A 57,671-nucleotide genomic window follows, 5' to 3' on the forward strand; every position below is an offset into this window, starting at 1 on the left:
TTCACCTAAATCTAAGTTAACAATAAACTTTGAACCTGTGAACATATTATTAGAATCGAATGTTCTTGATATGGGGCCATCCAGAAGAATAAATGCTAAACTTGACAAACCTCCGATAGGTACTAGGTTAAGAAATGTTTTCCCCAGTGCTACCCATAATGAAAGTAACAGATTCACATATGAGTTGATAAAATCTCCTAAACAAAAAAGTTTAGTCAATGATGTTAAAAAATATTTAGAATCATTGCCCGAGAAAAACAACCTTAATTTATATTCAAAACAAGAGCAATTGGCCTATTGGCTTAATCTTTATAACATTACTTTAATTAACGAAATTGTTAAGCGGTATCCAATAGTTAGTTTAGAAAAAATATTAACTGGTCCTGACTCACTATTGGATAAAAAGCTAGTGAATATTGGGAGTCTTCAGTTGAGTCTCAGTGACATACAGTATGGGATTTTAGATAAAAACTATAGTAAAGAACCTTTAATTATTTATGGATTATATCAAGGGTATATCGGCAGCCCAAATATCAATAAAAAAGCCTTTTCAGGTAAAAATGTATATAAGCTATTAAAAAATAATGCAACAGATTTTGTCAATTCGAATAGAGGTACAAAAATTGATTCTCTAAATAGTTTAGAGGTCTCAAGTTATTATGCGAGAAATGCTGATTATTTTCCTAATTTTAGCAATGACCTCAAACTTCATCTGTTGCAATTTGCTGATAAAACAACCCAAGAAATAATAAATAAGTCGGATAAAATTGAACCCATTATAAATAATTGGGCAATTGCTGATCTATTTGGAAGTAAAAGAGTCTTTGGTGGGGGCATGTCTACTAACTCAGCAGCATCAATAGGAATGTCAAGAAATTATGCGTTGACCGATAAAGTCACTAAAGACGCGAACACAGGTGGAAAGTTCAGACTTTCAGCTAGAGAAATAACCAGGTTAAAGGAGTTAATGAGAGTAAGAGCTAAGAATTACGGTGAGACATCCGTAACGATAACAGACCTAGAATTACAAGATGAAAACTAAAATTTACAATATATGAACAGTAGCTCAGTATGGTGAGAAAAAAAACAAATAAAAAACGAGTTAATCTATAGGCTTGTTAGGTATACAAGGAAGTATTGAGTCTGGTGTTGATCCTTAAAGAAAAATTCAAAACTATTTTTGAGTCTACTTTCTTAATCGTTGTATTCTTACTTTGTGGGTTGGCAATTAGTGATATCCTAATTCAGCCGTTTGCAAAACTCGTATTCATATCTATATTCTTTTTAGCATGGTTTATATTGCTAATTTATGGCTTAATTTACAAAGAGTCTTATATGTTTAAGTGTTCTGTAAAAAGTAGATTATTGATATACTTAGCTGAGCAGTTTATATATTGTTCTTTGATCATAATTACAGGTATTGTTCTCTTTCGAGCAGTGTATACCTAACAACACCTCTGAGGTGGACAGCAAGCTCTAAAGCTCACTTCCCACCGCAAGCTTTAACAGTGGTGTTCTCTTACTTTTCAATGCCGTTAGGTAAGTTGATCCATCTTAGGGCGTATGTAGATTTAAACCCTATTTTACTTATTTAGTTCTTTTCTTATAATTTCAGCCCCAGCGCTCAAGGCATTTAGTTTACCTCTGGCTATATAGTGAGGTAGTGGAGCCATGCCGCAGTTTGTACACGGGTAGAGTTTGTCGGCATCTACAAATTGCAGTGCTTTACGTAGCGTATTAGCTACTTCTTCTGGCGTTTCGATAGTATGATTTGCTACATCAATTGCGCCTACCATTACTTTTTTACCGCGAATGAGTTCTAGTAAATCCATTGGTACATGCGAGTTATGGCACTCTAGTGAGATAATATCGATATTAGAGTGCTGAAGCTTAGGGAATGCTTCTTCGTACTGTCGCCATTCATTGCCGAGTGTTTTTTTCCAATCTGTATTGGCTTTAATGCCGTAGCCATAGCAAATATGCACGGCTGTTTCGCATTTGAGCCCTTCAATTGCGCGCTCTAAACAGGCGATTCCCCAGTCGTTCACTTCATCAAAAAATACGTTAAACGCGGGCTCATCAAATTGAATAATATTAACGCCTGCGGCTTCTAACTCTTTTGCTTCTTGATTAAGAATTATGGCAAATTCCCACGCTAGTTTTTCGCGGCTTTTATAATGATCGTCGTAAAGCGTGTCAATCATTGTCATTGGGCCTGGCAATGCCCATTTAATAGGTTGTTTGGTTTGCTTGCGTAAAAATTTAACGTCTTCAACAAACACAGACTTTTGACGGCTAACAGGGCCCACAACGGTGGGTACACTTGCGTCGTATCGGTCACGAATTTTTACTGTTTTACGTTTTTCAAAGTCAACGCCATTTAGGTGCTCTATAAATGTAGTTACAAAATGCTGCCTTGTTTGCTCACCATCGCTAACAATATCAATACCTGCTTGTTGTTGGTCGAATAATGACAAGCGTAGGGCGTCGTGTTTGCCTTGAGTTAATTCATCACCTTGTAATTTCCAAGGTGACCAAAGTGTTTCTGGCTCTGCAAGCCATAAAGGCTTAGGTAAACTGCCAGCGGTAGATGTAGGTAGTAATTTTTTCATAATAAATAATGCCGTATATTTTAGTTAATTATTAAATGTAGCGTTAAGCGCGTTATTACTGGTTATTACTGGTTGTTACTATTAGTTGTTATGACAGATAGCTAGTAGAGAATTGCTCAAGAACCGTTTGGTACGGCTTGATAAAATGCTCTTGTGCAAACTTGCCTTGCTCGTTTGCTAACTTGCCGCGCTCTTCTCGGTCATACACAATTTGCGTTAGTGAGTGGTCCAAGTTTTTTAAGTTTGGTTTATATGATTTACCCGCTGTTGCGTTGGCATTATAAATCTCTGGTCTGTAGATTTTTTGAAACGTTTCCATCGTACTAATGGTGCTTATAAGCTCAAGATTGCTGTAATCATTAAGTAAATCACCAAAGGAAAACAATGCTAAAGGCGCGGCACTATTTGGTGGCATAAAATAACGTACCTGTAAGCCCATTTTTTTGAAGTATTGCTCAGTTAAAGACGATTCATTTGGTTCGTATTCAACGCCAAGTACGGGGTGTTGGTTTTCAGTGCGGTTGTAGGTTTTGTTATCTGACACACTTAGGCATATAACCGGTGGTTTTTTAAAGTTTTGTTTATATGTATCCGAATTTACAAATGACTGAAATAGCTTGCCATGTAAAACCCCAAAGTCATCAGGAATACTAAATTGAGGCTTGCCTTTATTGTGCTCTTGTAGAAGTACGCTAAAATCGTAGTCGCGCACATACGATGAAAAGTTGTTTCCTACAATGCCTTCAATGCGCTTATTAGTTTTATGATCAACAATATTTGTTTTTAATATTTCGATTGATGGGAAGCTTTCGCCGCCGTCTTCAATACCTATCTCAACAGAGACAATTTCAAGCTCAACAGCATAACGCTCACCTTTGGTGTTATCCCAATGGGCTAGGGCATTAAAACGGTTGTTAATCATGTTTAAGGCGTTACGCAAGTTTGCTTTGCGGTATTCACCTCTGGCTAAATTAGCAAAGTTGGTTGTGATACGCGTATTAGTTGATGGATGATAATTTTCGTCGAGTGAAACGCTCTTTATATTAAATGTAAAATCTTTTTTCATCGTGTTTATATCCAATTTTATAATTTAAACCTGATTGATGCTTTGCGCTTTATTAACCTTGCAACTTACTTAGCTGGCTTAGCTGGTTTAGGTATTCAGCAGCTTTAAGTTGTTAGCAATAGTGTTTAGCGCTAAGGGATGAGTAATTTATACGTTGATTGGTATATGAAGAAAAACGGTTTAATTTCACATAAAACATGAGTCATATTCATTAATCATTATTGTTAAATTCGATTACGTAGTAATTGACGAAAAAAAGGCATAAATCGATAAAAAGTAAGGATGGGTGTTTAGCCGTTTAGACTTCCTTTTTGTTAGTATGCACTTTATTCATGTTAAACATGAGGAATATTCAAAGATTTTTTTGTAGCTATATCAGTGTATTATTTGGTTTTTAGCATATTGCGTCGCTGTTTATAATAAATATCGTCACGGGTAAGTTCCAGCTAGCTATATAAGTAGATACCTTAGCTAATCTAATCTCAAAAGATAAACCGACTTTTCTGAGTACGTATATAAATGCCTGTAAATTAATAAAAGGCTATAAATCATATTAATAGCCATGGCAGTACGTTAAGTAAGTTATACTCGTTTTTCATCACCTCACCTATTGAGTATTCGTGGATATCAAAGGCACTTGTATTGCATCAACTATTGATGAGCATGGCCCTGTTTATGTATATCAAACAAAAAAGAGTCTTATTCTCAGCTTTGACGGAAAAATTTATCAAAGCTGTATTAAATTAAATAATATTAATGGGTTAAGCTTAGCTTATACGCAAGCTATGATGGCTGCGCTTTTTTTTATTCCGCACTTAAAAACCGCGATGATAATGGGACTTGGGGCGGGCTCTATCGCAAAAAGTCTTTATCATGCGTTTCCTGCACTAACTATACATACCGTTGAATACCGTAAAGCCGTTGCTGAAATGGCTATAAAATATTTTGAACTGCCTGTGTCAGAACGTTTGTTTATTCACATTGATGATGCGGCAAACTACATGAAAAAAACGCAGATAAAAACGGACGTTATTTTTTCTGATTTATATAGCTCAGATGGGATGGAGTCAGATCAGGTGCAATCATCCTACTTACGTGATTGTAAAAACGCGCTCACTTTTGATGGTGTTTTAGTACTTAATATTTGCCATACCAAAGTTGGGCAAAGAGAAGCGTTTGATCAACTACTTGAGAAAGAATTTGCAGGACAGATTTTTAGTTTTATTATTGAAGGCGGGAATAAAATTGTTTTTGCTTTTAACAATAAAATGCCTGTACTTAGTGAGGATGAATTACTTGCTAAGGCTTACGCGTTACAAAAATTAATAAACATACCAATGACGCGCTATGCCGAGCTTTTATTTAATTAAAAATGGTTAGTTTGATGTACTGTTAAATGGCGCGTTTAAATCCATCCATCTATCTGTTGTTCATTTAAACTTGGTTAAACTAATCATTCTCTGAATAAAAATAATAAAGTACGTACCCGTACGGAAACACTCATACATGGATTACTGTAAAAATATAATCGCTAAATTTATAAGCGCGATGCAAAAGCGGCCTGGATTATTGGCTGTATTGGCGTTTTTGTCGGGCGTTGCCAGCTTTGCACTTGTAGATAGAAAAGAGTCTTTTTCGCAAGTTATTGCGATATTTTTACTTATTAGTTGGTTGTGGCTAATTATTGATAATTGGCTACGAGACAAAGTAGAAGAAAAATTTGGTGTGGCTGTATCTCCTAATGTAATGCGTTTTGCTCTACAAATGGTGCAACAAGAAAGTCTATTTTTTGCTTTGCCGTTTTTTTTAGCGGTTACGCAGTGGGACCATCCTCAAGCGTTTTTTACCTCCCTCATTGTGTTATGTGCGGTTATATCGGTAATCGACCCCTTTTATTATAAGAAGCTTGCTAAAAACCGTACGTTATTTAGTGTGTTTCATAACTTTGCTTTATTCGTTGTTTTACTTGTTACCTTACCTATTTTGTTAAACCTTACAACGAGCCAAAGTTTAGCTGCAGCCCTTGTAACGGCTGTAGTGGTTACTCTTCCGAGTTTAAACAATTTAATGCCTAATGCTCGCTGGTGGCGTTTTCCTATTCTTGTATTGATTTTATGTGCTTTAAGCACAGCAGTGTGGCAATTAAGAAGCTATGTACCTCCTGCAGCACTGCGCTTAACCGATATTACGTTAGCTCATGAAGTTGATTTACAACATAAAAAGCCAGTAGGGAGTATTAAACAGTTAGACTCTTATACACTGCATCATCAAGGTTTATATAGTTGGACTGCTGTTAAAGCACCAAGAGGCTTAAATGAAAAAATATTTCACGTGTGGCTTCATAATAAAAAGGAAGTTGATCGGATCACGTTAAATATAAACGGTGGGAGAGAACTAGGTTATAGAGCGTGGACACACAAAGTAAACTTCCCTAAAGACTCTGTTGGTAAGTGGCAAGTAAAAGTAGTCACCGAATCAGGTCAGTTAATAGGTTTAACGAAATTTACTGTTACACCTTAATGATAGTAATAAGTTTGTAATCGAATAAATATTTGATAGGCTATTTTTACAGTGTTTATTGGATGAACGTTATGAGTTTTGGATTTGATCTGTTTATTTGGTTAATGGTAGAGACTATTTTAGGTTTTTTAATTTACTCAACAGGTTGTACTATTTTAAAAATAGTTACCTTTGGTAAGTTTAAAAGCGATATTACCGATTACGTATCGTTTAAGGCGAATAAAGCTAAAAATGTTTATTTAATTTGTGTGCTCGGGTTTAGCTTTTACGTGCTATTAATTGGCTTTGTTGCCTACATGAGTCATTAAATTATAATTACATGAATAACAATACGTTATTTACAGCAGGCATTTTAAGCTTTATAGCATCACTTTTACATGTAGCCTGTGTTTTTGGAGGGCCTGATTGGTATCGCCTTTTGGGTGCTGGTGAGCAAATGGCTCAAATGGCAGAGCAGGGCAGTATGTATCCTACTTATGTAACTTTAGCTATTTCAGTTATTATTGCTATTTGGGGCTTTTATGCGCTCTCTGGTGCAGGCGCCATTTTAAAACTGCCATTTTTAAAAACTGCACTCGTATTAATAACCGCAGTGTATTTAATACGAGGTATTGCGGGTTTAATCATTCCTTTTTTAACTTCAAGCCAAATCGTTCATCAGAATTCTATTCAATTTTGGATTATAAGCTCGATAATCTGCTGCATTTATGGGTCATTTTACTTATTTGGTACCCTTAAATGGTGGCGAATAAAAAATGTATGAATGCTAGATTTCCTGATCTTTTAAATTCAAATTATTAAATACTGATAGCTTATTTTTATATTGCGAAATACTATGTGCGACTATTTTTTACGCGCATATATTTTGGCTTTAGGTATCTATAAATGAATAAAACGTTATTGAGTACTTTGCTTGCAGCTCTTATTTGTGCATCTCTTTTAGCTAAAGTGCAGGCCCAAGACGTTCATGCACTTGAGCCTGAATTAGGTGTTGGCGGAAATATTAAGCTAGATGAGGCAAGTACGGCTTATGTTGATGACGGTTTTGATTTTCATGTGCATCCACTTTGGGAAGGCCGATATGTAAGTGAGGGCCGTGACAATTTAGCGGGTAAAGGTATTGCCTCAATCGCAACTGAATTCAATTATAATGAAATAGCTATTATTCCGTGGGTTGCAACGGGTGTTGATAGCGATTATACCGAGTTTAACTTAAATGCTATTTACGCAACTCAGTTATTTAATACCGTTGATATGTTTATTGGTTACAACCATTTAAGATCGCGTGAAAATACCTCTAATGCTCTCGACAATGAGGTTAGCTTAGATTTTTCGTATTTTTACGATAATAAATTTCAGCTCACTAGCAGCGCATATTATTCGTTTGATTCTCAAGGCACATTTATAGAGCTTACGATAAATAAAGGCTACGAGATAAATGAAGCTGTTAATATCGATTTTCAAACGGGGCTAGGGTTTAATGCAGGTTATGTAAGTGATGGCCATAATGGTATTAACAACCTTAAGCTTACAGCTAACGTGTCGTATCAAGTTATTAAGCAGCTTGAAGTATACGCATATACTAGCTACACCATGGCAATTAATAAAAATGCTGAGCGCTTTGTGGGTGATCAAACCTTAAAAAACGTGTTTTGGAGTGGTATTGGTCTGAGCTATCTATATCGTTAAAAGTTAGCAGCACAATAAAATGGTTGTGCTGCTTATTAAGAGTTTATCAATAAAAATTAGCCCTAAATTTACATAGCTTTATTAACGTTGGTTTTTAAATCACTCTTTTCTTTTTCGTGAGTGTGGCTTTTTATAGGGGCGGAAATTCCATTATCAATTTTTTGAATCGGCTGGCTTCGTACACACATTAAATCATCAGCCATATACTGGCAGCTGCCAATATATAAATCGTTATGGCCGCCTTCGTATTTACATGATTGAGATTTTACTTTATCTGCGCAAGCTTTAACTGCAACACCATTTAACGGCCCTGCATGAGCATTTAAAAATGTGGGTGCTGCAAGTAAAGCCATACCAAACACGCTTAAACAACTACTTTTTATAAACATAACAACTCCTTTTTAATGCTTTTCAGGATCATTTCCTGGCGGTGGACCGTTGTGATCACCTGGTGGCCCACCTGCAGGCCTAACTGATTCTCCATGTAGGCACCCTATAAACATATTTTCACTAGGACTGGCTGCGTGGTAGTGATAACCCCTTACTTCATCTGTATTACCTCGGCATTCATCAAGTGACTCTTCTTTACCGCTTGTATCACGCATTGCATAAATCCCATAACCGTCTATTGCATAACCTATAAGAGGTGCATGTCCATCTTCTGTAGCAGCTGAGTCAGTACAACCAGTGGTAGAGTGATAGTGATAACCTTGGTGTAAATTTATATGGCCACCACAATCATCAAATGCCGCAATGGTATAGCTCTCTAAAATTGCATTAATTGGAGCAGGCCCTGATAGCTCAGTACCGTCTAGTGCTATACCTACTGTTCTTAATCGGCCAGTATTAGATGCTGGAATAGGTGTAACAGGAATTAAATACGTTAATGAAAAATTATCTTCTAAATACGAAAGTTCACACTCAATACAATTTTGTTTATAATGCTCTTCAACATCAGGGCGAGCTGCACCAGCGCAAGACTCTTTTGTAGCTGTATATCTAATTTTATTTGTTTTAGTGTCGTAAAGTACCCACTTTTCATCGCCGTAGTATTCATCAAGCTTGAGAATAAATTGGCCTGTTAAATCAACTAAATCACCAGTACCTTCTTTACTAAACCAACTGCCAGTTACATCAGCGCCATCGGTCGATGTGCGCGGGCAAAATGGACCGGGCTCTCTACCTGCAGGTGCGCCTGATGTAATTAACTCATAACACTTAGTTTTAGTTCCTTGCGCCGTTTCGCAATCAACAATGTTAGGCTCAGATAAAAAGGCCCCTTTTTTAAACATAGATAAATTTATTGTTTGATTCGTTTTTTGTACTTCACTAAGAGAGCTACTGACTTGCTTAGTATTTTTATTAGTTGGTGAGTCGTCGCAGCCACTTAGAGTTAAAACTGTTGCGGTAATAATGATTGCAAACGCGCTGTAATTATTTGAGCCCATTACTTGTATCCTTTTCAGTATAGGTTTTGGTGTACTTATACTGTGGCATATTACTGGCTAAATGTGCAAAAAGTATGGAGAACGACAAAATAAGCACATGATAAAAAACCTTTAACAGTGTGTGGTTGCTAAAGCGCAGTTTTAAATTTAATTATTAGTGTTCAAAATTAATAAAAACGGATATGTGTAATACACATAAGCTAAAAGTGTTAGTGTTTAGATGTTATTCAAATACATATGAGGATTACATATGAAGTTTTTAGTGTTTTTAGGGACAGTGCGTAACAGCACGCCACCAAAACCTGCTCGCTTAGGTGAGAGAGTGTCTAAAGCCTGCATGGAGTGCTTAAACGAGCAATTCTCCGAACATGAGTTTGAGCTTATAGATGCACTTGATTACCCAAGTGATCAAGTTTTTAAACCACATTTTGCCTATGCTCAAGGTAAGGCGCCTTCAATGCTAAATACTTTAGCTGATAAAATTAAAGCGGCTGATGGATATGTAATGGTTAGCCCTGAATATAATCACAGTATGAGCCCAGCTCTCGCTGACTTACTTAATCACTTTGGTAGCTCACTATTTTCATATAAGCCCAGTGCTATTGTTACTTACTCTGCTGGGCAGTGGGGTGGACTCAGAGCGGCAATTAGTATGCGCTCGTTTTTATCAGAGCTTGGCTGTTTGCCTGTATCTGCAATGATCCATGTTCCAAAAGCGCAAGAAGTATTTAATGATAATGGATCTGTGCAAGTTGGTGAAGAGCAGTCATCGTGGTTTAATTATTTTCACCGTACTTTTGGGCAATTGGTTTGGTGGGCGCAAGCGGCTAAAAACCAGAGTGGCGTTGAAGATCCTGAGCAGATGCTAAAAAGCTTTAAATCAAATCCATCGCAGCGAAATGCCCCATAACGAATACTTTTAAAATATAACTAATTTAGCCCTTAATTGGGCTAAATTTGTTTCTTTTATAGAAACTTAAAATATATAAATGTTAATATTAACATCTACTTATAAAAAAGGATGTTATATCTTGAAATACCTTACTCTTTTAAGTGTATTAACACTTAGTGCTTGCAGCTCTGTACAACACTTACCGGCGCTTGGCGAAGGCACTATTGTTAACTCAATAAATCAACTTCGCATTGTTGAGTAACATCAGCCAGCTTGTTGAGGCATCGGATTAATTACTAAGATACTTATTGGCTAAGGGTATGTTTTACAGTTGTACTGTTTTTATATACAGTACCCTGTAAAACTCAATGAATACTAAAATAACAAGCTTAATGTTAGTCGCGCTGTTCTTGGCTCTATTGGATGAAAGTGGTTATCTTCAACGCCTTGTGCTGATTCGCCAGGTAAACGCGATGCATAATAGTAATCTATATCGTGGTCGGTGCTATTAAATAAGTTAAGTAATTCAAAGTTTACTTTCCAGTGAGTCTGCTCATAGCTAATTGCGCTATTTACTACTGTTAAAGGCTCCGAACGCTCGTCACCATCGCTAGTTAATGTACGTTTGCCAATATGGCGAACTCTAACTGATGACTGCCATTGCTCACTTAAGTGCCAATTTAAACCTGTACTTGCAACAACCGGAACAGCACCTTCTATATAATCATTATTGTCATTAATATCTAAACGTGAATGCGTGAACGAGGTTTCTGCGTCGATACTAAAGCTGTCGTTAATCCAATAATAAGCGCTTATTTCTAATCCGTAACGCTTAGATGCATCACTTGGTTCTGTGTTACCCGCATCGCCAACAAATAAAAGCTCTGAGTCGAGTGTTAGCCACCAAAGTGCAGCTGATAGATTAAACTTTTGCTCATCAGCAAATCGGACGCCTATTTCAGCGCCTTCACTTTTAACTAATAAGTCAACTTGCTCTGCTTGCTCACCGGTAACAGGGTCAATATTAATAGTAGATCCGCGCGCATCATTTGAATGAAAAGATTGTCCCCAATTAGCATATGCAGCTACTAAATTTGTAAAACGGTAATTTAAACTCCCTTTAAAACTTACTAAATCATCCTTTGCTTTTCCTGAATTTACGGCGCTAATACTAGTCACGTTTGTATCAAAATAGTCGTACCTAACGCCAACGGTTGCTTCAAGTTTTGGAGTAAGTAAAAGTTTAGACTCCCAAAAGCTTGAGTAGCTCGTTTGCTTTAGTTCATCTTGCCTAACCGTACTAAGTCGCTCTCTTGCTTGTGTGTTATAAAGCCCTACGTTATCTATGTCGTCGTGGCGAAGCTCAATACCTACGGTATGTTGTATGTTTATATCTGATGTTTTGGTTTCAAACTGGTAGCTTATATCTGTTCCATAAATATTTCGGCTATCTTGCTGATTAAACTGATCGCCATTAATTGGATCATTTAAAAAATAACTAAAATTTGAATACAGGTTTAAATCGTAATTAATTACATAAGCGCTGGCTTTTATATGCTCGCCCTGCCAGTTACTCGATAAGCTATAACGGCTAGAGCTACCGCCAAGTGTGGTGTCAAGAGAGCCTAATTGAGTAATTAAATTTTGTGATATAGCGCGCTGTGGAATTTGATCTGCTGAATTCCATGTATTGTCGTATGCCATGGCACTTATTGATAAGTCACCATTAAAAGCTTTACCAACATAGCGCAGTAGGGCATTCTTTTTATTTACATCTTCGTTTATATCATCCCATGGGCCGTCATAGCCTTGCCATTCTGCCGCTGCAATGAGCTTACCTGTTGCAATGTTAGTAGATCCCAGTACAACAGCGCGTCTATAATTATCTTCTCCTATACTGAGTTCAACTTGGTGATGTTTTAGGTTATCAGCAAGTTGAAATTGAGCACTACCAGCGGTTGAAAAGTCACCTTGGCTTGCGCTATATGAGCCTTTTTGATAGTTAATAGTTGAAATAGACTCAGGGATTATAAAGTTTAGGTCGGTGTAACCTTGTCCGTGGCCATGGCTGCGCATATTAATTGGCATGCCATCTATGCTGGTGGCAAAGTCGGTGCCGTGATCTAAATTAAACCCCCTAATAAAGTACTGATTAGCTTTACCAGAGCCGCTATGTTGAGTGACCGCCATACCTGGGATTAACTCTAACATTTCGGCGCTTCTTAACATTGGGCGCTGCTGAATTTCACCTTGACCAATAATACCGCTAGATGCGCTGATTGACTCACCAATTAGCCCATCTCTGTGACCATAAACGGTTAATTTTTCAATGTTTGCATAGCTATAACCACTATACAAAGTGCCTAGCGCTAAAATTGCTAATGTTCTCATGACTAAAATCCCTATCTAATGTATTTGTTATTAATGCAGCTATGTTAAATACGGCTTAGATAATTTATTGGATGCAACATTTGTTGGTTATTTGTAATTATTTAGGGGTGAGTAAAGATGGGTAACTTAAAAACTACGCCGCACGCTATTGTAATCTTATTACATAAAACTAATAATAGAGTGCTTTAAATGACTGTATAACACTAACAAGACAGAGAGCCCGTATTGAAAGCCAAAGAAATCCGCAATTTTTATATCAACGAAGAGCAATCTGTTTATTTGCTTTCGCACCGCGATGCTAAAAAACACCGCCAGTGGCTTAATATTTGTATTAAGCAGCTAACACTGCTGGGCTACAAAAACGTTGAAATGATTGGCTCGGGTGCTTTTGGTTTTGTGTTTGCAGGTGATGACGATAACGGCTTACCTTGGGTATTTAAGTTTTCGCGTATTACACTTGCCCAAAGTGTACGCGACCGCCTAGAAGACGAAGCGTATATGCTTTCGCAAATTAATAACCCCTTAGTGCCTACCTTTTATGCATTTGAGCGAATTAAAAAACAAGGGATTTTAATGATGGCTCGCGCCATTGGAGAGGACCTTGAAAAAGTATCGCTTAAAACAGGACGCTTTAGTGCCGCGCAAATAATGGCGCTAGCTGTTAGGTTACGTAATGTATTAATTGATTTACGTAGTCACAAAAACGGCGTTAGCCCACAACCTATAGTGCATGGCGATATAAAACCTTCAAACCTTGTTTGGGATGCAAACACTGATGCGCTTTCGTTAGTGGATTGGGGTAGCTCTGTGTATGCACAGCTCGATAGTGATGGTAACCCTGTTGCTAGTAACTTTATGGATTTAATGTCGGGCGATTTAAGCACAACGAATGCCCGTATGGGCGATGTGTACTTTATTGGTGAAGCGCAAATGTCGGGAGAGCAATCATCCCCACGATTTGACGAACAAGGTGTAGCCGCTACGTTGTATGCGTTAGCGTCGGCGCAGTCGTGCCGCTTTGGTGCGCAAGCCATCCCTGCAAGCAGCTTAGGGCTCCCAAAAGAGCTGGCTAAGGTGATTGATGGCATGCTGTCAAAAAGTAAGGCCATACGTGATGGTGCTGGTGATTACTTTATGCGTAACATTACAACTATGGCCAAAATGTATTTACCTGAGCTTGATAAAAAACAAAGAAAAGCAGATATTCCTTTTTGGTATGGCAACGACGAGCAGCCCGACACGGTGGTATATAGTTCACGAAAACAGTTTTTACGCCAAGCCGATCATAACCAGCAATTACTAGATATAAACGACGCGCAACTTGACCGCTATTATAAAGAGTTTTTATTTGATACAGGCGATACCGAAAAAGCATTTTTAGCATCAATAAGCCGATTAGCTAAGTACCCTGTAGTAGGTGGGCTTAGTTTTCATTGGAAGGATGAGTCAATGTTTGTTGAATCATCTTTAATTATGCATGACGAATCATTGGGTGATGCGTTTAGCGATGCGATTAATAACACGGTAATGCTTGCTCAAGCGATTAATCAAAAAGGGTTATTTAAGTGTTGTTTGTTTGATGCCCGTAAAACCATTCAGTTAGAGCGAGATGGCACCGGTGCATTTAAGTTTGATAGCCTACCAGAGCTTGAATACGAAGTAGTAAGTATGAAAGCAAATGACATAACCCGCCCGCATTCATACTTTGAAGACGGTAAAGACCCTGACGAGCAACTACAGCTACCTAAAAAAGTTATTAAGTGCGTATTTGAGCTTAACCAAATTCATCATACGGGGTGTATTATTTTTGAAGCACTGCCGGACAGAATGAAGATTCACCATTACTACCGCTTACTCGATTCGAGCAAAGAGGTTGAGTTTAAACGTTTGCTAAATAAACTTATGCAATACGCAGTAAATATTACGGACGTGGGTGTTGCGGGCTTTATGAAGTTGCCATATAAAAACACCCGTGAGTTTAGTTTACGTGAGCAGCAACAAGAGAATTATTTTCCTAAAAATCCCAAGCTTGTATCTTTATAGAAAGAACCCTTCACTAAAGAGTGTTAAATAAGAAGACAAAGATAAAAAAGAGCACAAATTTGTTTAACTTGTACTCTTTGCCACTTAATTATTTAGGTAAGTATTACTAATTATTAAACACCTTACTAAAGGGCGACGTTGGTGATAGCTCAAATTGATGAGTTAGCTTTTGCGTTTTATTAGTCGCTGTAATTTGATAAGGCTGCTTGTGCTCATTGTTACTAAATAGCTTAACGTTAAAGTTAACTTTGGTTAGTTTACTAGGCAAAGAGTAGCGCCCAGTAATGGTTACTTGGTCTATATTGTCGCTTTTATGTTTATGCGACGCTTCTGGGTTTAGCAAAAGTCCGTTAATAGTAAATTTATACTGATGATCCGCTAAATAAACGTTCTTTTTAACTCGTTTAGTTATTAGCTTTTTATGAGCGTTAAACTCAATTATTGACACTTTGCCATCCTTGTTTTCATCAACCCCTTTAAAAGCCGGCATAGGGATTGAAAGTACAATAAACACGTTATTATCAACAAAATTCAGCGTACCGTGCTCTGCAACCATTAAATGCGCGTTTGCTAATGTTGATGTGCTCAATAAGCCCAATGTGGTCACACTTAACAGATAATTTTTTATATAAGGCATAACTTACTCCTAATTAAACTTCGCCTTTAACGCAGCGTTGAAAAAACGGGTAAGTGTCTGTTGCGTAGTAGTGGTATATCCCTTGAGGAAACTCAGGTGTTACGCCAACGCGGCCATTACATTCATCTAAATCACCAGAGCCTGCTACGTATTCCCAATCTTGTGCAAATGTACCTAATGGGTATATATCGGTAGAAGGGCGGTTTGCGCTTACAGATGTTATGTGTTGGTAGCTACCGGTCATTACGGTTAGCGCTGAAGTTGCATCATTTGAGTCTGCATAGCCGTAACGTGCATATATAGGAAAGCCATCTGCTGCCCAGCCTATTAGAGTCATAGTGGAGCTATTGCCACCTCGCAGTGTTACAAAGCCTTCAGGCATACCATGATAATGATATGTGCCATCGGGTTGTACGTGTGCATTGTTGTCGTCTGTTCCAAAACTAAACGTGTCTTGGCTTAAAGCTTCTATATTCCAATTACCGCTGTTGTCGCCTAAATCACAATCGGTGCCTGAATCATCGCAACTTCCGCCTGTGCCGGCGTCTATTTTAATGCCGTTAAGTACAACACCTATCATTCCACGAGGGCCACCAAGCATGGTTGCTTGTGTTGTTTCTACAGGCTCAAGTGTGTAGCTTTCATTTACTGATTGTTCAGAAATAGTATTTGGGTTATCGGCATTAGGGAATGTACCTACTTCGTGATCAGGTATGCCATTAGCGACTATGTCGCGTGTAGTTCCTGTGCATGACCAATCTGCCACGCTGGTGGCCTGTACTGATACTGACTCGTTATATTCACTGTAGCTATATTCGCACAGCACGCCTTGGGTTGAGCTACTCGTACCTGTACCGTTATCTAAGGTGGTTGGTGATGAATCTGTAGTTGTTGAGGTATCAACTATGTCTTCGCCATCTCCGCAAGCAACTAACGATGAAACAACTAGAGCCAAGGTGCTTAGTTTTATAGCATTTACCCTATTTGAGTTTTTTATATTAAGTGCGTGTAGTTTCATTGCTGCTTACCTGATCAATTAAGTTACTCAAACAATAATCAGCAATTGTGCAAATAATGTGTAAACAATGATGACAAATTAGCAATGATGTAAATAGACGAAGTATTAAAGCTAAGTTGAGATTTAACTTTATTGGATTGTGTTTTATTTTAAAATTTCAAAAGTTAAACTAATGCAAAAATAGCTAATATAAAAGGTTACCTTAATGGCTAAAACAAAACCTGTAGTGACGTTACAAAGTCACGGTATTTACTCTAAGTGGGATAGCGAAAGTAAAGCACTGCCACAAATAGAGCAATTTACAACAAATGTAATAGCTGAGGTAGATGTTGAGTTTGGCTTAATCGTAAATATTAAAAAGGGTAAAGGCGAAAAGCTTCACTATTGTATATACCATCCAGATATTCCAGACAGTGACGGTGATGTAATGGACCCCTTTGAAGGCGATGTATACGTTAAAAACAGTGATTGGAACTTTTATTTAGGCGACACGCTTTGGTTGCCAATAGAGAATAAATTGGGTGATTGGCGTATGACGATTGAGCTAAATGGGAAAATTATTGCTGATAAAACTTTTAAGGTGGCATTAGAGCTAGAGCGTACTGAAACAGATTTTTGGAAAAACCGAGGCTATTGATTTCTATTTTTAGCTATATGGTGTGGATGTAATAAAAATTAATAAAAGAGAGTTGTAGAGCCATTTAAAATAGCTCTACAAAATTAAATTAGCGTGTTTAGTTACCCCAAGGGTTACTAGAATTAGAGCGTTGTTTGCGATCACGAGCACGTTGCTTTGATGCTTTTTTTTCCATAATACGTTTTGCGTCACTAAAACTTAACTCACATGGCTCACCAGGTTTATGATCAGCTGGGATCACGCGATCACGTGGCGGTAATTCGTATTGCACATCATCAGGTCTAGGTAAGTTTTTTAGGCGATAAAGGTAAAAGTTATCTACTTTTTCTTGTGCCCATTGTGTTTTACGTAAAAATTTAACCGCTGACTTTATATCAGGATTGTTTTTAAAGCAGTTAAGTTGTAAATAAGCGTGTAGGAGCTCCCACCCGTATTGTTCAACCAGCTCTTCAACCACTTGTTCTAATTTAACGCCTTGCAGTGGATTATTACTGAAAAGTTCTTGGTTGCTCATAGGTGTTGCCTCGTTATTAAAATACAAATTGCATTATAAATTTAATAACGAGGCTTTAACAGAGTAAATAGCTTAACTTTGACAATTAACTACAACACGACCGCGAATTTTGCCTAGCATAAGTAGCTCTGCGTTATCAATTACGTGTTCTAGTGATATTTCTGTCGAAATTTTATCTAAATAATCAGCGTTTACTAATTTTGCTAAACGATCCCACGCTTCAATTCTGTCGGCTTTAGGGCGCATTACGCTATCAATGCCTATTAGTGACACACCACGTAATATAAATGGGGCAACTGAGGCAGGTAAATCCATGCCTTGGGCAAGTCCGCAGGCGGTTACTACACCCCCATACTTTAATGATGCACAAATATTAGCAAGTGTATGGCTACCTACTGAATCTATTGCCGCTGCAAAGCGCTCTTTTTGCAAAGGCTTACCAGGATTTGAAAGCTCGTTTCTGTCAATTACCTGTTTAGCACCTAACTCTTTTAAATATTCACTTTGATCTAATCGACCCGTAGCTGCTGTTACGTTGTAGCCAAGCTGGTTTAATAAATAAATAGCAAAGCTGCCTACGCCACCATTGGCACCTGTTACAAGTATTTCGCCAGATTCAGGGTTTATTCCTTGTTTTTCAAGAGCTATAACACTTAGCATAGCGGTATAACCGGCTGTACCTATTTGCATCGCTTGTTTTGGAGAAATACCTGCAGGCAAGGGGATTAGCCAATCGCTATTAAGTGCCGCTTTTTGAGCAAGCCCGCCCCAATGTTTTTCGCCTACACCAAAGCCATTTAATATTACGTTATCGCCGTTTTTAAATTCATCGCTGGTGGAATTTGTAACCGTACCCACTAAATCAATACCTGGCACCATAGGAAAACTGCGTACAACGGGGCCTTTACCAGTAATTGCTAAACCATCTTTATAGTTAAGTGTGCTGTATAGCACGTCGATAAAGACGTTTTCGTTTGGTAAATCACTGCTTTCGATAGTCTTTAATGAGGCGCTGTAGTTATTATCTTCTTTATTAATAACAATGGCTTTAATTGGGTTACTCATGGGATATCCTTTTAGACCGATCGTCTTTTAAGTGGTAAATAAAAACGCATTAGGTTAATAATGCGCGTAAAAACATTTCTGTATACAAAGTAAGTGGAGTATTTGATTTTGTGAGCTTGGCGCGCATAACCGCACCTTCCCAACCAATCCAAAAGTACTCACTCATCAATTTTGTATTTACATGGCTTGCAATAGTGCCTTGTTGCTTAGCTTGGTTTAAGCAAACCTCTACATGGTTTTGCCAAGCGGTGTAGCTTTGCATTAATCTGGTTTTAAACTCATCACTTAAATGATTAAGCTCTTGATTTAAGTTACCTACTAAACAGCCACGTTTGTAATCGTATTTTTTCATTCCTTTAATTGCGCTTTGGGTAAAATTAACGATTCGCTCAAGTGGGGGAACATCTTCTTGCTGTAGGTAATGGGTAAGCTTTGCAATAAAGTAACTGTCGTATGCATCAACTAGGGCAATGCCGTAGGCCTCTTTACTTTTAAAGTAATGATAAAAGGAGCCTTTAGGTACAGCCGCTTTTTTTAAAATAGTATCGAGCCCCGTGGCGCTAAAGCCAAATTCAGTTAAGGTTTCTAGGCCCGTACGAATAAGTAACGCTTTGGTATCGGCGTTCTCTCTGGCTATTTTAGGTGGGCGACCACGGCGTATTGGTGTTGATGTATTTTTGTTCATGTACATATATTAGACCGATCGACTTTAAATAATCAAGCATAAATTTAAATTGTTTAAAAATACTTCAAGTTAGGGGCGGGCTACTAATTTAAGATTAATGAAATAAAAGTGTCACGATTACATTTTTGTTTGGAACTTAGTCAATATTAGTCGGTCACAAATAAAGCACATAAGTGCTTTTTAGCGATTATTGAGTCGCATTTTATTTAGCATAAAACCGGTCAAATTAAATGTTGTATGACCACTTACTTTTTTAAATGTTAATTCATTTTTGCATCAGCAGCTTAGTTAAAGTCAAACAATTTAATTGCTTTTACGATTTGAATTTTACATTTTTATTAACTATTCATTAAATGTAGATTTCACTAATGCTACACAATATACAAATAAAAAGGTGAGGATATTACCGATGAAGAGACAGAAAAGAGATCGTTTAGAAAGAGCTCATTCTCAAGGTTTTAAAGCAGGTTTAGCAGGTCGCTCAAAAGAGCTATGCCCTTATCAACAAGTAGATCCCAAATCAGAGTGGTTAGGAGGTTGGCGTGAAGCGATTGAAAACCGCAACATGTACAAAACCTAAAATCAATAATCGAATTTAAGCAAAAAGGCCTCCACGTTGGAGGCCTTTTTGTACGCATTTAAAAATTAAAACGCGCTAGTGTCTTGGAACAAGCCCACTTTTAAATCTTTTGCTTCGTAAATTACTCGGCCATCTACTTCTACAGTGCCATCTGCAACGCCCATGAACAATTTACGTTTAATTACGCGTTTCATTACAAGGCGGTAAGTTACTTTTTTATTAGTTGGTAAAATTTGGCCAGTAAATTTAACTTCACCCACACCTAGCGCACGGCCAAGACCAGGGCCACCAGACCAACCTAAGTAAAAACCAACTAGTTGCCACATAGCATCTAAGCCTAAACAACCTGGCATTACTGGGTCGCCTTTAAAATGACAATCGAAAAACCAAAGGCTAGGGTCAATATCAAGCTCAGCAACAATTTCGCCTTTCCCATGAATACCGCCATCAGAAGTAATAGAGGTAATGCGATCCATCATTAACATGTTGTCACTTGGTAAACGGCAGTTACCTTCACCAAACATTTCACCTTGACCACACAGGATCAACTCTTCTTTTGTATAGCTATTTTTAGGTTCCATAACACTTATCTTCGCTTAGAAATTGCCAAGTACTTTAGCGTACACTTGTACGCTAAACAACTCGGAGCAGTTAAAAAATCAAAATATTGCATATTAAATCATCAATCAATCAACGCGATTGGTTTTTGCACTATAAAACCGCGCAATTACAATCAGAAATCATTATAATTAACGCTGTCTTATAACCAGTCTAAAGGAAGTTTATGATCCTTTTTGTTAACTCACTAACTGTGATTGATTTTTCTTACTTATGTAACAAACGCGGCGCCGTTGGCGAGAGCTGGATTGTTGATTTAACTTTGCACGGTAAACTTAACGAAGAGTCTATGGTTTTAGACTTTGGTTTAGTTAAAAAGCAAATTAAAGGCATTATAGATGAGTGTATTGATCACCGTTTAGCAATTCCTACAGGGCTTAATGGTACTGTATCTGAATTTGACGAGCATAAAACACTCGACTGTACATTTGGTGAAAATAATCACTTAGCTATGAGCGCTCCTCATCAAGCTTATTGCATGATTAACGCAGATGAAGTAACTGTTGAATCGGTTACCAAATTTTTAATTGCGACTATTTTACCGAAGCTACCAGATAACATCGAAAAAATTGAGCTGTCTCTTAAGCCTGAACACAGCCAAAGTTTTTACTATCATTACAGCCATGGCCTTAAAAAGCATGACGGTAATTGCCAGCGTATTATTCATGGGCATCGTTCTCAAATTGGTATTAGCCTAGATGGTATTTCTATGCCGCGCTTGCAAAAAGAATGGTCTCAAAAGTGGGAAGATATTTACTTAGCCACCACTGAAGATCAAATTAACGCAGCTGATTTAAAACACATAACAGCCAAAGCGGGTGATGTATGTTTTGCTTATACATCGGCACAAGGCTATTTTGAAATGGCTATAAGCGAGTCTCGTTGCGACATTTTGCCAGTAGATACCACTGTAGAATGTATTGCTGAACATGTAGCTGGCCAAATTAAAGCCCAATACCCAGAAAAAGCAGTGAAAGTAACGGCTTATGAAGGTGTTGGAAAAGGATCGATTAGTTATGTTTAAAACACTTTTAGCAACAGCGCTTGTTGCCTCTGCTAGCTTTAGTGCTATGGCGCTTGAGTTAAAAGGACATTTAACACAAGGCGGTTTAGTTACTGGAAAGCTAGAAAACGCTAAATCAGTAAGCTTAGATGGCAAAAGCTTAAAACTTTCACCAAAGGGTGATTTTGTATTTGGTTTTGGTCGTGACGCTGAAACTACTCATACTTTAAAATGGGTAGATAACAATGGTAAATCGCATTCACAGCCAATAGCTATCACAAAGCGCGAATATAAAATTGATAAAATTACCGGTGTAGCTAAAAAATATGTCTCTCCGCCAAAAGAAGTTAGTGCGCGTATAAGCCGTGAAGCAGTTGCTGTGCGAAAAGCCAGAGAAGTAGACTCTGATTTATTGTACTTTTTAGACCCTGTGTTAAAGCCTGCAGAAGGGCGCATATCGGGTGTTTACGGTAGTCAGCGCTATTTTAATGGCGAGCCTCGTCGTCCGCACTTTGGCTTAGATATCGCGAATAAAACGGGCTCTCCTGTTTACGCGCCTATTAGTGGTACCGTGGTATTTGCTGAACCTGATTTATACTACTCTGGCGGAACATTAATTATTGATCATGGCCATGGTATTACCTCAACTTACATTCACTTAAGTAAGCTTGATGTAAAAGTGGGTGATAAAATTGAGCAAGGTAACAAAGTGGCTGAAATTGGTGCAACAGGGCGTGTAACGGGTCCTCACCTAGATTGGCGTTTTAACTGGAAAGGCGAACGCCTTGATCCTGCATTACTAATGCAAGATACATTAGCAAACAAAAAGTAGAGATTATGACTGACGTAAATCGCGATGCAATAATTGCTCAGCGTATTGAAGACTCAACCACATCGGTAACTAAAACCGTGTTTCCAGGGCGTACTAATCATCACAATACTTTATTTGGTGGTGATGCACTGGCGTGGATGGATGAAGTGGCATTTATAGCAGCGACTCGTTTTTGTCGTAAGCCTTTGGTAACTATATCTTCTGATAGAGTCGACTTTAAAGAAGCCATACCAGCAGGTACTTTTGCAGAGTTAATAGCTAAAGTAGTGCATGTAGGTAACACCAGCTTAAAAGTTGACGTAGATATATTATTAGAAACTATGCACAAAGACGATAAGCATTCAGCCATTAGTGGCAGCTTTACCTTTGTTGCAGTTGATGATAACCACAGACCGACTCCGGTAGTATGCGACAAAATGATTTATGGTTTTGATTAACTTAAAGCTTTGAATATGCGCTAAAGCAAATTTATATAAGCACCTTAATTGGTGCTTATATAAATCCCTTGTAAGAACACATCATACAGAATATTCATAAAGTATAACCTCAACAACAGAGTGTGTATTAACTAAAAAAGTAGTCAAACTGAAGGGAATTGATAGGGGTGAGAGTTGTTGGATTTGGATACTAAAAAGGTATGCTTTTAACATACCTTTTTGGTTATATTTAGCTTTTAATTACATTTATTAATACTTACATAAATACTTTTTAAAGTACCATTGCTGCAATCCAGCCAAATATCAGCAGCGGTATGTTAAAGTGAATAAACGTTGGAATAACAGAGTCTCTAATGTGGTCGTGCTGGCCATCGGCATTTAAACCCGATGTTGGGCCAAGCGTTGAGTCTGAAGCAGGAGAGCCTGCATCACCTAAAGCGCCCGCAGTACCAACAAGCGCAGCGGTAGCCATAACAGAAAAGCCAAGGTCTAAACATAAAGGAACAAACAAAGTTGCAATAATAGGCACTGTTGAAAACGAACTGCCAATTCCCATTGTAATTAATAACCCGACTAACAAAATAACACCGGCGGCCAAAGGTTTATTACCATCAAAAAGGGCGGCTGCGCTGTGTACTAAGCTTGCTACATCGCCAGTGGCTTGCATAACCGATGCAAAACCTTGTGCCGATATCATAATAAAGCCAATCATGGCCATCATCGCAACGCCTTTACTAAATACGTCGCCGTTTTCTTCCCACTTAACTACACCAAAAACACTAAATATCATTACACCTACTAAGCCACCTAAAATCATTGAGCCACTTAGGTTTTGTGCAACAAGTGAGGCAAGTACTGCAAAAAGCCCCACAATCATTACTTTTTTAGGGTTTTCTACCTCAGCAGATTTACTCACAGTTGTTAATGGGAGCTCGGTGTATTCGCGGCGTTTTTTGTAAGTAATAAATACCGCAATAAGCAATCCAATAAACATACCTAATGCAGGAATTATCATCGCCACAGGGACTTGGGTATTTACAATGTCTAGGCCGTTATCAACTAGGTTTTTGTGCAAAATCGAATATAAGTAAATACCCCCAAAACCATAAGGAAGCACCATGTAAGACGTTGCTAATCCAAATGTTAAAATACACGCTATAGCACGCCTGTCTAATCTTAACTGATTAAAAACAACAAGTAACGGCGGGATCAAAATAGGAATAAACGCTATGTGTACAGGGACTAAGTTTTGCGAAGAAATTGCACAACCTAAAATAATTAATAAAATGAAGTAACTTAAAAATGTTTCATTACCGCTGCCTTTTGCATTTACTTTAGCAAGTAGCTTATCAGCGAGAATGCGTGTTAAACCCGACTTAGAAATAGCAACGGCAAACGCGCCGAGCATAGCATAACTTAGTGCAATTTCAGCTCCAGCTGAAAGGCCAGAATTAAACACATCAACACTTTCTTTTATGCCCAAGCCTGCAGTAAGACCTGCAACTAACGCGCTTATGATCATGGCAACAATGACGTTAACGCGAGCCAGAGATAGCCCGAGCATTAAAATAACGCCTATAACAACAGCATTCATAGTATTCTCTATTTGGAAATTTTAATTAATTTTATCAGATCTTTAGCCTGAGTTTTACGCTCTTTCGTAAAAGGTTTTTTACCATAGCGTACTTGGTTAAATAACTGCCTAAAAGTGTTTATAGATTGTGCAGAACGAGGAAGTTGATCAGCAAAAAAGTCTAACTGCTGACTCGGTGTTAAATTATCGGGTGTATTTATTTTTTGTTTTTTAGCCCATGCTTTTACTTCATAAAACTCTTTAACCATAGGCGCTAATTTAGACGGGCGTTTTGGCAAGTTTAAATAAATAAAATAACCTATAAAACAAAAACCAGCTGTTAGTAAAACCATTAATGGTACAAGCCAAATATTTTTACTACCAAAAATTGATTTTAAAAAATCATTTTGTTTTTCTTCGTCAAAACCAAGTACCCAGCTAGACCATTGATAATCGAGGTTTTCAAGTTCCAACCTTAACCAATTAATAGCGGGGAAATTACTTAAACTCACTAAACCAAAATCAAGATTACTTTTAAATTCGTCATTCAGCTCTTCGTTTTGCGAAAGCGAGCCATTTAAACGCTCCGGAGCTACAACAGCGGTTGCATCAAAAATAACCCAACCTTCGTTTTGTAAATATACTTCTACCCATGCGTGTGCGTCGTATTGGCGAACAGTGAGCGTATTATTATCTTGATTTAATTCGCCACCTAAATAGCCACTTACTAGTCGAGCGGGTATACCTGCGGTTCTAAAAATGTACGCAGCGGCACTGGCATAGTGGCCACAAAAGCCACGTTGGTTTTCAAATAAAAATTGGTCAATTGTATTATCACCGCTCATAGGCGTGGGTGTTAACGTGTAAGTAAATCCCGTACCTGCAAAGTATTGTAATAAGCGGTTATAAAAATCGCGATCAGAGTGTGTATTTTGCTTTAAGTTTTTAGCAAGTAATGATGTTTTTACATTCTTTTTATTGGAGAGGTATTTGTAGCGTTTTTCTTCAAATTCGCCAAGCGGTAAAGCTTTGAAGTTAAAGCTATTTACATCGTATTGTAAGTTTTTAGCTTGGCGACTTTTTTTACGCAATAAACCTAGCGAATTACCTTCAACATTTGGTGAGTTACTACTGGAATACGCTAAACCATAGAGCCATTTTTGTGTAGCAGGCTCTGTAATAACTGAGTAGCTTGCAATAAGTTGCTCATCATTTTCGCTCTGCGTATTTGTTTTTACATTATTATATTTTAAAAAGTCAGACGTAAGCCACGCATTGCCATTAAACTCATCATGGACTATTGCTCGCCAATAATAAGGCGCTACAGGTTTTTCTTCGTTAAATTTAGCTCTAAATACAAGCTCGTCAGAATTTGAAAGCTTAGCAATATCGAATGGATCGACTTGTTCAGAAAGCCCTGTTTTAGCAAGCTTAGGTCCAGGAAGCTGCCAAAAGGCGGGCATTTTTGGTAAAAAAAGCAGTAAAAATATAGCTAAAGGAAGCGCTAAAAGTAGCAGTTTACCGCTTTGTTTAGAGGCTATTTTTAAATTATGTTTGGACTCGAGTAAGCCAAGTACTGCAAAGTTTAATATGTATAAACCACTTACAGTTAAAGTTGTTAAAATGCTTTGGTTAAATAAATACACCGATGAGAGTGAAAAAAACGTAAGCGTTGTAATTACATGATAGTGTTTTTTGGTTTTAGCCTGTAGCAGTTTAAATAAACTAGCAAGTAGCAGCATGGCCACAAATAAAATAACCGTATCCGACATGCCTACTGTGTAGAGCATTAAACCGAGTGACACACCTGCGAGTATATTTGCCAGCCAAGCATTTGGCTTTGGTTTATTACTCAGCGTTATGTAAAAGTTCCATGCACAAATAAGTGAAAGTACACCTACAAAAACAAGCGGTAAATGTGATACAAAAAATACAATCAAACATGCATATATAAAAGACAGCGAATAATTTATTACTTTTTCGTTTTTAAGTATGTCCATTACACATCACCATTAAATGAGCATAATACTTCTAAGCATTGCTGCTTATGATGCTGTCCGGTATTTGTATTTATTGTTTTATTCGGTAGCTTTAACATAAAAGGGGTGTTTTTCTCGGTTGCTTCACACACTAAAAAGCATAACTGGCTTAACCGTTGTTCTGTATCTCCATTCATTAACGTAAAATCGAAGAGTGCATTTGCTGTTTTAAAGTCTACAAACTCTTTAACTAACAACTGCTGTGTTTTTGCGTAATGCTTCCACGACACTCTTTGCAAGCCCATCTCAGGTAAGTGTGGGATAAGAGACTCAAACTCTTCGCTACCAGATTGTGTAGAAATACCTTTATCGGCTTGCTCATCAAGCATAGAAACATGCGCGTCACAGTGAACCTGTTCAAGCGACGGGTATACAAATACATCTTGTTGTAATTGAATGTAGCTCCAAACAGTTATCAAACCAAAGGGATAGTTACTCGCTATTTTAATACGTTGCACTGAGTACTTACCGCGTGAGCTGTAGGGTAAGTTGAGTGTAAGTAACTGAGGTTTACTATCAACTTGGCCGGTATGTTTGTGAGTTTGCTCACTACCTTGATATGTTAAATTAATAGATTGGGTAACAGAAGGGCTTTGTAATTCAAATATAATACTCGGTTTTTGAGGAGCGTAGCTGTTAAATACATCTTTAAATTTAACTGTTAAGCCTTTAGCGTTACTGTAGCCCATTAATACAGCAATAATCATTACCACAAACATAAGATAAGACATTATTAAAATTAAATTATTTTGATAATTAATGCCCATCACAAAGTTTAAAATAGCTACAACTATAAAATACCAACCAAGGGATGATGGCAATACATAAATTGTTCTGTGTTCAAGTGTAATTGAGTTTTTTAAATGTTTATTTTTTAATAACTTATTAAATACACTTTGCTTAAATGACTTAAATAAAGAAGGGCGCTTAGCTGTTTTTTTTGGCATAAAAGTTTATACCGGAACTAATACGTTTTTTAAAATATCGTTTACTTGTGCTTCACCTGACTCATTATGCAAACCTAATCGATGCTGACACACACTTACAAATACGGCTTGAACATCTTCTGGCATTACAAAATCACGACCATCAATAAAGGCCCACGACCTAGCTGCTTTAGCCAAAGCCATACTAGCACGAGGTGATAACGATGATGCAAAAGCGTTGCTTGTGCGTGTGTAATTAACAAGCTCTATAATGTAGTCAATAACCGGGCTACTTAAAGAAATTTGGCTTATCTGAGTTTGAATTGCCGCTAACTCTTGTTGGTTAATACGCTTAGGTAATTGGCTGTAATCTCGTTTTTGCATATTCAAAATTAAGCGTTTTTCGGCTTCTTTAGGTGGAAAACCTAAGCTAATGCGCATTAAAAATCGGTCTAATTGCGACTCAGGTAACGGGTAGGTACCTGATTGGTAAAGCGGGTTTTGTGTTGCAATCACAAAAAATGGATTTGGCAGCGTATATTTTTTTCCATCAACTGTTACTTGTTGCTCTTCCATTGCTTCAAGCAACGCACTTTGTGTTTTGGGCCCTGCGCGGTTTATTTCATCAGCTAAAACAACTTGGCTAAAAATAGGGCCTTTATGAAACGTAAAACTGTGCTCGGTAGAGTTAAATACATTAGTACCCAGAATATCAGCAGGGAGAAGATCACTGGTAAACTGTATACGCTGATACGATAAACCTAACACAGCTGACAATGCATGAGAAAGAGTGGTTTTTCCCATGCCAGGCAAATCTTCAATGAGTAAATGCCCTTCGCTAAATAAGCATGTAAGTGCCAGTTTTATTTGTTGTTGTTTACCAAATATAACACTCGAAAGATCTTCTATAATCGCAGTAACAGTACTATGCATGCTAACCTTATTATTATTCTATTATTTCTAGACGCTTCATTACAGTGTCTACTTTTTTTGTATTAAAAGGTTTTGCAATAAAACCTTTAGCGCCCATTTCCCACGTGTTTTGTACGTTTTCGAGACTATTGTGGCCCGAACACATAACAACATGAGTGTGCGGGTAAGCACTATTAATGTATTCCAATATCTCTGCACCATTAGAGTCTGGTAAATCTACATCTACAAATATAACGCCTGGCGGTTTATTGTCCATAATAGGTTTGGCAGAGCTAAAATCAGCACTTTCTAATATATCTTCAAACCCTAAGTCAGTTAAAATTTGGTTTAGATAATCACGAATTTCCTTAACGTCATCAATAATGAGGATGGGCTCTAGCGGGCGAACAAATTCCATATGTAGGTTACTTCTATTTTGAATACATCTAAGTGCTTTAATACTAAGCTAACCCCATCATAAGCTCAAGAACGTTACTTAAAAAACACCAATAAATAAACTGTTTATAGGTTTGCCCAACAACGTATTTTTAAATGATTATCTGCTCTCATATCTTCTACTAACTTATATTTTCATTAATTGTAATGAACAATAATGACGTATTCATAAGAAATTCCTTAATCCAATACAACATTCCATCAAAATTTGATGTAACAAATTTGCTACTTAACTTATTGATTCAAAAATATTTACATATGAATTCGATTTTTTGTAAACGTTTTGTAATAAAAAATCGTTGACCTTCTAAATCCATTCTGTGATTATGCTCAGCAGATGGGCTTATGCTCACAAATGCAGTTTCATTAACCACTTAATGTTTTGCTCAGCCAGCCTCATCTATACACACTGAATTAATACCAATTTCATTAAATGAAGATGCAATTTAATAAAGTTGGCATCACACACCACACTAAATAAAGAGCTTATTATGTTGAATAATAAAAAGACTAAATTTGCAATTTCTCTCATAGCGGCAGCTATGGCTACATCGGCTCCAGCACAGGCTGATATTTCTGAATATTTAGATCGCGTTGACGTAGACTTTTTACTAATGCAAAACTTTCAGTCAATTCAGGCTAAAGATGGTGCATTTCGTCCAGAAGATGAAGAACAAGAATCAGGATTTGGCCGTATTAGAGCTAATCTAATGCTTAAATTTCATATTAACGAGTTCATCACTGCCGATATAGATATTGCAGAAGAGCCTAATGACTTTGGTGGCGAAGATCGTGACTTTTCATTTCACAACGATTTTGCAGGTGTTGAATTTGACTTACTAGGTCTATATGGCACACCAAAAGAAAACGCAAATTTAACACTGCGTTTGGGTAATATTGGTGGCTCACCATTTCAATTTAAAGGCTTTCAAGACGGCGCAGATAACCAAAGTAATGCACTTATTGGTAATGGTATTACCGATTACGCAACCGCAGAAAACGGCGCACAGCTAAGTTACAGCGAAACTTTCGATAGTGGTGTAGTACGTGCTTATAATGTTACAGGTCACATTACGACTTCAAGTTTCGGTGAAGCATTTCAAGAAAACAGAGGTTATAACTACCGACTTCAAGGTACTCTAGAATTTGAAGGTGGCTTTAAAGCAGGCTTAAACTTATTAAAAGCGAATCAAGGCGACCAGTTACGTTTTGAAAATGGCGTAGCAAGTCTTGATGGTGTAACCACAACAAACTATCGCTTTGGCGATGGTGAAAACTATAATTTCTCAGCGTCACCTTCAAACGAGCGTGACACTCACGTTGGCGCAATGCCAGGGCTTGAGCAATCAATCATCCAGCTTAACTTAGCTTATCAACCATCTGACGAAACTAGCTTAATTTTTATGGTTGGTAAATCGTCTGATGATTACACATTTGCAGATGCCGCTGGTAATGCAGTTGCCGGTATTACCTACTTTGGTACAAACGGCATAGCTGATGAAAATGGCACTACTTTTGATTCAAACAGTGTAATAGAAGGCGACTCATCGGTTGAGTACTTCGTGTTTGAAGCACAACAATATCTAATCCCTAAAAAGCTATATGTAGCGGCTCGTTATGCAGAAGCCGATAACACTTCCGACCTAATTGAACAAACAGACAACACAGTAGAGCGTATTCAAGTAGCCGCAGGTTACTGGTTTAACGATAAAACGCTTTTAAAAGTTGAGTATGTTAACCAAGAAGAAGGTGTTAATTCGGGCGGCCAAATCGGTAAAGGATTTGACGGCTTCACTTCTGAAATATCTGTTAAATTTTAAATCATTATCCAACTAGTCTAACTATTTAAACAAAAGACCTAAAAAGGCACTTTGCGGGCAGTTTTATGCGTTAAAACTGCCATAAATAGAATTGGTAATAGATTGAAATTTAATAGCACTTGTTAAAACATAACGTGTATGGGGAATACCCGATGAAAAATAAATTAATTATGCTCGCGTGTGGCTTTATAAGCATGGGCGCTGCGGCAAAAGAAACAATCACAATAGCGACTGTTAACAATGGTGACATGATCACCATGAAAGAATTAAGCAGTGACTTTACCAGCCAAAACCCGGATATAGATCTAAAATGGGTTACTCTAGAGGAAAACATTCTTCGCCAACGTGTCACAACCGATGTTGCAACAAAGGGCGGCCAATACGATGTTATGACCATAGGTACTTATGAAGTACCAATTTGGGGCAAGCAAAATTGGCTAAAAGAGCTGGATAATTTAGGTGAAAACTACGATTTAGACGATTTAATTCCGGCAATTCGAAGCGGTTTAACGATTAACGACAAGCTTTATGCTGCGCCATTTTATGGCGAAAGCTCAATGGTTATGTACCGCACTGACTTAATGGAAAAAGCAGGGCTGACAATGCCTAAAGCCCCAACATGGGACTTTATACGCAAAGCTGCTAAAGCGATGACAGATAAAAAAGAAGGTGTTTATGGCCTTTGTCTACGTGGTAAAGCAGGTTGGGGCGAAAACGTTGCGCTTATTACATCCATGGCAAATTCGTTTGGTGCTCGTTGGTTTGATGAAAATTGGAAACCTCAGTTTAATACCCCAGAGTGGGAAAATACCCTTCAGTATTATATCGATGTGATGAAAGAATCTGGTCCTGCTGGTTCATCTGCAAACGGTTTTAATGAAAACCTTGCACTTTTTCAAACCGGAAAATGTGGTATTTGGATTGATGCAACCGTTGCAGGCGCATTTGTTACTAACAAAAAAGATTCAGAAGTTGCCGATAAAGTAGGGTTTGCACTTGCGCCAGATAATGGTCTAGGTAAACGCGGTAACTGGTTATGGTCTTGGACTTTAGCCGTACCGGCAAGCAGCAAAAAACCAGATGCCGCAATGAAATTTATTAGCTGGGCAACATCTAAAGAATACACACAACTTGTAGCCGATAAAAAAGGTTGGGCAAAAGTACCGCCAGGTACACGTAAATCACTTTACAGTAATCAAAAGTACATGGACGCAGCACCGTTTGCGCAAATTACTTTAGATTCTATTCAATCTGCAGATCCTAAAAATCCGACAGTTAAACCAGTGCCTTATGTAGGTATTCAGTTTGTTGCTATTCCTGAGTTTCAAGGAATTGGTACAGCTGTTGGGCAACAATTTTCAGCAGCATTAACTGGCCAAATGACCGTTAAGCAAGCGCTTAGTACGTCTCAGCACCTCGTTGAGCGAACAATGCGTAAAGCTCGCTATCCTAAATAGCATGTAATGGGCGGGTAAGTACTCAAACTTACCCAATATTTTATGTCAATTCTATTTACTTGTTAGTTATAAACACTATCAAGGGTTTCTGATTTTCACTTGATAGTTAACAAGTAAATAGAATTGGCTTTTTTAAGGTCACCTTTATGGCAACAACTAACTCGCGCACGCTTGCTCGGTTTATGCTTCTTCCTAGTGTAATTTTATTACTTGCTTGGATGATAGTTCCGCTGTGTATGACACTGTATTTCTCATTTATTGATTACAACTTACTCGTTCCAGGGGATAAAGAGTTTGTAGGCTTTTTAAACTATGAATTTTTCCTAACTGATCCGGCTTTTTTTGAATCATTTTTTAACACGCTTTACCTAGTAACTGGGGTTTTACTTATCACTATTTGTGGTGGTATTGGCTTAGCTATTTTACTAGACCAAGCAATATGGGGACGAAATTACGTTCGCATTATGGTACTAGCCCCATTTTTTGTAATGCCAACTGTGTCGGCATTAGTATGGAAAAACATGCTAATGAACCCAGTTAATGGCTTATTTGCACATTTCGCGATTTGGCTTGGCTTTGAACCTATCGACTTTTTTGCTCAAATGCCGCTATTTTCAATCATCATAATTGTGTCTTGGCAGTGGTTACCATTTGCAGCATTAATACTGCTAACAGCAATACAATCATTAGACCGTGAACAATTAGAAGCGGCTGATTTAGACGGAGCTGGGCCATTTAGTAAGTTTTTTTACATCGTTTTGCCGCACTTATCGCGCGCTGTAACCGCTGTTATTTTAATCGAAACTATATTTTTACTGTCAATTTTTGCCGAAATATTAGTTACAACCAGCGGTGGTCCTGGTTATTCGTCGACCAATATAACGTACTTAATTTACACGCAATCACTACTTCAATTTGATGTAGGTGGCGGTTCGGCAGGGGGCATAGTTGCAGTAATAATTGCAAATATTGTCGCTATATTTTTAATGCGCTTAATTGGCAAAAACTTGGAGGGTTAATTATGACTATAAAAGATAGCCGTCGTTCCAAACTAATTTATACCATTGCTGCATGGACAATAAGCGGCATGATTTTCTTTCCAATTTTATGGACGTTAATCACCAGCTTTAAAACGGAAGCTGAAGCAATTTCAGCAAGTCCAAGCTTATATGCATTCGATTGGACACTCGAAAATTACCGAGATGTACTGTCGCGTTCGCCATACTTTAACCATTTTTGGAACTCTGTAGTTATATCGCTAGGTTCAAGTTTACTGGGGTTATTAATTGCTGTACCTGCAGCTTGGTCTATGGCTTTTGTACAAACTAAAAAAACTAAGCATTTATTAATGTGGATGCTTTCTACCAAAATGTTACCGCCAGTAGGGGTACTTATTCCGATTTATTTATTGTTTCGAGACTTTGCGCTACTCGATACAAAATTAGGTTTGGTTATTGTAATGACACTCATTAACTTACCAATAATGGTATGGATGCTTTACACCTACTTTAGAGAAATACCAAACGAAATACTTGAAGCTTCTCGTATGGATGGCGCAACAATTGGTGAAGAAATATTCCATGTTTTATTGCCAATAGCCTTACCAGGTATAGCCTCAACGCTATTACTCAATGTTATTTTGTCGTGGAACGAAGCGTTTTGGACACTTATTTTAACCGCTGCAAATGCTGCACCTTTAACGGCATTTATTGCCAGTTACTCAAGCCCTGAGGGGTTATTTTACGCTAAGTTATCGGCAGCATCTGCCATGGCCATTGTGCCAATTTTAATACTTGGTTGGTTTAGTCAAAAACAATTAGTGCGTGGATTAAGTTTCGGCGCAGTAAAATAGGAGAATACACATGGGCAGCATCACACTAAAACAAGTCACTAAAAACTTTGATGAAGTAAACGTAATTAAACCGCTCGACTTAGAAATTAAAGACGGTGAATTCATCGTTTTTGTTGGGCCATCGGGCTGTGGTAAATCTACATTACTTCGTATGATCGCAGGTCTTGAAGATACCACCAGTGGTAATATAGAAATTGATGGCATTGATGCCACAAAAACACCGCCGGCAAAAAGAGGCTTGGCAATGGTGTTTCAATCATATGCGTTATATCCGCATATGACAGTGCGTAACAATATTGCTTTTCCTTTAAAAAGAGCCAAAGTTGGCCCTACAGAAATCGAAAGTAAAATTGCTAACGCCGCTAAAATTCTTAATTTGACCGATTATTTAGACCGAAAGCCTGGGCAATTGTCGGGCGGTCAGCGCCAGCGCGTAGCAATAGGGCGCGCAATTGTACGCCAACCTTCGGCATTTTTATTTGATGAACCGCTTTCGAATCTTGATGCGTCATTACGTGTAAATATGCGTTTAGAAATATCTGAATTACATAAAAGCATAGCTACAACAATGGTTTATGTTACGCACGATCAGGTTGAAGCCATGACAATGGCAGATAGAATCGCGGTATTTAATGCCGGTATTATTGAACAGGTAGGCACACCTTTAGAGCTTTATAAAAACCCAGTAAACAAATTTGTAGCTGGTTTTATTGGCTCTCCAAAAATGAATTTTATAGATGCTCCACAAAATGAAAATGCGAATGTTAGTTGTATTGGTATACGACCAGAGCATATAACACTCTCTACTGAGCAAGGCACGTGGGCTGGTACTGTCGGTGTAATTGAACATTTAGGGTCGGAGAGCTTTTTACATATAAATATTGAAGGCAAAGGGACCGTAACAGTAAAAGCAGATGGTGATTGTCCGTTAAAATATGGCGACAGTATTTACCTAAGCGCACCGGATGATAAAGTATTAAAGTTTGATAATAACGGTTTAACAATTCGCTAAAGCCAATCTTTAATTACCTTAAATAGCACCTTTATAAGGGTGCTATTAACTAAATTCTAATTACATAATCCTATGAAACCTAGGTATTTTTTATTAAGGAATGGTATATTTAAAACTATAAATAACAAAAACGTTATTGATAAATAGATAATCCAAAATTAATAAAATAATTTATATAGCAGCACATATAATTAAAATTATGTAATGAAAATAAGGACTTAGTTTTCCTTCTATTTTAAGAGGTTTACGTGGTAAAGCTATCAAATACAGAAATTAGAAAGCTAGATGATGCAGCCAGAGCAGGGTGGTTATATTATGTTGGCGGTAACACACAAGATGAAATTGCCAAAAAGCTAAATATATCTCGTCAATCTGCACAAAGAATGGTCGCATTATCTGTGAGCCAAGGATTAATTAAAGTTAGACTTGACCACCCGATTGCTAAATGTATGGATTTGGCCGAAAAATTAAAAAGCCGTTTTGGGTTAGATTCGTGTGAAGTTGTACCGAGCGATCCATCTGAACCTTCATCTACATTAGGTTTGGCTCAAGCTGGCGCGGCAGAAATAGAACGTCATTTAAAATCAGAACAACCCAAAGTACTTGCTATGGGAACCGGTCGAGTTTTACGTTCATGTGTGGATGAGCTAAGAACCGTTGATTGTCCGCAACATAAAATTGTAGCCATGCTAGGTAATATGGCTTTGGATGGATCGGCTTCACCTTATGATGTTGTAGTAAGAATGGCCGAACACACCAATGCAAAACATTATCCAATGCCATTGCCAGTTTTACCAAGAAGCATTGAAGAAAAAGAACAGTTGCACGCACAACAAAATATTACCGGTAATTTGAAACTTGCTAAAGATGCCGATGTAACATTTGTGGGTATTGGTAGCTTAGGTGAAAAGTCGCCATTACATATAGATGGTTTTATTGATGCGCAAGAACTTAAAGAGTTACAAGATCTGGGTGCTGTTGGTGAAATGATTAGTTGGGTATTTGATAAAAACGGTAAGCTTTTAGATTGCACAGTTAATCAGCGTGTAGCAAGTACGCCATTAAAAACAAATGCTAACAAACAGATTTATGCGATAGCTGCTGGTGAAGAAAAAGTGTTAGCCATTTTGGGCGCAGTAAGGTCAAACATGATCAGTGGATTAATTACTAACGAATATACAGCTGAGCGTTTACTTAGTATTGATTAAACAAATTGATAAAAAAAGTATCTGTATTAGTAATACTAGTTATTGTAATAAAAACACTTAATGTCCGATACCGTCTAGTATTGGACATAGTAAGGGCGCATTTAAGCGCTCTTGTTATATATACATTTACTACCTATAATTTATATTATGTTAAATAGCATAAATAAATACATAACCAAGTTACTCACCTTCATTAATTAACGTATAAACGCGATATTTTGACTATTTAATAAGCATTAACCTACTTATCTTAATAGTTAATGTTTTTCCCATTTACGCTATTAGCTTCTTGAACATATAAAAATACCGCTTGGTTATTAATATATCCAAGCGGTATTAACAATAACTTCCTAGTAGATATTTCATCCAGTAAAATTCAAGATCTTGAATTTAATGGCTTTTTAACTATCCTACTGATGTACTTGCTGAGACTTTAGAATTTTTTATCATTCATAAATTCACTAATAAGCTCAGATACTTTATCTGGATGTTCATCAACAACCCAATGAGCGGCTCTATCTATCCAAATCAATGATGAATTTGGAATTGCTTCTTCTAACATTGGTGCATATTTTGGTTTTTGAAACTTGTCTTCTTTACCCCAAATTATGAGTGTTTCATGAGGTAAGCTTTTAAGATCGCCTGCAATAGCTTGTGTATATTCTTTATTGAGTCTGCGCATGTTACTAAATAAAGCGGCTTTTCCTTGCTCGTTGCTCCATGGTTTTAAGTATATTTCCATTAACTCTTCAGTCATTACGCTAGAATCGTATACACCTTTAGGCATGAAATCTCTTAATGTATCAACAAATTCAGCTACACTTGTCTTTTCTTCTACACCAGGTTCTAGCAAAGGTTCAAATTCTGGTATTGGCCAAGAATCAAAACATACACTATCTATTAAAACTAATCCGTTTACTTTATCAGGATGATTTACCGCCATTAATTGAGCAACACCACCACCAATATCATGTGCAGCAATATTAACTTTAGAAATACCGAGTTCTTCCATAAACTTACACATTATTCTACATTGCGCATTTATAGATACATCGGTGTTAATTGGCATATCTGATTCACCAAAGTTTAGTAAATCAGGCGCTATTACTCGATGTTCTGATGCGAGTTTGGGCATCACATTTCGCCATAAAAATTTGTTAGTTGGTATGCCATGTATTAATAATAAAGGTGTGCCTTGTCCCATTTCTTGATAAGCAATTTGATGACCTTCTACTGTAACGTACTGTGTTTTGCTCATAATTTTGCCTCGTTAACTTTAAAAATTATAATGTTTCGTGAACTATAAAATTGGAATATAACCTTATAAAGCAAATTCCATCCCAAGATGAGTATTTTTTAGTTATTCAAAAATTATAATAATTTAAAGTCAAACCCAAACCCAAACCCAAACCCTTGTAATACTTGGGCTCTAGGCTAAGTAAGTTTATTTGTTTTTTATTATTATAGAGTTTGATAATTGTGATTGTTAAACCACTTTGAAGCGTTTGCTCTTAAATATGCAACAATTACAAAAGCGAAGTTGCTACTAATTTGAAGAAATTATTCTTATTAAATAGTTTTTACTAAGTAATAAACAGCGAACCGCCCTACTATTGCTATTAATCACTTTAAGAAAGATCTAATATTTTCAATTAATACACCTTGCTTAACTGGCTTTAATAACAAACCATTAAACCCAAGCTTTATATATTTATTATTACTATTTTCGTTTTCACTAAATGTATGCGCAATAATTTTCGTTGCTGATGCATCAGCGTGCTTTCTTATTTTTAGCATTGCGTCGGTGCCCGTAAACTGTGGCATGACTATGTCCATTAAAATAATATCGTAAATATTTTGAGAAACCATTAATAGCGCCTCTATTGCACTGGATGCAAAATCTATTAATATGTTTTCTTCTTTAAGCATTTTTCTTATTACAATTTCTATTAGTAAATCATCATCGACTAAAAGCAGTCGTGTAGTTTTATTTATAGGTTTTACTGTATTAAATCCGATAACTTCCATCGTATCTTCAATCGTTTTTTTCATTTTTTACCTCGAATATATTACGCTATATGTAACACCAACCGGCATTAATATTTTATCGTTACATAAAATCCACATTAAGGCGGTTGGTATAGCGGCCTATCTTTTTAAAATACGTGCTATTTGGTTTATTAATATGCCTTGTTTTACAGGTTTTAATAGCATGTCATCAAAGCCCTGATTTACATATTTAGATTCTGTATCGGGTGTCGATGTATGCGCAATTATTTTAGTTTTAGAATTATCACTGTGTTTTTTAATTTTTAACATAGCGTCAGTTCCCGACAATTCTGGCATTACTATATCCATTAGAATAATGTCGTAACTATTTTGCGAAACCATCAACATAGCCTCTATCGCACTGCATGCGTAATCTATTATGATATTCTGATCTTTTAGCATTGCCCTAATCACAATTTCTACAAGTGGATCGTCATCAACAAGTAGTAGCGTGTTTTGGTGATTTTTAGTCACTAAACTCGCTTTTACTAAATCAGTATTTAATGAGCTACTTGGTACTTTTTGCACATTGTCTTTATCTTGCTTCGTTACTTTGTTTACCAGCATAGAAAGCGTTATCGTTGATTTATTCGCGTTACTACTTACAGTTATCGCTTTACCACCTAACATTTTAAATATTGAGATAAAAAACTTTAACTCTAATGAAACGTCTTTATCATCTATGAGACGTGCTATATCATCACCCGATATACTTTTAAGCTCAGTTATAAAGTAACTACTGTCGATTAAATTGCTTAATGAAAAGTCTAGGTGTAAGTAATTACGGTTACTTTCATTTTTAATCTGAGCGTTAATAGATAGCGTTGTATTATTTGACGAATCCAAAACCTCTGTCACTAACTGAATAACCAATTGAGAAATTAACTTTTCATCGCTTACCACGGTTAACCCAGGCGTAATATTATTTTTAAGAACTATTTTTTTGTTTTCAGCTTCTTTAGTTAAAATCGAAATATTATTATTGATCATATGATTCAGGTTAACGTTTTTGGCCTGCAGTTTTAACTTACCTATTTCCGATTTATTTATATTTACGAGTTGTTGAATTACACTTTCGAGCTGGTCGCATGCATCAGAAATATTCCCCACATTGTTTTTAAATTCGTTAAAGCTTATTGGATCTTTAGATATTTCAACTAATGACTTTAAAGATGATAAAGGCGTTTTTAATTGACGGCTAAGCCTTGTAACAAATTTTTCTTTTAATTGATTTGTCTGTTTTGATTTTTCAAGAACATCAGCGAGTAAACATTCTTTTTGATGTGCCTCTGTATCATCTCTAAAGTAGCAAACGAAACCATTAAAATCTGTATGTCTTTGTAATACAGTTATCCACTTCCCGTCTGTAAAACCTATATCTATTAATTGGTTACGATCATCATCAAGCTTATGATGTTCATGGTAGTGATTTATAATATTATTCTGCTGCGCAATACTTACCAGCTGGCTATACGATAGCTGACTGTTTTGTTTATTCACCTGTGCAAATAAAAGATTAAATGCATTGTTAGTAATCACAGGAAATTCGTGGCTATTAAAAATAGCAAACCCATGCGGCAGTGCATCAAGAGAACTTGAAAAAAGCTCTTCTCTATTGAGTATTAACTGATTTTTTTGTTTTATTTCGTTGTGTAAACGTCTTGGCAAACGTAAAAAATAATACACAAAGGCAAATACACAAAAAGAGATTAACCCTAATCTAATTAAACTATATTTAGTTATTTGTGGGCGTACTATTTTATTCATAGGTTGCACATGTAAGCGCCATGTAGGTGGAAAACGACTACTTAAAGCGCTAATACTATTTTTAATTATACTCGGGCTAACTTCTCCTTGTTTTCCTAAAGTAAACTGTGGTGTTGCTATAAAAACGTTATAATTTTCAGTGTTTAATTTGCCAATAACGGCTTTTAAAAACTTACTTAAATCAAATGCTGTAAGTGTATAAATAGAGCCTTGTTTAATTTTTATTTCAGAAATTAAGAAGGCCGTATCTGCAACAGTAAATACTTCTACTGCTTGTTTATTCGCTCTATTATTGAATTTTTCTAACCAGTTTTTAAATCCATACGCGGCTAAATCAAAATTATTTTTTGACCAAAGTGCAAGTTGGTTATACTCAGAATCAAACACAATATACCCTTTATAAGTTAAGCTTTGTGAAACCTGACTCTGTACTAAATCATTAAGCTGCTCTTTTGTATAGCTATTTTGGCTTTGTAAAAAGCCTGCGATAACTAAATCTTTTTGCGATATATATAATCCTTGATTATCAAATCGCTCTAGAGCATTAAATAATGTTTTACGTAATTGCTGAGTTTGTTCATTGTAATTACTTTGCAGCTCCTTTTTTTCTATAGTATAAAGCAGTAATGCAGTGAATGAGCATAATACTAATGCAATTAAGAATGCCACGGGCGCTAAACTAAATACATGAATATACTTTTCCCCATAATTTTTTTTCACAGGATTAGTACTTTGATTACTTACTGAATCTGAATTTTTATTTAACTGTGTCTGCAATAATTGAGCAAATGAAATAAACTGATTTTTTTGTGAACCTATTAATGTTTTAGGTGCTAAATCAGCCATCAGCACTACGCCAATTAATTTATTAGTGACACTATAAATTGGATATTGTGCATAAAAGCGAATTAATTTGTGCGTGTTGTTTGATACATCATCAAAAAAAGTATCTTCAAATAAATATAGTTTTTCTTGTGTGCAGCGTAGTTGATAGCTTAATAACTCATTTTCGACACTTTCTTTATCGTTGCAGGTTATTAACTGCTCTGAATAAACCTCTCTAAAATCGATAAATTTAACAATTGGAACATCATAAAACTGTTTTAGTAGCGTTAGCGTTTCTTTAATTTCTGTTGATATTTCATCAGTTGGTGTATCTGCTAAATTAGCATGTGAGGTAAATATATTTGAGGCGTTCATTGACGTTCTCCTTCCCCTTTTGGGGGAGTATGTATCCACGTTGTCCTGTTTTGGCCGCTATGTACTGGCAGTAAAACTTTAAATGGTGGCGTTAAACTACTAAGAGCAGGTTCGCCTGTGGTGATATTAATTACTTGTTCTGCATTAACTAAATTAAGTGATGTTTTGCAATATGTAATACCTGGCTCAATCCCTATTAAGCTCAGTGTTTCACTAATGATAAGGTTATTTACTAAATCGATACCGACCAGCTCAAATGTGGTTTGTAAAATAGTGAAAACAAGTGTTTCTACAATGTTTTCATCATCTTCTAAGCGTGTACCTTCTGGGCAGCATATTGTGCCAAGCTCTATATCAACGTTTGTGCCTATACCTACTAATGAAAGCGCATTAAGGGCTGTATTTAAAAGCGGTTCTACCTGAGGTAAATATAAATCAAGTATGTCACCTTGCGATTCGTACCCTGTTTGGCATGTATCACACGATTGTGATAAACCTTGATCGCTTGTACCTAAAAGTGGATTTCCTAAAGCTGTTACTCCAACTAAACAACTGCTGTCGGCTGGTTGCTTATCTATTTCAAAGCTTTCACAAGGTGAGCCTGTTACTACTTTTTGGGATACATAACGAGATAGAATTTGTTCACTATTAGCAGGGCATTGTTGTGGCGTGCTTCTTAATAACTGACCAATAACGCTGTTACCTAACTGCCCTATTGCGTAATTTGGACCTTGCTGCAGCGCATTTATATAACTTACATTACCGGTATTATTTAACTTGCTGACACCTTGGCTGTCTGTTGCTTCGTCGCTTAAGCCCTTTAAACACGGGTTACCTTGGCAATTTGGAGCATCGTAATAAACAGCTTCTCGTGAGGTAAACCTATCATCTCGTATGCCTATTAATGCCCTGTACGTGTTGTTTGCTCCACGATCTGTAAAAAAAATGAGTGGTGCTTGATGCTCATCAAAACTTACTGCAATACCGAGTGGTCTATTGTTAGCATCAACTACAGTAATTTGATTATCTACCTTAGTTTGATGGCGCTTAATAAGGGCATCCCTTACTAAAATCACCCCACCAATTGAGCCAATAATTAAAATAGTTATAATTAATATAAGCTCAATAGTAAGTATGTACCCTTGTTGATAATGCTTTTTCATATCAGGCTCCTATAACACTTCTACAAGCATTTTAAGTACGTTCATTACTTGTAATGCTGCGGGAAAAAACACCAATACCAAAAACATCGGAAAACAAATTAAGATAATGGGAAAGGTTGTGTGCATCGCTTTTTTGTTTACCTTTTTAGCGAGTAAAATGTTCTTTTTTAAAGCTAGGCCTTCAAGTTGAGCCTCTACTGCTTGGATAAGTGGCGTACCAAGTTTTGACCCTATTAACATTAAGTTTGCGAGTTTTTTAATTCCTAATACGCCGGTTCTTTCAAAAAGTGAATTAAATGCAAATTCACGATCTTTACCTGCACTTAGTTCGAATAAAAATAACTTTAGCTCTTTGTATAATGGGTGTTTTTGACTCAATCCATGATCAACCGCCAGTGCAAATGAACGTTCTAACGAAAACCCGGCGCGCATGTAAACCAGTAACACCCGTAAAAAAAACTCTAAGCTGTTATTTATAGTGGTTTGACGTTGATTTTTACGTAATAAAAACCAGCATTCGGGTGCAAAAAAACACATAAAACACAGTAATAATTTAATCGATTGGCTCAGCTCATACCCTGTTAGCTCTATAACCGTAAATGCACTAAAAGTAGCAGCCACTTTAAAGCAGTACAGGCTTATTAATATTTTATTAATTTGAATCCCTGCTTGTCTTAGTTGACGTTTAGAGATGATAATTAGCGGATACCAGTTAATGTTTTTAGTATCGGGTTTATCTAATTCGACTTTAAGCGATTGCCTATGAATATGGATAAATGAGCCCATACTTACTAAAAGCCCGATAAGTAAAAGTATATCAATCATAATGTTACCCTTAAGCTAAGGCGTAGCCATAAAAAGCCAAATAGCTGACAAAGAAGCGCAACCGTTATAAATGCAATCCCATTAGGATCGTTTAATAAAGGTTCAAACCAGGTTGGATCGGTATAGCTAAATAAAGGAATTAGTGCGTAAGGTAAAAAACCACTAAATACAGCAGCGTATTTAGTACCGGAAAGCTTAGCTTTTAGCTGTTGGCGGTCGAGGGTTCTTAGCGACATCATGTTGCATACGCTTTTTAGCATTTCAGTTAAATCGCACTGGCTTTGTGTATGTGTGATGATGCTATGAGCAAACAATCTTACGGTCTCGCAGTTGTATCTTTCAATTAACGGAGCAAACGACGTTTCGGCGTCACTACCCATGCTCATACGTTGTAATAGCAAAGAGCTTTGTTTTTTTATATATGGGTCAGCATGTTCATCAGCAAACTGCATTGATTGTTGTAGCGACAGCCCCGTACTTAAACACGATTGTACGGTTTCAATAAATTCTAAAAAATGATGCTCAAATTTTGCTAATTTATAATGAGCCAAGTCAATCACAGTTATAAAACACGTTACAAAAACCACGATTGAAATAATAAATGCGCTGGTTGATGCCTCAGGGTAATATAATTTAGCTAAAAACCATGAACTACTAGAGAGCGAGCACGCCATGCTTATAAACCAAGCGTTACTTATGTTTAAGCCTAATACTCGTAGTGACAAAGTAAGGACGTCTTTTTCTTCTAAAATATCTACTTTTTTAGTGCTTTGGTTGCTTTTATTATTCACATACAAAGAAGCCAATACACTCGCAGCCAGTACAAAAGTTATAACCGCCGCAATAGCTAATAAATAATCAAGTTTAGTCATTGTTAGCCTCCGGGTTATTGTGCAGTAATGCTTTCAATTCTTGTGCATTTGCGCCTTGACCTTTCATAAACTCAATAACACTTGAGTTATCTATTAGTTCACTTTGTACAGGCTCTGCTTCGTTAATACTATAAAGGGGGCTGAAATGTGCGCCGCCATTAACACGCTTAATTTCACCAATACTTTTTAGAGTTCGGATGCCATTAGTTGAGCGAGAAACATGAACTATGAGCTGAATACTCGACGCGATTAGCGAACTTGTATGGGTATCGCTCAGTTGTGCATTGTGTAACTGCACTAAGGTAGATAAACGAATAACGGCATCATTTGCACTGTTAGCATGTATGGTCGTCATCGAACCTTGGTGGCCACAGTTCATTGCTTGGAGCATATCGATTACTTCGCCTGAGCGTACCTCACCTACAAGTATTCTATCTGCGCGCATTCTAAGGGCTGCTTTTACTAAATCTCTTAGGCTTACTGCACCTTTACCATCGCTGTTAGTGTCGTGGGCTTCCAATTGCACAACATGGTTGTGATGCAAATTAAGCTCAGCGCTTTCTTCAATGGTTACAACACGTTCGTTTGGATTAATTGAGTTGGCAAGTACGTTCAATAATGACGTTTTACCAGCCCCCGCATTGCCACAGACTAAAATATTAACGCCTGTTTTAACTGCACTTTTTAAAAATAATAAGATGTTTTTATCTAAAAAATGATTATTAACTAAAAAGTCATCGTTTATTTTTTTATGATTAAACTTACGAATAGATACAATCGCGGCGCTGGTACACGCAGGCGGTACAATAATATGAACTCGGCTACCATCTTTTAGTTTGCCATCAACAATCGGCATAAGCGCATTGACTTGTCGGCCACAACCATCAAGTAAGCGATCAACAAACCGGCGTAAATGGCGTTCGTCATCAAACTTACTGGCAGTGCAAAGTAGTTTGCCTTGTTTATCAATCCATATATCTTGCGTGTCGTTTATTAAAATATCACTAACCTGATCGTCCAGCATAAACTGTGCAATAGGTCCCAAGCCTTGAATTTCATCAAAAACAGCCTGCACAACCTGCTCTTGTTGATGTTGGTTAAATGAAGATTGATTAAATTGTGGAATTTCACTACACAACGCAGAGATTTTTTCGAGAACATTACTTGATAAAAGCGCGGTTGGTTCTTGTTCGTACTCTTCGATAACGGCATCGTGCAATAGCTTTTTAAGCTCTTCAAAGGTACTTAAACTTGTTTGAACTTCTTCATGTTTGCTTGATAAATTAAACATAAAAACTCACTTAGCTACATATACAGCTTCATTTTTAACGCCTTTAACCACTTCGATTGTGCGACTGGTTTGTAAGCGTGAAAAGTTTTGCAAACGACCTTGTTCAATGTCATAAGCGCTATGCACAATAATTGAAACTTTGTCGGCGTTATCTATACCCGCCAACGAATAAACATCTTTTGGAAGTACCGCAAGGACTAACGAAACACCGCCCGCAGCAGAATTAGACTCTTTAGCTAAGTTATCCATTACGCCACTTTTAGCAGCTTGCGATTTAGGACCTTTTGAAACACCAATAAGCTGTACATCACGGGCAACGGTTCTTACTAAGCGATTAGTTTTAGCGACTATGTCGAGTCGGTCACCTTTGTGTATGCGCGAAAGCGGAATATCCAAGGTGTTTAGTTTTAAAGTATATAAAACACGCCCTGCCGGTATGGCTTCTGATAAATTTTGGCTTTTCGCTCTGATAAAATCTGTGTCAAATAATGGTTGTTCAACCATTTTATTAGTTGCTAATTTTTGACCAATTAATGCACGTGGGTTTTGAACGCTCAGTGCAATATTTGAATAGTTACTTGGATCTATACTCTTTTGCTCAACATCGTGAACGGTTACTGTTTGACCGGCCGACATATTTTTGTTTACTACCCAAGCTGTTACGCTATTTTCATCGTTTACCTGTCTAATACCCAAAGCCGAAGCTAACATGCCAGAGGTGATGAGTAATGTGAGAGCCGCTGTGGTTGCGCCTTTGTTACTTTTACTTTTCATAATATTCCTCCAGAGTAACTTTCACTGCCACAATTTTGTGGCAGTGAGCCTTAAGCTTGGTATTCAAACCTGGTTACCTTGCGTTAGTTACCTTGTGAGCCGCCTGCCGTTGTACGCGTTGCAGCATCACCACTTGGTGTTGCATTAACAAGTGCGGCACTTTCACTAAAGTCTGATGCAACAAAAGTGAATGAACTACCATCGCCTGCGTACACGTCAACTGAATCTACAAAGCCTGAGCCAGACACTTCAGCTGTGCCTTCGGCGTTAATCATCCCGTCAAATACATAGCTTTGGTCAAGTGAGCCAATTGCTTCAGCTACATCTTCAAGTTCGCTGGTTACCGAGTCACGTAATGTAGATAAACCAATTACAAGTGCCGCTACCATTGAAGTAGAAAGAATGATTAGCTCTGACGTTAGTACAAAACCTTTTTGCTTTTTGCTATTTAAGTTATGTTTAATAGTTTTCATAATCGTAGCCTTTAAATTAGAAGAGCTTATGCTCACTTTATATATAGCGAGGACCATGCCAACTAATTAAATCCTTTAAATACATGTGGTTAGTGTGTTTAGATTATTTGTTCTTTAGCTGTTTTTACTTTTGATTTGCAAAATGCAAATCAATATTAAAAAATAATTTTTAGATACTTAATACTAGGGTCTGTTGATCTTTGCGGATTAAAATTTGTTCAAACTAGGGGCTATTTAATCGCGGCGCGAGGTTTGTAACCTAGTGGGCTAAGTAAAAACCGAGCAACAAAGAGTAAATAGCCCCTAGAAAGAACCCTTTGGGCAGCGCCTGTTTGGCATTAATGCTACGTTATCGCCCATTTATGGGGAATAACCACACTACATAGGCTCTGCCTTGCCTAAATACCAAACAGACTGCTGCAAATTTAACCTTTAAAGATCAACAGACCCTAGAGACGCTCTGTTAAATTATTAAAACTAATAGGTATTCAAAAAGGGTTAAATATTAGAAGCAGTCTTGTGGGGTAACTTATAAAACGTATGATTAGCGTAAGCTCTACTACTATTTTTGATAAATAATAAAGTGGTTTTGGCTCCTTAATAATGCCAAATTTTAGGTATAAAAAAAGGCCCGAAGGCCTTAAGAATAACAATTACCTAAAACAGAGAGTTTACCGCGCCTAGCAAGTGCTTTTTGATGCGTGGGTTCGACACGTAAAACTTGCTCATAATAGCCACAGGCCAATAAATTATTGGTATTAGCTTCTTCAATTAGGCCTTTATGGTAAAAATAGGCGGTGCTATTTAAACCAAACTTAACCGAAAGCTCTAAATAGTTTGAAGCTACAACGTAGTTACCCTGGGCATAATGTATAGAGGCCATTTGCAGGTATGGTGAAGCATGTGTACCAAAAACATCTACGCCGTATTGGGCAATGCTTTTCGCTTTAGCTAAATTGCCTTGCTCAATTGCTAAAGTGACTCCTAAAGTAATTGCGTTTAACGGCGGGTTAGCTTTATTAAGCAAAGTGTTTATAACCTGTTGAGACTGATTAGCACGGCCACTTTTATAAAGTACATATGCCGATATTGAAAGTATTGCCGTGTTATCGGGGTGTTCAAGCATTAACTGATTCACCTCATGCACAAGGTTCAAACAGTCACTTGCATTAATACCTTCGCACTTTAATGGTTGGGCATTTAATTGGTATTTTTTAACTATGTCACCCAGCGCGTTGTAAGGATTTACTGTTGGCTTGTAATCAATATGAGCGCAACCCGATAAAGTAAGCAGTAAAATTATATAAAGTATTTTCATAGCCCTTGCTCCTGTATATAGCTAAGTATCTGGGTGTCTATATTTGCCTGTTCCCACGAACGTAAGGTATTAATTGGCTCACGCACCAGGTTTGGAGTTACAACAATTATAAGCTCGCGGTTGTTTTCACTTTTACTGGTTGTTTCGCTTAACTTTCCTAGCATGCTATTGCCGTTGCCATCAGGTACAAAGTCGTGGCTTGCATTGTTATCGGTGCTAATTAAGCCACCAATAATAAGAGGTTGTCCGTCTTTTAAACGCGTTGATGTTTGCATGCTGCGTGTATTAAATGCACTACTGTTCAAACTGCTGCCTGTGCTTTGTGCAATTTCGGCGGTTAACGTGGTATCGGGTAGCGAAATTACTGGGTTTAGATCAAGTGTGATTCTGTCTTTGTCGTCAACCATGGCGCGTACATTTAATTCAACTCCAAATGATTTAAATTCTGTGCCGCTAAACACCGACCCACTACTACCTTGCTGCCCGCTTGTAATTCCTGAAGGGCTATAACTTGTAGGTACGGGTACTTCTCCACCGACCTTAAATACGGCACTTTCACCAGCTAAAACCGTGATTGTAGGGCGAGAAAGCGTTCGAGAAATACCTTCTTGTTCAAGTAATGAAAACAACATATCAATGGCAAACTGTGAGGTAGAAAGCTGTAAGTTATTAGTTAATTGACCGCCAATTAATTGCAGCGCATTTTCTATTGTTGCAGAGCCTGATTCGCGTTCAGTCATACCGTCACGACCAAACAATCCCGCTTCTTTTTCATACCCATTAGAGAGCACGCTAATATCTGGGCGCCATTGCTTTAATCTACGTTGATTTACTTCGTATAATTGCACCGACACACGCACTTGAGGTAAATCTTCAACTTCAATGCTCGACAAAACTTTACCGCCAGCCACTGAAAGCAACGTTGCTCTGGCAATATTAGAACTTACATTACTTAAGTTTAACCCTGATGTAGCATCGTTTATTAACCCACCCGACTCGTTGGCAAGCACTTCAATACCTGCGCTTTTATCCTGCGTTGCGCCGCCCATTAAATTATTAGGATCAAGAGGAGATCCCTGAGTTTGTAATGCTTGCTCTGGTTCGAATAATTTATTAATTGTATTTAATAAGCGCACTAGCTTTATTTGATTTTTTACAGAGCCTGACAGTAAAAATACATCGCTATCATCATTTGATAGCTCATCAACCGAGATGCGTTTAATGGTCACTTTATCTGCGCCCATTGATTTAATTACTTCGCTAATACGTTCTTCTTTTGGCTTGGGTGCTTGAGTTACTTTTATTAAATTAATAATAGCGACTTTGCTCGAGTTTTGAGAGGTACCACCGTTTGCGTTACCCAATCCTTGCAAGCGTTGAGCGAGAGAATTAAACATTCCTTGGTTAGGGTTTGAGGTAATAACGGGTTGTGATGCTTGTGAGCTACTGGCGTATAGATAGTTTTTTGCAGCTTCATAAGCGGCATGACGATAATTTATAGTAGGTACTTCACCGCGTAATACAACAGCATGGCGATCAGGTGCTATGGTTAGTTGCACGTCAGGGTGAATATCGTTTAAGGCATTTTCCAGTACGCTATAGTCTTCGGTAACACCAAGTAAAAATGTTTCCGAGCTTTTATCGTCGTACCACACCATCATAGATGTACGGCCCAACTTTTTAGCTAAAATTAGTAGCTCGCGACCATTAACCACGTTCACATCAAGCGTTGTTTCGTGGCCAAGTGCTATACGCGAAATATCACGGGTAAACACAAAGCGAGTATGTGTCCATTTAACTAAGTGTGATACTTTTTGTACCCGCTCACCATTTGCATTTTCTATATAATCTAAATGACTTTCACTGCCTACGGCGCTAAAAGATATTAGTAATAGTATAAAAGTAAATTTTAACATAAGCCTTTCCCTCAATTTGCTTAATGTATAGGTAGCAAGTATGAGACCAAACGCTTTTGTATTTATTATCAATGCATTAAGATGTGTGAAAGTGTGTTTTATTATTTTGATTCGCAAATTGCAAATCAATAATTCATGAAGGGTTTAACCAAGAAATGAGAGTAGAGGCAGGTGGCGCAAAGCGAATAAAATAGGCTCTGCGCTAATTTTAGTTAATGCAAAGCAGCTGTAAATGGGATGGTTTCACAGATTTTAGCTTCTGCTGTAAGTAACTCTTCTAGGCGAGTATCAACTTCTTCTTTATCAAAGTATTCGTAAGCAAGCTCTACAAAAAGGTTTTTATGTTTTTCTTCTGACTTGGCAATCGCAACATAAAAGTCTTTTTCTTTACCCTCAGGAAGTGCTTGTGCAACTAAAGAAAAACGCTCGTGACCACGTGCTTCAATTACTCCGCCAACCAGTAATCGGTCCATTAAAAAACCATCACGACCATGTCTAAACAGTGCACGTATTTGTTTTATGTACGGGTCTTTTTTGTCGTCACCTAAGTTTACATCGCGCTCTAAAAGTAACTTAAGCACTTGTTTAAAGTGTATTAATTCTTCTAATGCTAAGTCGGTCATGGCTTTTACTAATTTACGTTTGTCTGGGTAATGCGAAAGCATAGACATAGCCATACCCGATGCTTTTTTTTCTGCAGCGGCATGATCTTGTAAAAAAGTATTAAAGTCAGCAAGGACAACTTCGGTCCATTCAAATGGGGTGTGGTATTTTAATTCAAACATGTTCTGTACAACTTAAATAATAATGCGGGGATTTTAACGTATTTGATTTAAAAAATCTTGTAAGGCAGTAATTTATCTATGCGCCCTTTAGCCGTAGACTCAACTTTTAACGGGTGTTTAATATCGTTCCATGCGGTGACTTTTCCGCCCACATTCATTTTTTCAAAATCAGTTTTATCACTTTCTAACCCTAAAAAATTACACAACTTTTTGTAACTATTAGGCTTTGCTATATCAATGGATAAAAAATCGTCGTCACGGTTATTAAAGTACGTTTGAGCATCATTAAAATGTGTTTCGTAGCAGTGAGCTAAGTAACTATCGTCGCTAATATTATCAAGCGAAAGCTCACTAAACGTATTTAAATAACAGCGTTTTATATGAATATTAAAGCCCCCGTCGCCGCGCGTTAAATTAGTGTGCATACGCGTTAAAAGCTGCTTTATTGAAGGTAGCCATGCACTCAATTCGCGCTCTAAATAAATAAACTTAGAGTCTGGGTAATGAATATCAAGTGCTTTAAAGTCGTTAAATATGGGAGTGTCGGCAATCGCGTTAGCATTTTCAAAACAAGCATTAGTATACGCGGTATGCGCCGTTGTAATGCCGAGCTCTAAAAATGCGTGGCACACACTGGTTGTGCCGGTACGCGGTAAACCTATTATAAATATTTTGCTCATTAGCTTTTCTTTAATTAGCCACGTGTTACTAGTAATACAAAGGCGCTGATAATCATGACTAAAAATGTAGTAATAGTACCAATTTGGCGATATTTAAGGCTTTTTTCTACTATGCCTAAATTTTGAAACACACGCCCTACTAATAACGCACCACCTAATATATGGCAGTAATGGCTAGCAAGCCCTTGGTACTCTGCTAAAAAAAGCAAAATTAAAGCAAATGGCACGTATTCCATAAAATTTGCGTGGGCACGCACAGCACGTTGTAGCGTTGCATTACCGTTATCACCAAGCGATATTTGCTCCGCACGGCGCACTTTTATTACGTTAAAGCTTAAATAAATGTAAAAGAATGCGAGTAATGCAGCATAAGTTGAAATGATCACGGCGTTTTCCTGTTATTTTTATCGCATAAATATGCGCTCTATTATTGTGGGCGTGATAATAACACATAAATTTGAGCAGCATTATCAGAAGTTTAATAATTGCCTATGCTAAGCTAGAGGTATTAAGTTAGTAGAAAATACATAAGGATTTTATGTTTGTACCTCGTAAAGTAGCCGACAGTTACCGTGAAATGATTAACAGTATTGGCTTTTACCCTTCGATGCTTTCAGTGGGCTTTTTGGTATTTGCCATTATTACAATGTCGGTTGAATATTTAGCCCCTGTTGAGCAGCTAAAATCGTTTATATCGGTTGTACTTGTAGATAGCGCCGAAAACGCGCGGACTATTTTAAGCACTTTAGCGGGGAGTATTATTTCGCTTACCGTGTTTAGTTTTTCGATGGTAATGGTGGTTTTAAATTCAGCCAGCGCGAGTTTATCGCCCCGCGTAGTGCCAGGGCTTATTACGCGCAAATCACACCAAATGGTTTTGGGGTTTTATTTAGGCAGCATAATTTACTCTATTATTATGCTTATAAATATTAATAAGCTTGATGGTGGCAGTACGGCAATTCCTTCAATAGGTGTGTTGTTTGCACTTGTTTTTGGATTGATTTCATTAGGTTTGTTTGTATTTTTTATACACTCAATCTCACGTGCTATTCAAGTTGATAACGTGTTAAATGGCTTGTTTAGCCAAACTAAAAACGAAATTAAAACAATAATACAAAGACAACAAGAGAACCCAGTTGAGGACTTTCCAGACTTTAGCAAATGGCATTCGGTTAGCAGTAAAACAGAAGGATATTATAAAGGCGTACATACCGATAAGCTGTGTGCCATTTTGGCTGAGCAAGATATAAAGGTGTATATATCTGTAAACCAAGGCTATTTTACAGTTAAAGGTTACCCGTTTTTAAAATGTAATAAAGAGATAGCAAACGATGAAGAGCTGATTAATAAAATTCTCGACTGCTTTATTTTTTATATAGAAGAGTACATTAGCGATCATTACCGTTATGGATTAACGCAAATATCAGAAATTGCAGTTAAGGCAATGAGTCCAGGTATCAACGATCCCGGTACTGCGGTTAAATCAATTGATATGCTGAGTATTTTACTTATTCAACGACTTTCAATTAACGATATTAACTACTCGTTTAAGCACAGTGATAATGCCCCATTGTTGTACCTTCATGAAACAAGCTTTGATGAGTTATTACATGACAACTTTACACCGCTGCGTAATTACGCCAAAGGCGATGCATACGTAATGACAAACGTGCTTGAGGCATTCAAAAATATTTTGTTTGTAGCCCATAAAGATACCGATGCACGAAACAGTTTATTTAATTATTTAAATGCGATTGTTGATGACATAAATGAGCATGTAACTAATGAATACGACAGACGCGAAGTGACTAATATGCTCAACTCTATAGCGCGTATCAGCCAAGAGCAAGGTGAGAAGTTGGTGGCACGTTTTGAGCACCACCAAAAATAAAAACTTAAAACATAGTTTAATCTATGTAGTAAACAGCGTAGCTTGACGCTGTTACTTTAATCTCTCCAGCATGGTAGGCATCAGGTACATAGTTACTTGGTGCGCTATCAGCCATCATTACTTTTTCTGCGCGCATATAAGGCTGCGACTGCACATTGAGTGGACTTAGTGACGCGCTGTATAATCCTTTTAAATCAACGTCATAATCTTCACTAAACTCTTTTGCAGCATCCCGTGCGTCTTTAATTGCTAACTTTTGCGCTTTTTTATGCAGCTCGTTGTAGTTGCTTGCTAAAAATTGCGTTTGATTAATTTCGTTAATACCGTTGTTAACTAAGCTTTGTAGTAACTCTGGGTATTTATTTATATCGCTGAGTTTTACTGTTAACGTACGAGAAACCTTAAAGCCTTTAAATTCTTGATTACCGGTAGTGCGGTTGTATTGGCTATCACGGTTTATTGAAATTTGCCCTGCGTTTATATCTCCCTCTTTAACACCAATTTCTTTTACGAGCTTAATTGCCTTGGCGATAGTTAAGTCGGTTTTATTTTTAGCAGCAATTAAGTCTTTATCAACTTCGGTAATACCTACACTAAGCTGTACGTAATCTGGCATTGTAGTAAGAGTCGCTTCGCCCTTAACATAAATATGAGGAGCATCGGGAGTCGCTGCCGCAAGTGCATCAAAGCTAAGTACGTTTAAAGCCAGTGCACTACCTAAAACAAGAGTCAGTGTTTTCATTAAGTCGATCCTTTAATTTTGTAAATATTATTAAAGACCTTACGTGGTTAATTAAATATGAACAAGCACAAAAAAACAGGCAATTGCCTGTTTTTTGTTAATGGCTGTAACTTAGCGTACAGCCTCATTTACTCTAAATTACGGGTACCGTTATTAAACACTACAACGTTTATAGTTACGGTATTTTGGTAACCAGTAATTTTTGTCGATTGCTGCCCATAATGCGTCATCCGTAATCTCAAGAGCAACGCCCTCTTCGATTGCTTTTTTAGCAATGGCAAATGCAATACGCTTACTTAGCGTTTCAATTTCCGTAAGGGCTGGTAATAAACTACCTTTACCTGTGTTTGCACGTGGCGACGACTCTGCAAGCATTTCGCTAGACACACTTAACATAGCATCAGTAATGCGTGTCGCTTTAGCGGCAATAACACCTAAACCAATACCCGGGAAAATATAGCTATTGTTACATTGTGGGATTGGGAAAATTTCACCGTTGTGTTCTACCGGATCAAACGGGCTGCCTGTTGCAACAAGTGCTTTACCGTCAGTCCACTTAATCACATCAGCAGGATGCGCTTCTACTTGCTTAGATGGATTACTTAATGGGAAAATAATTGGCTGTTCACAACCGGCGTGCATTGCTCGAATAGCTTGTTCAGTAAACAAACCAGGTTGACCTGAAACACCGATTAAAATGTCTGGTTGTGCACAGTGCATAACATCAAGAAGTGATGCGTATTCACCGCTGTAAGTCCAATCACTTAAAGAGCCTTTAGGTTGTGCAAGAGCTTGTTGGAAATCGCGTAAGCCTTCCATACCCTCTGTAAGTAGGCCAAAACGGTCAACCATAAATACTTGGCTACGCGCTTGAGCTTCACTAATACCCTCAAAAACCATTTGGCTAATAATTTGCTCAGCAATACCACAACCAGCAGAGCCTGCACCCACAAAAACTACTTTTTGTTGGCTAAGGGTTGAATTTTTAACGCGACACGCTGCAAGTAAAGAACCTACCGTTACAGCCGCAGTACCTTGAATGTCATCGTTAAAGCTACAAATTTCATTGCGGTAGCGCTTAAGTAACGGCATTGCATTTGGTTGTGCAAAATCTTCAAACTGAAGTAATACATTTGGCCAGCGACGTTTAACCGCTTTAATGAATAAATCTAAAAACTCATCGTATTCGTCTTGAGCAATACGCTTATGGCGTGCGCCCATGTACATAGGATCGTTTAAAAGCTTTTCGTTATTAGTACCCACATCAAGCATTACAGGCAATGTGTATGCTGGGCTTATACCACCACACGCTGTGTAAAGTGACAATTTACCAATTGGAATACCCATGCCGCCAATACCTTGATCGCCAAGGCCTAAAATACGCTCGCCATCGGTTACAACAATAACTTTTACTTTACCTTTGGTAGCGTTGCGTAAAATGTCGTCAATTTGGTATCTGTCTTCATACGAAATAAATAAGCCACGTGCGCTGCGGTAAATGTCAGAGAATTTTTCACAAGCATCCCCAACTGTAGGCGTGTAAATGATTGGCATCATTTCTTCAAGGTGGTCACGAACTAAACGGTAGTAAAGTGTTTCGTTGTTATCTTGAATCGCACGTAAGTAAATATGCTTATTAAGGTTGTCTGTAAAGCTAGAATACTGCTGATAACAACGCTCAACTTGCTCTTCTATTGTTTCAAAGCGAGGAGGAAGTAAACCAGCAAGATTGAAATTTTCGCGTTCTTTTTTACTAAAGGCGCTGCCTTTATTTAATAGCGGTGTTTCAATTAGGCCGGGGCCAGAATGATGAATATATAAGTAGTTAGGATCAGTATTAGTTGTCATATTTCCAGGCTTTAACGGAGTCTTAAGTTATGATCTGTCATTATCAGTGTTAGAGGTTTAATTGCAACGACAATTAAGCTAGTCAGACCATTGAGAGAAAATACATGCGGGCTTCACTGCCCGCATGCATATTATACATAATTTAAAATTTGATAGTGGCGTTATTATCAGTTAAATCAGATAACGCAACACCTTCACGGCGCGGATCAGCGCCACCATATAAGGTATTATTTTTAACTTCAACTGCGTGTAAGCCTGAGTTTAAATCAATAATACGTACATTGTGGCCGCGTTTAGTAAGCGCAGGCGCAATGGCTTCAATGGTTGTGCCTTTTTCAAGGCTGGTGTAATCGTTACGATTTGTTGTACGGGGTAAGTTAATGGCGTCTTGCGCTGATAAATTCCAGTCAATAACACCCACAACAACTTGTGCAACGTAATCTATGATACGACTACCGCCAGGTGAGCCTACGATTAAGCGTAAGCTACCATCTTTATTAAATACCATTACCGGTGACATAGAGCTACGCGGGCGTTTACCAGCCTCTACACGGTTTGCTACAAGCTTACCGTTTTTACGTGGCGATAACGAAAAGTCAGTTAGTTGGTTATTTAAAATAAAGCCATTAACCATAACTGTAGAGCCAAACGCCATTTCAATTGAACTGGTCATCGAAACGGCATTACCTTTACTATCTACAATAGATACATGTGAGGTAGAAGGTAACTCGTATGAATCATCCATTGCATAACTTAAGTACCCTACAGGATTACCTGCTACGGCTTTTTGGTCTGTTTCGGTAATTAATTTAGCGCGTGAGGCAATATAATCTTTGTTTAAGAGCTCTTGTGTAGGTACTTGAGTAAAATCGGGATCGCCCATGTACATATCGCGATCGGCAAATGCAATACGCGAAGCTTGGCTAAAGTAATGAATCGCCTTTTCGCCATTTGGCTTAAGTGCGCTCATATCTTTATGTTCAAGCAAGCCAAGCATTTGCAGTACTGCTACGCCGCCACTACTTGGTGGTGCCATAGAACACACGTTATAAGCACGGTATTGAATACATACGGCATCGCGCTCTTTACTTTTATAATCTGCTAAATCTTGTACGCTTAATTTACCAGGGGCAATTTTAGAGTGTTGTACCGCATTAACCATTTGTTTTGCATTTTCGCCTTTGTAAAATGCATCAATGCCCTGCTTTGCAATGTCTTTGTATAAATCAGCAAGTGGTTGATTCTTTTTAACACTACCCACTTCAATTAATTTACCATTTGGGTAAAAGTATTCGTTAATAATTGGCATGCTCAACACGCCAGGGTTTAACTGTCGGGCTAATAAGCCATGTAAACGCGGCGAAACTACAAATCCTTGTTCTGCAAGTTCAATAGCCGGTTTAAAAAGCGCTTCCCACGGTAATGTACCGTATTGTTTATGTGCGCTTGCAAAGGCATGTAAAATACCGGGTACACCAACAGAGCGTCCACCTACTACGGCTTCAATCCATTTAACGGCTTTACCGTGTTTATCTAAAAACAGCGTTTCGTCTGCATTTGCAGGTGCAGTTTCGCGGCCATCAAAACTAGTCAATTTATTGTTAGCTTTGTTGTAATACATCATAAATGTACCACCGCCAATACCTGAGGATTGCGGTTCAACTAAAGTAAGCACTAGTTGAGTAGCAATCGCAGCATCTACGGCACTGCCGCCTTGGGCTAAAATTTGTTGACCGGCTTTTGAGGCATATGGATTTGCCGCAGCTACCATGTATTTATCACCTTTCACTACTTTTTTATGGATTAATCCGGTAGCAGCTTCAGGTTCGCGAGTTTCAATTTGAGTTGTTTGCTGTGCAAATGAAGGCAGTGATACTGCGCACAGCCCAATGGCAAATAATGAGTTAAGTTTAAAATGCATAAAAATACTAAAAACACTTAATTACGTAGTTGTATTTGGCATCTTAAAGTTAAACGGGCACAATATGCAAAAATTTTGACTAAAAAAATATAATAAAATGCTTAATTTACCTATTCAACCTCGTTATATATTACCGCCTATTATTTTGCTGCTTTTTAGTACCATTTTTGCTGCATTTGATTTAAATAGTTTACTTGAATTTAACCGAAGCCTA

55 protein-coding genes (1 of these 55 running past the window's edge) are annotated in these 57,671 nt (G+C 37.5%); 22 read left to right on the forward strand and 33 right to left on the reverse strand.

The features are described from left to right. A partial coding sequence (locus H5161_RS10200; protein ID WP_182769199.1) for a DUF547 domain-containing protein occupies positions 1 to 1,042 on the forward strand: 1,042 nt, incomplete at its 5' end. 541 nt (positions 1,043 to 1,583) lie between these two features. Here the strand turns inward: H5161_RS10200 and H5161_RS10205 are convergent. Then, entirely contained in the window at positions 1,584 to 2,612 is a 1,029-nt protein-coding gene (locus H5161_RS10205; protein ID WP_182769200.1) for a methionine synthase, read from the reverse strand. Between the two features lie 88 nt (positions 2,613 to 2,700). Then, on the reverse strand, positions 2,701 to 3,678 hold the full coding sequence (locus H5161_RS10210; protein ID WP_182769201.1) for a DUF1852 domain-containing protein: 978 nt from the start codon (positions 3,676 to 3,678) through the stop codon (positions 2,701 to 2,703). A 620-nt stretch (positions 3,679 to 4,298) separates the two neighbouring features. On the opposite strand from H5161_RS10210, the gene H5161_RS10215 reads away from it, so the two are divergent. From H5161_RS10215 to H5161_RS10235, 5 genes are all read left to right on the forward strand, one after another. After that, positions 4,299 to 5,048 (forward strand): spermidine synthase, encoded by a 750-nt coding sequence (locus H5161_RS10215; protein WP_182769202.1) that lies wholly within the window; start codon positions 4,299 to 4,301, stop codon positions 5,046 to 5,048. 136 nt (positions 5,049 to 5,184) lie between these two features. Next, positions 5,185 to 6,198 (forward strand): DUF5924 family protein, encoded by a 1,014-nt coding sequence (locus tag H5161_RS10220; protein ID WP_182769203.1) that lies wholly within the window; start codon positions 5,185 to 5,187, stop codon positions 6,196 to 6,198. Positions 6,199 to 6,269: 71 nt separating this feature from the next. Then, on the forward strand, positions 6,270 to 6,506 hold the full coding sequence (locus tag H5161_RS10225) for a hypothetical protein (protein ID WP_182769204.1): 237 nt from the start codon (positions 6,270 to 6,272) through the stop codon (positions 6,504 to 6,506). 11 nt (positions 6,507 to 6,517) lie between these two features. Beyond that, positions 6,518 to 6,961: a hypothetical protein gene (locus tag H5161_RS10230; protein ID WP_182724490.1), complete on the forward strand. Its 444-nt coding sequence runs from the start codon at positions 6,518 to 6,520 to the stop codon at positions 6,959 to 6,961. A 122-nt stretch (positions 6,962 to 7,083) separates the two neighbouring features. After that, positions 7,084 to 7,887, forward strand: coding sequence for a hypothetical protein (locus H5161_RS10235; protein WP_182769205.1), 804 nt, complete (start codon positions 7,084 to 7,086; stop codon positions 7,885 to 7,887). Between the two features lie 68 nt (positions 7,888 to 7,955). Here H5161_RS10235 and H5161_RS10240 read toward each other — a convergent pair whose 3' ends face one another. Together H5161_RS10240 and H5161_RS10245 are read right to left on the reverse strand one after the other, a co-directional pair. Continuing rightward, positions 7,956 to 8,276, reverse strand: a complete 321-nt coding sequence (locus H5161_RS10240; protein ID WP_182715461.1) for a hypothetical protein — start codon at positions 8,274 to 8,276, stop codon at positions 7,956 to 7,958. A 12-nt stretch (positions 8,277 to 8,288) separates the two neighbouring features. Further along, on the reverse strand, positions 8,289 to 9,335 hold the full coding sequence (locus H5161_RS10245; protein ID WP_182769206.1) for a YHYH protein: 1,047 nt from the start codon (positions 9,333 to 9,335) through the stop codon (positions 8,289 to 8,291). Between the two features lie 250 nt (positions 9,336 to 9,585). Here H5161_RS10245 and H5161_RS10250 point away from each other — a divergent pair, with 250 nt between their 5' ends. Together H5161_RS10250 and H5161_RS20130 are read left to right on the forward strand one after the other, a co-directional pair. After that, positions 9,586 to 10,245, forward strand: a complete 660-nt coding sequence (locus H5161_RS10250) for an NADPH-dependent FMN reductase (protein ID WP_182733511.1) — start codon at positions 9,586 to 9,588, stop codon at positions 10,243 to 10,245. 121 nt (positions 10,246 to 10,366) lie between these two features. Continuing rightward, entirely contained in the window at positions 10,367 to 10,489 is a 123-nt protein-coding gene (locus H5161_RS20130; protein WP_259398689.1) for a hypothetical protein, read from the forward strand. Positions 10,490 to 10,602: 113 nt separating this feature from the next. Here the strand turns inward: H5161_RS20130 and H5161_RS10255 are convergent, their stop codons facing one another. After that, positions 10,603 to 12,618: a TonB-dependent receptor gene (locus tag H5161_RS10255; RefSeq protein WP_182769207.1), complete on the reverse strand. Its 2,016-nt coding sequence runs from the start codon at positions 12,616 to 12,618 to the stop codon at positions 10,603 to 10,605. 225 nt (positions 12,619 to 12,843) lie between these two features. On the opposite strand from H5161_RS10255, the gene H5161_RS10260 reads away from it, so the two are divergent. Then, the gene (locus tag H5161_RS10260) at positions 12,844 to 14,661 is read left to right on the forward strand and encodes a protein kinase domain-containing protein (RefSeq protein ID WP_182751978.1); all 1,818 of its coding nucleotides are present in this window, start codon (positions 12,844 to 12,846) and stop codon (positions 14,659 to 14,661) included. A 106-nt stretch (positions 14,662 to 14,767) separates the two neighbouring features. On the opposite strand, the gene H5161_RS10265 is transcribed toward H5161_RS10260, so the two are convergent. Further along, entirely contained in the window at positions 14,768 to 15,298 is a 531-nt protein-coding gene (locus tag H5161_RS10265) for a hypothetical protein (RefSeq protein ID WP_182769208.1), read from the reverse strand. A gap of 13 nt (positions 15,299 to 15,311) precedes the next feature. Then, the gene (locus H5161_RS10270) at positions 15,312 to 16,316 is read right to left on the reverse strand and encodes a YHYH protein (RefSeq protein ID WP_182769209.1); all 1,005 of its coding nucleotides are present in this window, start codon (positions 16,314 to 16,316) and stop codon (positions 15,312 to 15,314) included. A 205-nt stretch (positions 16,317 to 16,521) separates the two neighbouring features. On the opposite strand from H5161_RS10270, the gene H5161_RS10275 reads away from it, so the two are divergent. After that, on the forward strand, positions 16,522 to 16,953 hold the full coding sequence (locus H5161_RS10275) for a DUF3859 domain-containing protein (RefSeq protein WP_182749433.1): 432 nt from the start codon (positions 16,522 to 16,524) through the stop codon (positions 16,951 to 16,953). A 97-nt stretch (positions 16,954 to 17,050) separates the two neighbouring features. On the opposite strand, the gene H5161_RS10280 is transcribed toward H5161_RS10275, so the two are convergent. From H5161_RS10280 to H5161_RS10290, 3 genes are all read right to left on the reverse strand, one after another. Then, positions 17,051 to 17,467 (reverse strand): VF530 family DNA-binding protein, encoded by a 417-nt coding sequence (locus tag H5161_RS10280; RefSeq protein WP_002960902.1) that lies wholly within the window; start codon positions 17,465 to 17,467, stop codon positions 17,051 to 17,053. A gap of 72 nt (positions 17,468 to 17,539) precedes the next feature. Next, the gene (locus H5161_RS10285; RefSeq protein ID WP_182769210.1) at positions 17,540 to 18,532 is read right to left on the reverse strand and encodes an MDR family oxidoreductase; all 993 of its coding nucleotides are present in this window, start codon (positions 18,530 to 18,532) and stop codon (positions 17,540 to 17,542) included. A 49-nt stretch (positions 18,533 to 18,581) separates the two neighbouring features. Then, a complete protein-coding gene (locus H5161_RS10290; RefSeq protein ID WP_007582758.1) occupies positions 18,582 to 19,217 on the reverse strand; it encodes a TetR/AcrR family transcriptional regulator in 636 nt (211 codons plus the stop codon). Between the two features lie 409 nt (positions 19,218 to 19,626). Here H5161_RS10290 and rmf point away from each other — a divergent pair, with 409 nt between their 5' ends. Further along, a complete protein-coding gene (gene rmf, locus H5161_RS10295; RefSeq protein WP_002960897.1) occupies positions 19,627 to 19,797 on the forward strand; it encodes a ribosome modulation factor in 171 nt (56 codons plus the stop codon). A 65-nt stretch (positions 19,798 to 19,862) separates the two neighbouring features. Here rmf and fabA read toward each other — a convergent pair whose 3' ends face one another. Continuing rightward, positions 19,863 to 20,378 carry a bifunctional 3-hydroxydecanoyl-ACP dehydratase/trans-2-decenoyl-ACP isomerase gene (gene fabA, locus H5161_RS10300; protein WP_182769211.1) on the reverse strand — a complete coding sequence of 172 codons (516 nt, stop codon included), beginning with the start codon at positions 20,376 to 20,378 and terminating at the stop codon, positions 19,863 to 19,865. A 203-nt stretch (positions 20,379 to 20,581) separates the two neighbouring features. On the opposite strand from fabA, the gene H5161_RS10305 reads away from it, so the two are divergent. Genes H5161_RS10305 through H5161_RS10315 form a run of 3 tightly spaced genes read left to right on the forward strand, consistent with a single transcriptional unit; the run spans position 20,582 to position 22,687 of the window. Continuing rightward, positions 20,582 to 21,439: a 6-carboxytetrahydropterin synthase gene (locus H5161_RS10305; protein ID WP_182769212.1), complete on the forward strand. Its 858-nt coding sequence runs from the start codon at positions 20,582 to 20,584 to the stop codon at positions 21,437 to 21,439. Then, positions 21,432 to 22,250 carry a M23 family metallopeptidase gene (locus H5161_RS10310; RefSeq protein ID WP_182693902.1) on the forward strand — a complete coding sequence of 273 codons (819 nt, stop codon included), beginning with the start codon at positions 21,432 to 21,434 and terminating at the stop codon, positions 22,248 to 22,250. Before H5161_RS10305 ends, H5161_RS10310 begins: the two co-directional genes overlap by 8 nt. Positions 22,251 to 22,255: 5 nt before the next feature. Further along, a complete protein-coding gene (locus H5161_RS10315) occupies positions 22,256 to 22,687 on the forward strand; it encodes an acyl-CoA thioesterase (RefSeq protein WP_002960891.1) in 432 nt (143 codons plus the stop codon). A 271-nt stretch (positions 22,688 to 22,958) separates the two neighbouring features. Here the strand turns inward: H5161_RS10315 and H5161_RS10320 are convergent, their stop codons facing one another. From H5161_RS10320 to H5161_RS10340, 5 genes are read right to left on the reverse strand one after another with little or no spacing between them, the layout of a single operon-like run. Next, positions 22,959 to 24,281, reverse strand: coding sequence for a Na+/H+ antiporter family protein (locus tag H5161_RS10320; protein ID WP_182769213.1), 1,323 nt, complete (start codon positions 24,279 to 24,281; stop codon positions 22,959 to 22,961). 8 nt (positions 24,282 to 24,289) lie between these two features. Next, entirely contained in the window at positions 24,290 to 26,260 is a 1,971-nt protein-coding gene (locus H5161_RS10325; protein WP_182769214.1) for a DUF3488 and transglutaminase-like domain-containing protein, read from the reverse strand. After that, on the reverse strand, positions 26,260 to 27,246 hold the full coding sequence (locus tag H5161_RS10330; protein ID WP_182769215.1) for a DUF58 domain-containing protein: 987 nt from the start codon (positions 27,244 to 27,246) through the stop codon (positions 26,260 to 26,262). Before H5161_RS10330 ends, H5161_RS10325 begins: the two co-directional genes overlap by 1 nt. Positions 27,247 to 27,252: 6 nt before the next feature. Continuing rightward, positions 27,253 to 28,158 (reverse strand): MoxR family ATPase, encoded by a 906-nt coding sequence (locus tag H5161_RS10335; protein ID WP_182695959.1) that lies wholly within the window; start codon positions 28,156 to 28,158, stop codon positions 27,253 to 27,255. A 13-nt stretch (positions 28,159 to 28,171) separates the two neighbouring features. Further along, positions 28,172 to 28,555 (reverse strand): response regulator, encoded by a 384-nt coding sequence (locus H5161_RS10340; protein ID WP_002960883.1) that lies wholly within the window; start codon positions 28,553 to 28,555, stop codon positions 28,172 to 28,174. Positions 28,556 to 29,084: 529 nt separating this feature from the next. Here H5161_RS10340 and H5161_RS10345 point away from each other — a divergent pair. The 6 genes from H5161_RS10345 (at position 29,085) to H5161_RS10370 (ending at position 35,942) form a co-directional block, all read left to right on the forward strand. After that, complete coding sequence (locus tag H5161_RS10345) at positions 29,085 to 30,413, forward strand: hypothetical protein (protein ID WP_182769216.1); 1,329 nt, start codon at positions 29,085 to 29,087, stop codon at positions 30,411 to 30,413. Between the two features lie 152 nt (positions 30,414 to 30,565). Then, positions 30,566 to 31,870: a sugar ABC transporter substrate-binding protein gene (locus H5161_RS10350; RefSeq protein WP_182769217.1), complete on the forward strand. Its 1,305-nt coding sequence runs from the start codon at positions 30,566 to 30,568 to the stop codon at positions 31,868 to 31,870. A 146-nt stretch (positions 31,871 to 32,016) separates the two neighbouring features. Continuing rightward, on the forward strand, positions 32,017 to 32,889 hold the full coding sequence (locus H5161_RS10355) for a carbohydrate ABC transporter permease (RefSeq protein ID WP_002960879.1): 873 nt from the start codon (positions 32,017 to 32,019) through the stop codon (positions 32,887 to 32,889). Between the two features lie 2 nt (positions 32,890 to 32,891). Continuing rightward, positions 32,892 to 33,722, forward strand: a complete 831-nt coding sequence (locus tag H5161_RS10360; protein WP_002960878.1) for a carbohydrate ABC transporter permease — start codon at positions 32,892 to 32,894, stop codon at positions 33,720 to 33,722. Between the two features lie 10 nt (positions 33,723 to 33,732). Then, entirely contained in the window at positions 33,733 to 34,734 is a 1,002-nt protein-coding gene (locus tag H5161_RS10365; RefSeq protein WP_182769218.1) for an ABC transporter ATP-binding protein, read from the forward strand. 248 nt (positions 34,735 to 34,982) lie between these two features. Beyond that, complete coding sequence (locus H5161_RS10370) at positions 34,983 to 35,942, forward strand: sugar-binding transcriptional regulator (protein WP_002960874.1); 960 nt, start codon at positions 34,983 to 34,985, stop codon at positions 35,940 to 35,942. A 433-nt stretch (positions 35,943 to 36,375) separates the two neighbouring features. Here H5161_RS10370 and H5161_RS10375 read toward each other — a convergent pair whose 3' ends face one another. The 14 genes from H5161_RS10375 to H5161_RS10440 all read right to left on the reverse strand — a co-directional run bounded on the left by H5161_RS10375 (position 36,376) and on the right by H5161_RS10440 (position 51,441). Further along, a complete protein-coding gene (locus H5161_RS10375) occupies positions 36,376 to 37,200 on the reverse strand; it encodes an alpha/beta fold hydrolase (RefSeq protein WP_182769219.1) in 825 nt (274 codons plus the stop codon). Between the two features lie 365 nt (positions 37,201 to 37,565). Beyond that, entirely contained in the window at positions 37,566 to 37,994 is a 429-nt protein-coding gene (locus H5161_RS10380; protein ID WP_024604388.1) for a response regulator, read from the reverse strand. Positions 37,995 to 38,090: 96 nt separating this feature from the next. After that, complete coding sequence (locus H5161_RS10385) at positions 38,091 to 40,958, reverse strand: hybrid sensor histidine kinase/response regulator (protein ID WP_182769220.1); 2,868 nt, start codon at positions 40,956 to 40,958, stop codon at positions 38,091 to 38,093. Continuing rightward, complete coding sequence (locus tag H5161_RS10390) at positions 40,955 to 42,121, reverse strand: hypothetical protein (protein ID WP_182769221.1); 1,167 nt, start codon at positions 42,119 to 42,121, stop codon at positions 40,955 to 40,957. Before H5161_RS10390 ends, H5161_RS10385 begins: the two co-directional genes overlap by 4 nt. A gap of 9 nt (positions 42,122 to 42,130) precedes the next feature. Then, entirely contained in the window at positions 42,131 to 42,946 is an 816-nt protein-coding gene (locus H5161_RS10395; protein ID WP_169043649.1) for a type II secretion system F family protein, read from the reverse strand. Next, positions 42,943 to 43,818 carry a type II secretion system F family protein gene (locus H5161_RS10400; RefSeq protein WP_182769222.1) on the reverse strand — a complete coding sequence of 292 codons (876 nt, stop codon included), beginning with the start codon at positions 43,816 to 43,818 and terminating at the stop codon, positions 42,943 to 42,945. The genes H5161_RS10395 and H5161_RS10400 overlap by 4 nt, the downstream gene beginning before the upstream one ends. Further along, positions 43,811 to 45,109, reverse strand: coding sequence for a CpaF family protein (locus H5161_RS10405; protein ID WP_182769223.1), 1,299 nt, complete (start codon positions 45,107 to 45,109; stop codon positions 43,811 to 43,813). The genes H5161_RS10400 and H5161_RS10405 overlap by 8 nt, the downstream gene beginning before the upstream one ends. A gap of 6 nt (positions 45,110 to 45,115) precedes the next feature. Continuing rightward, positions 45,116 to 45,883 carry a hypothetical protein gene (locus H5161_RS10410; protein WP_007586678.1) on the reverse strand — a complete coding sequence of 256 codons (768 nt, stop codon included), beginning with the start codon at positions 45,881 to 45,883 and terminating at the stop codon, positions 45,116 to 45,118. 83 nt (positions 45,884 to 45,966) lie between these two features. Continuing rightward, positions 45,967 to 46,356, reverse strand: coding sequence for a hypothetical protein (locus tag H5161_RS10415; protein ID WP_101216677.1), 390 nt, complete (start codon positions 46,354 to 46,356; stop codon positions 45,967 to 45,969). Between the two features lie 640 nt (positions 46,357 to 46,996). Next, a complete protein-coding gene (locus H5161_RS10420; protein WP_138489063.1) occupies positions 46,997 to 47,674 on the reverse strand; it encodes a lipopolysaccharide assembly protein LapB in 678 nt (225 codons plus the stop codon). Continuing rightward, positions 47,671 to 49,590 (reverse strand): pilus assembly protein N-terminal domain-containing protein, encoded by a 1,920-nt coding sequence (locus H5161_RS10425; RefSeq protein ID WP_182749449.1) that lies wholly within the window; start codon positions 49,588 to 49,590, stop codon positions 47,671 to 47,673. Before H5161_RS10425 ends, H5161_RS10420 begins: the two co-directional genes overlap by 4 nt. 212 nt (positions 49,591 to 49,802) lie before the next feature. Next, positions 49,803 to 50,375, reverse strand: coding sequence for a tRNA-(ms[2]io[6]A)-hydroxylase (locus H5161_RS10430; protein ID WP_182769224.1), 573 nt, complete (start codon positions 50,373 to 50,375; stop codon positions 49,803 to 49,805). Positions 50,376 to 50,422: 47 nt separating this feature from the next. After that, positions 50,423 to 51,055, reverse strand: a complete 633-nt coding sequence (locus H5161_RS10435) for a sulfotransferase (protein ID WP_182769225.1) — start codon at positions 51,053 to 51,055, stop codon at positions 50,423 to 50,425. A gap of 14 nt (positions 51,056 to 51,069) precedes the next feature. Further along, positions 51,070 to 51,441: an MAPEG family protein gene (locus H5161_RS10440; RefSeq protein WP_002962524.1), complete on the reverse strand. Its 372-nt coding sequence runs from the start codon at positions 51,439 to 51,441 to the stop codon at positions 51,070 to 51,072. Positions 51,442 to 51,593: 152 nt separating this feature from the next. On the opposite strand from H5161_RS10440, the gene H5161_RS10445 reads away from it, so the two are divergent. After that, positions 51,594 to 52,946, forward strand: coding sequence for a DUF2254 domain-containing protein (locus tag H5161_RS10445; RefSeq protein WP_182695943.1), 1,353 nt, complete (start codon positions 51,594 to 51,596; stop codon positions 52,944 to 52,946). A 16-nt stretch (positions 52,947 to 52,962) separates the two neighbouring features. Here the strand turns inward: H5161_RS10445 and H5161_RS10450 are convergent, their stop codons facing one another. The 3 genes from H5161_RS10450 to ggt all read right to left on the reverse strand — a co-directional run bounded on the left by H5161_RS10450 (position 52,963) and on the right by ggt (position 57,457). Continuing rightward, on the reverse strand, positions 52,963 to 53,688 hold the full coding sequence (locus H5161_RS10450) for an SIMPL domain-containing protein (RefSeq protein ID WP_024596616.1): 726 nt from the start codon (positions 53,686 to 53,688) through the stop codon (positions 52,963 to 52,965). 153 nt (positions 53,689 to 53,841) lie between these two features. Continuing rightward, positions 53,842 to 55,536, reverse strand: coding sequence for an NAD-dependent malic enzyme (locus H5161_RS10455; RefSeq protein WP_182769226.1), 1,695 nt, complete (start codon positions 55,534 to 55,536; stop codon positions 53,842 to 53,844). Positions 55,537 to 55,678: 142 nt separating this feature from the next. Further along, positions 55,679 to 57,457 (reverse strand): gamma-glutamyltransferase, encoded by a 1,779-nt coding sequence (ggt, locus tag H5161_RS10460; protein WP_182769227.1) that lies wholly within the window; start codon positions 57,455 to 57,457, stop codon positions 55,679 to 55,681. 97 nt (positions 57,458 to 57,554) lie between these two features. Here ggt and rrtA point away from each other — a divergent pair, with 97 nt between their 5' ends. Then, positions 57,555 to 57,671: the beginning of a rhombosortase gene (gene rrtA, locus H5161_RS10465; RefSeq protein ID WP_182695941.1), read on the forward strand. The gene runs 468 nt beyond the window's last position; 117 of the gene's 585 nt are visible here — the first part of the coding sequence; its start codon is at positions 57,555 to 57,557; its stop codon lies off the right edge, out of view.

The organism is Pseudoalteromonas sp. SG43-5 (assembly GCF_014164345.1).
Lineage (GTDB): Bacteria > Pseudomonadota > Gammaproteobacteria > Enterobacterales > Alteromonadaceae > Pseudoalteromonas > Pseudoalteromonas distincta.

Coding starts and splice junctions, on each gene's coding strand:
- H5161_RS10330 (WP_182769215.1), bottom strand. CDS start 27,246: ATGCCAAAAAAAACAGCTAAGCGCCCTTCTTTATTTAAGTCATTTAAG.
- H5161_RS10385 (WP_182769220.1), bottom strand. CDS start 40,958: ATGAACGCCTCAAATATATTTACCTCACATGCTAATTTAGCAGATACA.
- H5161_RS10270 (WP_182769209.1), bottom strand. CDS start 16,316: ATGAAACTACACGCACTTAATATAAAAAACTCAAATAGGGTAAATGCT.
- H5161_RS10255 (WP_182769207.1), bottom strand. CDS start 12,618: ATGAGAACATTAGCAATTTTAGCGCTAGGCACTTTGTATAGTGGTTAT.
- H5161_RS10410 (WP_007586678.1), bottom strand. CDS start 45,883: ATGAAAAGTAAAAGTAACAAAGGCGCAACCACAGCGGCTCTCACATTA.
- H5161_RS10320 (WP_182769213.1), bottom strand. CDS start 24,281: ATGAATGCTGTTGTTATAGGCGTTATTTTAATGCTCGGGCTATCTCTG.
- H5161_RS10225 (WP_182769204.1), top strand. CDS start 6,270: ATGAGTTTTGGATTTGATCTGTTTATTTGGTTAATGGTAGAGACTATT.
- H5161_RS10430 (WP_182769224.1), bottom strand. CDS start 50,375: ATGTTTGAATTAAAATACCACACCCCATTTGAATGGACCGAAGTTGTC.
- H5161_RS10280 (WP_002960902.1), bottom strand. CDS start 17,467: ATGAGCAACCAAGAACTTTTCAGTAATAATCCACTGCAAGGCGTTAAA.
- H5161_RS10380 (WP_024604388.1), bottom strand. CDS start 37,994: ATGAAAAAAACGATTGAAGATACGATGGAAGTTATCGGATTTAATACA.
- rmf (WP_002960897.1), top strand. CDS start 19,627: ATGAAGAGACAGAAAAGAGATCGTTTAGAAAGAGCTCATTCTCAAGGT.
- H5161_RS10420 (WP_138489063.1), bottom strand. CDS start 47,674: ATGAAAATACTTTATATAATTTTACTGCTTACTTTATCGGGTTGCGCT.
- H5161_RS10290 (WP_007582758.1), bottom strand. CDS start 19,217: ATGAACAAAAATACATCAACACCAATACGCCGTGGTCGCCCACCTAAA.
- H5161_RS10350 (WP_182769217.1), top strand. CDS start 30,566: ATGAAAAATAAATTAATTATGCTCGCGTGTGGCTTTATAAGCATGGGC.
- H5161_RS10220 (WP_182769203.1), top strand. CDS start 5,185: ATGGATTACTGTAAAAATATAATCGCTAAATTTATAAGCGCGATGCAA.
- H5161_RS10435 (WP_182769225.1), bottom strand. CDS start 51,055: ATGAGCAAAATATTTATAATAGGTTTACCGCGTACCGGCACAACCAGT.
- H5161_RS10340 (WP_002960883.1), bottom strand. CDS start 28,555: ATGGAATTTGTTCGCCCGCTAGAGCCCATCCTCATTATTGATGACGTT.
- H5161_RS10210 (WP_182769201.1), bottom strand. CDS start 3,678: ATGAAAAAAGATTTTACATTTAATATAAAGAGCGTTTCACTCGACGAA.
- H5161_RS10235 (WP_182769205.1), top strand. CDS start 7,084: ATGAATAAAACGTTATTGAGTACTTTGCTTGCAGCTCTTATTTGTGCA.
- H5161_RS10230 (WP_182724490.1), top strand. CDS start 6,518: ATGAATAACAATACGTTATTTACAGCAGGCATTTTAAGCTTTATAGCA.
- H5161_RS10390 (WP_182769221.1), bottom strand. CDS start 42,121: ATGAAAAAGCATTATCAACAAGGGTACATACTTACTATTGAGCTTATA.
- H5161_RS10400 (WP_182769222.1), bottom strand. CDS start 43,818: ATGACTAAACTTGATTATTTATTAGCTATTGCGGCGGTTATAACTTTT.
- H5161_RS10355 (WP_002960879.1), top strand. CDS start 32,017: ATGGCAACAACTAACTCGCGCACGCTTGCTCGGTTTATGCTTCTTCCT.
- H5161_RS10445 (WP_182695943.1), top strand. CDS start 51,594: ATGTTTGTACCTCGTAAAGTAGCCGACAGTTACCGTGAAATGATTAAC.
- H5161_RS10275 (WP_182749433.1), top strand. CDS start 16,522: ATGGCTAAAACAAAACCTGTAGTGACGTTACAAAGTCACGGTATTTAC.
- H5161_RS10245 (WP_182769206.1), bottom strand. CDS start 9,335: ATGGGCTCAAATAATTACAGCGCGTTTGCAATCATTATTACCGCAACA.
- H5161_RS10345 (WP_182769216.1), top strand. CDS start 29,085: ATGTTGAATAATAAAAAGACTAAATTTGCAATTTCTCTCATAGCGGCA.
- H5161_RS10250 (WP_182733511.1), top strand. CDS start 9,586: ATGAAGTTTTTAGTGTTTTTAGGGACAGTGCGTAACAGCACGCCACCA.
- H5161_RS10310 (WP_182693902.1), top strand. CDS start 21,432: ATGTTTAAAACACTTTTAGCAACAGCGCTTGTTGCCTCTGCTAGCTTT.
- H5161_RS10360 (WP_002960878.1), top strand. CDS start 32,892: ATGACTATAAAAGATAGCCGTCGTTCCAAACTAATTTATACCATTGCT.
- H5161_RS10205 (WP_182769200.1), bottom strand. CDS start 2,612: ATGAAAAAATTACTACCTACATCTACCGCTGGCAGTTTACCTAAGCCT.
- H5161_RS10405 (WP_182769223.1), bottom strand. CDS start 45,109: ATGTTTAATTTATCAAGCAAACATGAAGAAGTTCAAACAAGTTTAAGT.
- H5161_RS10335 (WP_182695959.1), bottom strand. CDS start 28,158: ATGCATAGTACTGTTACTGCGATTATAGAAGATCTTTCGAGTGTTATA.
- H5161_RS10325 (WP_182769214.1), bottom strand. CDS start 26,260: ATGGACATACTTAAAAACGAAAAAGTAATAAATTATTCGCTGTCTTTT.
- H5161_RS10450 (WP_024596616.1), bottom strand. CDS start 53,688: ATGAAAACACTGACTCTTGTTTTAGGTAGTGCACTGGCTTTAAACGTA.
- H5161_RS10395 (WP_169043649.1), bottom strand. CDS start 42,946: ATGATTGATATACTTTTACTTATCGGGCTTTTAGTAAGTATGGGCTCA.
- H5161_RS10285 (WP_182769210.1), bottom strand. CDS start 18,532: ATGAGTAACCCAATTAAAGCCATTGTTATTAATAAAGAAGATAATAAC.
- fabA (WP_182769211.1), bottom strand. CDS start 20,378: ATGGAACCTAAAAATAGCTATACAAAAGAAGAGTTGATCCTGTGTGGT.
- H5161_RS10265 (WP_182769208.1), bottom strand. CDS start 15,298: ATGCCTTATATAAAAAATTATCTGTTAAGTGTGACCACATTGGGCTTA.
- H5161_RS10425 (WP_182749449.1), bottom strand. CDS start 49,590: ATGTTAAAATTTACTTTTATACTATTACTAATATCTTTTAGCGCCGTA.
- H5161_RS10455 (WP_182769226.1), bottom strand. CDS start 55,536: ATGACAACTAATACTGATCCTAACTACTTATATATTCATCATTCTGGC.
- H5161_RS10365 (WP_182769218.1), top strand. CDS start 33,733: ATGGGCAGCATCACACTAAAACAAGTCACTAAAAACTTTGATGAAGTA.
- H5161_RS10415 (WP_101216677.1), bottom strand. CDS start 46,356: ATGAAAACTATTAAACATAACTTAAATAGCAAAAAGCAAAAAGGTTTT.
- H5161_RS10305 (WP_182769212.1), top strand. CDS start 20,582: ATGATCCTTTTTGTTAACTCACTAACTGTGATTGATTTTTCTTACTTA.
- H5161_RS10240 (WP_182715461.1), bottom strand. CDS start 8,276: ATGTTTATAAAAAGTAGTTGTTTAAGCGTGTTTGGTATGGCTTTACTT.
- H5161_RS10375 (WP_182769219.1), bottom strand. CDS start 37,200: ATGAGCAAAACACAGTACGTTACAGTAGAAGGTCATCAAATTGCTTAT.
- ggt (WP_182769227.1), bottom strand. CDS start 57,457: ATGCATTTTAAACTTAACTCATTATTTGCCATTGGGCTGTGCGCAGTA.
- H5161_RS10315 (WP_002960891.1), top strand. CDS start 22,256: ATGACTGACGTAAATCGCGATGCAATAATTGCTCAGCGTATTGAAGAC.